The sequence below is a fragment of the Halostella pelagica genome (genome assembly GCF_004762015.1).
In the GTDB taxonomy this organism is placed as follows: domain Archaea; phylum Halobacteriota; class Halobacteria; order Halobacteriales; family Natronoarchaeaceae; genus Halostella; species Halostella pelagica.
In genome coordinates this window covers 56,043-109,941 of record NZ_SJES01000009.1, presented here as the reverse complement: position 1 = coordinate 109,941, position 53,899 = coordinate 56,043, and the positions used below count along the sequence as shown (strand labels likewise).

At 65.7% G+C, this 53,899-nt stretch carries 59 protein-coding genes and 1 pseudogene (2 of these 60 only partly in view); 31 read left to right on the top strand and 29 right to left on the bottom strand.

The features are described from left to right. Positions 1–16 carry the final stretch of an alanine--tRNA ligase gene (alaS, locus tag EYW42_RS17655; RefSeq protein WP_135536773.1) on the top strand. Its footprint begins 2,759 nt before the window's first position, so the window shows 16 of its 2,775 coding nt (coding positions 2,760–2,775); its start codon lies beyond the left edge, outside the window; it ends in the stop codon at positions 14–16. A gap of 1 nt (position 17) precedes the next feature. After that, positions 18–344 carry a hypothetical protein gene (locus EYW42_RS17650; RefSeq protein WP_135536772.1) on the top strand — a complete coding sequence of 109 codons (327 nt, stop codon included), beginning with the start codon at positions 18–20 and terminating at the stop codon, positions 342–344. 17 nt (positions 345–361) lie between these two features. Here EYW42_RS17650 and EYW42_RS17645 read toward each other — a convergent pair whose 3' ends face one another. After that, a complete protein-coding gene (locus tag EYW42_RS17645) occupies positions 362–1,567 on the bottom strand; it encodes an HD domain-containing protein (protein WP_135536771.1) in 1,206 nt (401 codons plus the stop codon). A gap of 80 nt (positions 1,568–1,647) precedes the next feature. On the opposite strand from EYW42_RS17645, the gene EYW42_RS17640 reads away from it, so the two are divergent. The 6 genes from EYW42_RS17640 to EYW42_RS17615 all read left to right on the top strand — a co-directional run bounded on the left by EYW42_RS17640 (position 1,648) and on the right by EYW42_RS17615 (position 7,181). Further along, complete coding sequence (locus EYW42_RS17640; RefSeq protein ID WP_135536770.1) at positions 1,648–1,914, top strand: hypothetical protein; 267 nt, start codon at positions 1,648–1,650, stop codon at positions 1,912–1,914. 139 nt (positions 1,915–2,053) lie between these two features. Then, entirely contained in the window at positions 2,054–2,848 is a 795-nt protein-coding gene (locus EYW42_RS17635) for an alpha/beta fold hydrolase (RefSeq protein WP_135536769.1), read from the top strand. A gap of 92 nt (positions 2,849–2,940) precedes the next feature. After that, complete coding sequence (locus EYW42_RS17630) at positions 2,941–3,642, top strand: type 1 glutamine amidotransferase (RefSeq protein WP_135536768.1); 702 nt, start codon at positions 2,941–2,943, stop codon at positions 3,640–3,642. Positions 3,643–3,786: 144 nt separating this feature from the next. After that, positions 3,787–4,620 carry a hypothetical protein gene (locus tag EYW42_RS17625; RefSeq protein ID WP_135536767.1) on the top strand — a complete coding sequence of 278 codons (834 nt, stop codon included), beginning with the start codon at positions 3,787–3,789 and terminating at the stop codon, positions 4,618–4,620. A 49-nt stretch (positions 4,621–4,669) separates the two neighbouring features. Then, a complete protein-coding gene (locus EYW42_RS17620; protein ID WP_135536766.1) occupies positions 4,670–5,857 on the top strand; it encodes an acyl-CoA dehydrogenase family protein in 1,188 nt (395 codons plus the stop codon). Positions 5,858–6,008: 151 nt separating this feature from the next. Further along, on the top strand, positions 6,009–7,181 hold the full coding sequence (locus EYW42_RS17615) for an MFS transporter (protein ID WP_135536765.1): 1,173 nt from the start codon (positions 6,009–6,011) through the stop codon (positions 7,179–7,181). On the opposite strand, the gene EYW42_RS17610 is transcribed toward EYW42_RS17615, so the two are convergent. The 3 genes from EYW42_RS17610 to EYW42_RS17600 form a co-directional block, all read right to left on the bottom strand. Next, entirely contained in the window at positions 7,178–7,435 is a 258-nt protein-coding gene (locus EYW42_RS17610; RefSeq protein ID WP_202613954.1) for a hypothetical protein, read from the bottom strand. The genes EYW42_RS17615 and EYW42_RS17610 overlap by 4 nt on opposite strands. A 150-nt stretch (positions 7,436–7,585) precedes the next feature. Continuing rightward, positions 7,586–7,951, bottom strand: a complete 366-nt coding sequence (locus tag EYW42_RS17605) for a thiol-disulfide oxidoreductase DCC family protein (protein WP_135536764.1) — start codon at positions 7,949–7,951, stop codon at positions 7,586–7,588. Next, the gene (locus EYW42_RS17600) at positions 7,951–8,418 is read right to left on the bottom strand and encodes a cupin domain-containing protein (RefSeq protein WP_135536763.1); all 468 of its coding nucleotides are present in this window, start codon (positions 8,416–8,418) and stop codon (positions 7,951–7,953) included. Before EYW42_RS17600 ends, EYW42_RS17605 begins: the two co-directional genes overlap by 1 nt. A 212-nt stretch (positions 8,419–8,630) precedes the next feature. On the opposite strand from EYW42_RS17600, the gene EYW42_RS17595 reads away from it, so the two are divergent. Next, positions 8,631–8,954 (top strand): 4Fe-4S dicluster domain-containing protein, encoded by a 324-nt coding sequence (locus EYW42_RS17595; protein ID WP_135536762.1) that lies wholly within the window; start codon positions 8,631–8,633, stop codon positions 8,952–8,954. A 93-nt stretch (positions 8,955–9,047) separates the two neighbouring features. Here EYW42_RS17595 and EYW42_RS19990 read toward each other — a convergent pair whose 3' ends face one another. Next, positions 9,048–9,212: a DUF6757 family protein gene (locus EYW42_RS19990; RefSeq protein ID WP_168192906.1), complete on the bottom strand. Its 165-nt coding sequence runs from the start codon at positions 9,210–9,212 to the stop codon at positions 9,048–9,050. Between the two features lie 37 nt (positions 9,213–9,249). Further along, positions 9,250–10,029, bottom strand: coding sequence for a PHP domain-containing protein (locus EYW42_RS17590; RefSeq protein WP_135536761.1), 780 nt, complete (start codon positions 10,027–10,029; stop codon positions 9,250–9,252). A 141-nt stretch (positions 10,030–10,170) separates the two neighbouring features. Here EYW42_RS17590 and EYW42_RS17585 point away from each other — a divergent pair, with 141 nt between their 5' ends. Then, a complete protein-coding gene (locus EYW42_RS17585) occupies positions 10,171–10,458 on the top strand; it encodes a DUF5789 family protein (RefSeq protein ID WP_135536760.1) in 288 nt (95 codons plus the stop codon). 112 nt (positions 10,459–10,570) lie between these two features. Here EYW42_RS17585 and EYW42_RS17580 read toward each other — a convergent pair whose 3' ends face one another. Then, positions 10,571–11,575, bottom strand: coding sequence for a DUF5784 family protein (locus EYW42_RS17580; protein WP_135536759.1), 1,005 nt, complete (start codon positions 11,573–11,575; stop codon positions 10,571–10,573). Between the two features lie 125 nt (positions 11,576–11,700). Between EYW42_RS17580 and EYW42_RS19985 the strand changes: the two genes are divergently transcribed. After that, positions 11,701–11,874, top strand: coding sequence for a DUF5786 family protein (locus EYW42_RS19985; protein WP_237561366.1), 174 nt, complete (start codon positions 11,701–11,703; stop codon positions 11,872–11,874). A gap of 84 nt (positions 11,875–11,958) precedes the next feature. Here the strand turns inward: EYW42_RS19985 and EYW42_RS17575 are convergent. Then, positions 11,959–12,146: pseudogene (locus tag EYW42_RS17575) on the bottom strand (YkgJ family cysteine cluster protein); the annotation flags it as partial. Positions 12,147–12,297: 151 nt separating this feature from the next. Between EYW42_RS17575 and EYW42_RS17570 the strand changes: the two are divergent. Continuing rightward, positions 12,298–12,513 carry a DUF7561 family protein gene (locus EYW42_RS17570; protein ID WP_135536758.1) on the top strand — a complete coding sequence of 72 codons (216 nt, stop codon included), beginning with the start codon at positions 12,298–12,300 and terminating at the stop codon, positions 12,511–12,513. Positions 12,514–12,544: 31 nt separating this feature from the next. Beyond that, positions 12,545–14,374 (top strand): helicase C-terminal domain-containing protein, encoded by a 1,830-nt coding sequence (locus EYW42_RS17565; protein WP_135536757.1) that lies wholly within the window; start codon positions 12,545–12,547, stop codon positions 14,372–14,374. A 364-nt stretch (positions 14,375–14,738) separates the two neighbouring features. Here the strand turns inward: EYW42_RS17565 and EYW42_RS17560 are convergent, their stop codons facing one another. Together EYW42_RS17560 and EYW42_RS17555 are read right to left on the bottom strand one after the other, a co-directional pair. Beyond that, positions 14,739–15,737 (bottom strand): class I SAM-dependent methyltransferase, encoded by a 999-nt coding sequence (locus EYW42_RS17560; RefSeq protein ID WP_135536756.1) that lies wholly within the window; start codon positions 15,735–15,737, stop codon positions 14,739–14,741. Beyond that, entirely contained in the window at positions 15,730–16,851 is a 1,122-nt protein-coding gene (locus tag EYW42_RS17555) for a 60S ribosomal export protein NMD3 (RefSeq protein WP_135536755.1), read from the bottom strand. Before EYW42_RS17555 ends, EYW42_RS17560 begins: the two co-directional genes overlap by 8 nt. A gap of 196 nt (positions 16,852–17,047) precedes the next feature. On the opposite strand from EYW42_RS17555, the gene htpX reads away from it, so the two are divergent. The 6 genes from htpX (at position 17,048) to EYW42_RS17525 (ending at position 22,221) form a co-directional block, all read left to right on the top strand. Beyond that, a complete protein-coding gene (gene htpX / locus EYW42_RS17550) occupies positions 17,048–17,929 on the top strand; it encodes a zinc metalloprotease HtpX (RefSeq protein ID WP_135536754.1) in 882 nt (293 codons plus the stop codon). Positions 17,930–18,016: 87 nt separating this feature from the next. Next, the gene (gene pspAB, locus EYW42_RS17545) at positions 18,017–18,670 is read left to right on the top strand and encodes a PspA-associated protein PspAB (RefSeq protein ID WP_135536753.1); all 654 of its coding nucleotides are present in this window, start codon (positions 18,017–18,019) and stop codon (positions 18,668–18,670) included. A gap of 114 nt (positions 18,671–18,784) precedes the next feature. Next, a complete protein-coding gene (gene glmM / locus EYW42_RS17540) occupies positions 18,785–20,161 on the top strand; it encodes a phosphoglucosamine mutase (RefSeq protein ID WP_135536752.1) in 1,377 nt (458 codons plus the stop codon). Positions 20,162–20,240: 79 nt separating this feature from the next. Continuing rightward, complete coding sequence (locus EYW42_RS17535) at positions 20,241–20,954, top strand: SDR family NAD(P)-dependent oxidoreductase (protein WP_135536751.1); 714 nt, start codon at positions 20,241–20,243, stop codon at positions 20,952–20,954. A gap of 38 nt (positions 20,955–20,992) precedes the next feature. Further along, positions 20,993–21,574 (top strand): hypothetical protein, encoded by a 582-nt coding sequence (locus EYW42_RS17530; protein ID WP_135536750.1) that lies wholly within the window; start codon positions 20,993–20,995, stop codon positions 21,572–21,574. Continuing rightward, positions 21,571–22,221, top strand: coding sequence for a hypothetical protein (locus tag EYW42_RS17525; protein ID WP_135536749.1), 651 nt, complete (start codon positions 21,571–21,573; stop codon positions 22,219–22,221). The genes EYW42_RS17530 and EYW42_RS17525 overlap by 4 nt, the downstream gene beginning before the upstream one ends. Before the next feature lie 11 nt (positions 22,222–22,232). On the opposite strand, the gene EYW42_RS17520 is transcribed toward EYW42_RS17525, so the two are convergent. Both EYW42_RS17520 and EYW42_RS19580 read right to left on the bottom strand, forming a co-directional pair. Continuing rightward, entirely contained in the window at positions 22,233–23,357 is a 1,125-nt protein-coding gene (locus EYW42_RS17520) for an ORC1-type DNA replication protein (protein ID WP_135536748.1), read from the bottom strand. A 141-nt stretch (positions 23,358–23,498) separates the two neighbouring features. Further along, positions 23,499–23,657 (bottom strand): hypothetical protein, encoded by a 159-nt coding sequence (locus EYW42_RS19580; protein ID WP_161972977.1) that lies wholly within the window; start codon positions 23,655–23,657, stop codon positions 23,499–23,501. 146 nt (positions 23,658–23,803) lie between these two features. Between EYW42_RS19580 and EYW42_RS17515 the strand changes: the two genes are divergently transcribed. Continuing rightward, complete coding sequence (locus EYW42_RS17515) at positions 23,804–24,115, top strand: hypothetical protein (RefSeq protein ID WP_135536747.1); 312 nt, start codon at positions 23,804–23,806, stop codon at positions 24,113–24,115. Positions 24,116–24,321: 206 nt separating this feature from the next. Here the strand turns inward: EYW42_RS17515 and EYW42_RS17510 are convergent, their stop codons facing one another. After that, on the bottom strand, positions 24,322–26,364 hold the full coding sequence (locus tag EYW42_RS17510; RefSeq protein WP_135536746.1) for a MutS-related protein: 2,043 nt from the start codon (positions 26,362–26,364) through the stop codon (positions 24,322–24,324). 319 nt (positions 26,365–26,683) lie between these two features. Beyond that, on the bottom strand, positions 26,684–27,709 hold the full coding sequence (locus EYW42_RS17505; protein WP_135536745.1) for a hypothetical protein: 1,026 nt from the start codon (positions 27,707–27,709) through the stop codon (positions 26,684–26,686). A 212-nt stretch (positions 27,710–27,921) separates the two neighbouring features. Between EYW42_RS17505 and larE the strand changes: the two genes are divergently transcribed. Then, complete coding sequence (larE, locus tag EYW42_RS17500) at positions 27,922–28,854, top strand: ATP-dependent sacrificial sulfur transferase LarE (RefSeq protein WP_135536744.1); 933 nt, start codon at positions 27,922–27,924, stop codon at positions 28,852–28,854. 264 nt (positions 28,855–29,118) lie between these two features. Continuing rightward, positions 29,119–29,505 (top strand): hypothetical protein, encoded by a 387-nt coding sequence (locus tag EYW42_RS17495; RefSeq protein ID WP_135536743.1) that lies wholly within the window; start codon positions 29,119–29,121, stop codon positions 29,503–29,505. A gap of 96 nt (positions 29,506–29,601) precedes the next feature. On the opposite strand, the gene tatC is transcribed toward EYW42_RS17495, so the two are convergent. After that, on the bottom strand, positions 29,602–30,594 hold the full coding sequence (gene tatC / locus EYW42_RS17490; protein ID WP_135536742.1) for a twin-arginine translocase subunit TatC: 993 nt from the start codon (positions 30,592–30,594) through the stop codon (positions 29,602–29,604). Between the two features lie 107 nt (positions 30,595–30,701). Between tatC and EYW42_RS17485 the strand changes: the two genes are divergently transcribed. From EYW42_RS17485 to EYW42_RS17475, 3 genes are read left to right on the top strand one after another with little or no spacing between them, the layout of a single operon-like run. Further along, the gene (locus tag EYW42_RS17485; RefSeq protein WP_135536741.1) at positions 30,702–32,942 is read left to right on the top strand and encodes a twin-arginine translocase subunit TatC; all 2,241 of its coding nucleotides are present in this window, start codon (positions 30,702–30,704) and stop codon (positions 32,940–32,942) included. 57 nt (positions 32,943–32,999) lie between these two features. Continuing rightward, positions 33,000–33,182: a ribbon-helix-helix domain-containing protein gene (locus EYW42_RS17480; protein ID WP_135536740.1), complete on the top strand. Its 183-nt coding sequence runs from the start codon at positions 33,000–33,002 to the stop codon at positions 33,180–33,182. Positions 33,183–33,225: 43 nt separating this feature from the next. Next, a complete protein-coding gene (locus EYW42_RS17475) occupies positions 33,226–33,429 on the top strand; it encodes a hypothetical protein (protein ID WP_135536739.1) in 204 nt (67 codons plus the stop codon). Positions 33,430–33,457: 28 nt separating this feature from the next. Here EYW42_RS17475 and EYW42_RS17470 read toward each other — a convergent pair whose 3' ends face one another. After that, positions 33,458–34,234 carry an RlmE family RNA methyltransferase gene (locus tag EYW42_RS17470; RefSeq protein ID WP_375137136.1) on the bottom strand — a complete coding sequence of 259 codons (777 nt, stop codon included), beginning with the start codon at positions 34,232–34,234 and terminating at the stop codon, positions 33,458–33,460. Between the two features lie 237 nt (positions 34,235–34,471). Here EYW42_RS17470 and EYW42_RS17465 point away from each other — a divergent pair, with 237 nt between their 5' ends. Then, positions 34,472–35,215 carry a DNA polymerase sliding clamp gene (locus tag EYW42_RS17465; RefSeq protein WP_135536738.1) on the top strand — a complete coding sequence of 248 codons (744 nt, stop codon included), beginning with the start codon at positions 34,472–34,474 and terminating at the stop codon, positions 35,213–35,215. Between the two features lie 29 nt (positions 35,216–35,244). On the opposite strand, the gene EYW42_RS17460 is transcribed toward EYW42_RS17465, so the two are convergent. Continuing rightward, positions 35,245–35,886, bottom strand: coding sequence for a DUF7474 family protein (locus EYW42_RS17460; RefSeq protein WP_135536737.1), 642 nt, complete (start codon positions 35,884–35,886; stop codon positions 35,245–35,247). A gap of 317 nt (positions 35,887–36,203) precedes the next feature. Here EYW42_RS17460 and EYW42_RS17455 point away from each other — a divergent pair, with 317 nt between their 5' ends. Continuing rightward, on the top strand, positions 36,204–37,229 hold the full coding sequence (locus EYW42_RS17455) for a DNA primase large subunit PriL (RefSeq protein ID WP_135536736.1): 1,026 nt from the start codon (positions 36,204–36,206) through the stop codon (positions 37,227–37,229). Position 37,230: 1 nt separating this feature from the next. Here EYW42_RS17455 and EYW42_RS17450 read toward each other — a convergent pair whose 3' ends face one another. The 4 genes from EYW42_RS17450 to EYW42_RS17435 form a co-directional block, all read right to left on the bottom strand. Further along, positions 37,231–37,479, bottom strand: a complete 249-nt coding sequence (locus EYW42_RS17450) for a DUF7472 family protein (protein ID WP_135536735.1) — start codon at positions 37,477–37,479, stop codon at positions 37,231–37,233. A gap of 41 nt (positions 37,480–37,520) precedes the next feature. Continuing rightward, complete coding sequence (locus EYW42_RS17445) at positions 37,521–38,570, bottom strand: iron transporter (protein WP_135536734.1); 1,050 nt, start codon at positions 38,568–38,570, stop codon at positions 37,521–37,523. Positions 38,571–38,638: 68 nt separating this feature from the next. Next, the gene (locus EYW42_RS17440) at positions 38,639–39,151 is read right to left on the bottom strand and encodes a winged helix-turn-helix transcriptional regulator (RefSeq protein ID WP_135536733.1); all 513 of its coding nucleotides are present in this window, start codon (positions 39,149–39,151) and stop codon (positions 38,639–38,641) included. Next, a complete protein-coding gene (locus tag EYW42_RS17435; protein WP_135536732.1) occupies positions 39,148–39,477 on the bottom strand; it encodes a DUF7471 family protein in 330 nt (109 codons plus the stop codon). Before EYW42_RS17435 ends, EYW42_RS17440 begins: the two co-directional genes overlap by 4 nt. Before the next feature lie 184 nt (positions 39,478–39,661). On the opposite strand from EYW42_RS17435, the gene EYW42_RS17430 reads away from it, so the two are divergent. After that, entirely contained in the window at positions 39,662–40,300 is a 639-nt protein-coding gene (locus EYW42_RS17430; RefSeq protein WP_135536731.1) for an SWIM zinc finger family protein, read from the top strand. Positions 40,301–40,800: 500 nt separating this feature from the next. Continuing rightward, positions 40,801–41,928: a methyltransferase gene (locus EYW42_RS17425; RefSeq protein ID WP_135536730.1), complete on the top strand. Its 1,128-nt coding sequence runs from the start codon at positions 40,801–40,803 to the stop codon at positions 41,926–41,928. Between the two features lie 72 nt (positions 41,929–42,000). On the opposite strand, the gene hjc is transcribed toward EYW42_RS17425, so the two are convergent. Next, positions 42,001–42,516 carry a Holliday junction resolvase Hjc gene (gene hjc / locus EYW42_RS17420; RefSeq protein WP_135536729.1) on the bottom strand — a complete coding sequence of 172 codons (516 nt, stop codon included), beginning with the start codon at positions 42,514–42,516 and terminating at the stop codon, positions 42,001–42,003. A gap of 156 nt (positions 42,517–42,672) precedes the next feature. Next, positions 42,673–43,320: an HAD family hydrolase gene (locus EYW42_RS17415; RefSeq protein ID WP_135536728.1), complete on the bottom strand. Its 648-nt coding sequence runs from the start codon at positions 43,318–43,320 to the stop codon at positions 42,673–42,675. Positions 43,321–43,481: 161 nt separating this feature from the next. On the opposite strand from EYW42_RS17415, the gene EYW42_RS17410 reads away from it, so the two are divergent. Then, complete coding sequence (locus EYW42_RS17410) at positions 43,482–44,288, top strand: helix-turn-helix transcriptional regulator (protein ID WP_135536727.1); 807 nt, start codon at positions 43,482–43,484, stop codon at positions 44,286–44,288. Positions 44,289–44,351: 63 nt separating this feature from the next. Here EYW42_RS17410 and EYW42_RS17405 read toward each other — a convergent pair whose 3' ends face one another. Then, the gene (locus tag EYW42_RS17405; RefSeq protein ID WP_135536726.1) at positions 44,352–48,011 is read right to left on the bottom strand and encodes a PAS domain S-box protein; all 3,660 of its coding nucleotides are present in this window, start codon (positions 48,009–48,011) and stop codon (positions 44,352–44,354) included. A gap of 235 nt (positions 48,012–48,246) precedes the next feature. On the opposite strand from EYW42_RS17405, the gene EYW42_RS17400 reads away from it, so the two are divergent. Beyond that, positions 48,247–48,495, top strand: coding sequence for a HalOD1 output domain-containing protein (locus EYW42_RS17400; RefSeq protein WP_135536725.1), 249 nt, complete (start codon positions 48,247–48,249; stop codon positions 48,493–48,495). Positions 48,496–48,567: 72 nt separating this feature from the next. Here EYW42_RS17400 and EYW42_RS17395 read toward each other — a convergent pair whose 3' ends face one another. The 5 genes from EYW42_RS17395 to EYW42_RS17375 form a co-directional block, all read right to left on the bottom strand. Next, positions 48,568–49,854, bottom strand: coding sequence for an adenosylhomocysteinase (locus EYW42_RS17395; RefSeq protein WP_135536724.1), 1,287 nt, complete (start codon positions 49,852–49,854; stop codon positions 48,568–48,570). Positions 49,855–50,108: 254 nt separating this feature from the next. Further along, on the bottom strand, positions 50,109–51,116 hold the full coding sequence (locus EYW42_RS19575) for a hypothetical protein (protein ID WP_161972976.1): 1,008 nt from the start codon (positions 51,114–51,116) through the stop codon (positions 50,109–50,111). A gap of 288 nt (positions 51,117–51,404) precedes the next feature. Next, complete coding sequence (locus EYW42_RS17385) at positions 51,405–52,703, bottom strand: ABC transporter ATP-binding protein (protein ID WP_135536723.1); 1,299 nt, start codon at positions 52,701–52,703, stop codon at positions 51,405–51,407. Beyond that, the gene (locus EYW42_RS17380) at positions 52,696–53,787 is read right to left on the bottom strand and encodes an ABC transporter ATP-binding protein (RefSeq protein WP_135536722.1); all 1,092 of its coding nucleotides are present in this window, start codon (positions 53,785–53,787) and stop codon (positions 52,696–52,698) included. The genes EYW42_RS17385 and EYW42_RS17380 overlap by 8 nt, the downstream gene beginning before the upstream one ends. Continuing rightward, positions 53,788–53,899, bottom strand: partial view of an ABC transporter permease gene (locus tag EYW42_RS17375; RefSeq protein WP_135536721.1) — the 3' portion only. It continues 1,073 nt past the right edge of the window; only the last 112 of its 1,185 coding nucleotides appear in the window; its start codon lies off the right edge, out of view — the gene reads right to left on this strand; it ends in the stop codon at positions 53,788–53,790.

The following is a 53,899-nucleotide window of genomic DNA, read 5'->3' as shown; positions in this document are numbered from 1 at the left end:
GGTACGGAACGCCTGACATGGACGGGTCCGAGTACGACGCGCTCGTCGACCGCCTCGCCGACAGGGTGATCGGTTCGCTCCGCGACGAGGACGGACGCCGGATCGACGGCGCGGACGACGACGACGCGCTCTGGTCGGCCGTGGGTGCGTTCGTCCCCGAGATGGAGGTGGACGTCTGCGAAGCGGTGCTCGACAACGCCGCCGCAGAACCCCTCGACGACCTCGTCGAGGAGGTCGCGGCCATGCGGGAGTCGGACGAGAACGAGCAGTTGCGAGCGGAGGCGTTCACCGTTCTCCTGCAGGATGTCAACGCTCGCGTCGCGGCGCGGGACGGCTACCAGTAGAGCGTCTCGTCTCCGGGTTATCGAACCGGGTCGCCGGCCGCCGTTTCCACCGTCGCGTCCCCCGCGTCGAGGTCGAGTACCGCAACGGCGGCCCGTCCGACTGTTTCTGCGAGTTCCTCGGGCGCGTACACGCCGAGTCGCCACTGCGTCCGCTGGGCGGCCTGTAACCCCTGGACGAGCGCGGACTGCTCGTGGAGGCGGCGGACGTCGCCGTTGACGACGACCCGCGTCGAGGACTCCGGCATACTGGGGCGACCCGGACTGTCCAGGATCACCGCCCGCTCGGGGACGCCAGCGTCCTCGGCTATCTCGGTTTCGAGCGCGCGCACTCGCTCGTGGTCCGTCCCGACAACCGTTTCGGGGACGGCGTCGAGTTCCGCCCACACCGCGCGCTTGTACAGGTCGCGCGTCGCAAGGCGGGCCGCGCCCTCGGCCGTCTCGTCGTGCCGGCGCAGCGCCGCCATCAGTTCGTCGTCGGTCATCCGGGCGAACTCCTCGGGTGCGAGGTCCGTCGCGTCGAGCAACCGCTCGCAGACCCGTTCGAGCATCGCACCGGCGATCCGCGAGACGTGGTGGCGGTACACCGTCGCGTTCATCAGCGCCCGAGCGACGAGTACGCTCTCCGCGGTTGCGACGTTGCCCTCGGCTAGCGCCAGGTCGCCGTCGACCAGCGTGAGCGACCGGAGCAGGCGGCCGTGGTCGATAGTGCCGTACGGCACGCCGGTGTGGTGAGCGTCCCGCACCAGGTAGTCCATGCGGTCGACGTCCAGTTCTCCCGAGACGAGTTGGCCGAGTTCCCCCTCGCCAGCGACCAGGTCCGCCACGACGTCGGCGTCGAGTCCGTGCGATTCGAGGACGGCCGCGAGTTCCCCTTCGCCGAGGAGGCCGTGGATGTCGTCGTGGTGACGGCCGAGTCGCCGCCTGATGATCCCCTCCGTCTGGTGGCCGTACGGCCCGTGGCCGACGTCGTGCAGGAGCGCAGCGGCCTGAACCGCCTCGGCCCGGGAGCCGTCGACGCCGAGTTGGTCGAGCGCACGTCCGGCGAGGTGGTAGACGCCGAGGCTGTGTTCGAACCGCGTGTGGTTAGCAGAGGGGTAGACGAGACGAACGGTCGAGAGTTGCTTGACGTAGCGCAGACGCTGGACCGCTTCGGCGTCCAGCAGGTCCTGCGCCACGCCGTCGACGTCGACGTAGTCGTGGACGGAGTCCTTGATCGCGTTCATGCACACCCTGTGACAGCGCGGGGGCAAAAACCGGTCGGGATGGCGAACGGTTTATTGTACGCCCGCCGTTCGGCGAACGTATGCATCCGAAACGGCTGGCGGACATCCTGTTTTTCTACGCGGGCGTACTGAACGTCGCGCAGTACGTGACCGCTCACGGCGTGCAGGTAGTGCCGGGATCGGCGTGGCAACTGTTCACTGGCCTCCTGTTCTGTCTGTACGCGGCCTACCGGTGGACCCGTCTGGACGACGAGGCGGGTCCGACCGAGTACGGCCCGTTTATATACTTCCTCGTTGCTCTGTGCGTAGTGCTGACGGTGATTACGGTCGGTTTCGCTGCTTCCTGACCGCCGCGGGTGGCGGACGGAGCGACGCTGCATCGAATGGGTCGATAGACGAACCGGTACGGCCGACGCGACTGATGCGTGCGTCGAACCGGCGTGACAGCGAGGCGGTTAAGATGCCGGCGGACCGTAGCCACGACAGATGCCGACCGCGAGCAACGAGGACACGTCGCTGTACTACGACATATCGGGAGAGGGAATCGCCGGCGAAACCGTCGCGTTCGTCGGGGACGTGGGGTACGGCGCGTGGCTCTGGGGGTGGCAACAGCCGGCCGTATCGGGGCCGTTCGAGGCGCTGGTCTGGGACTTGCGCGGGACGGGTCGCTCGGACGCGCCGCCGGGGCCGTACGACGTCGCAACGCTTGCCGACGACCTGGAGGCCGTGCTGTCGGACGCCGGCGCGCGGAACGCCCACCTCGTCGGCGTTGGACTGGGCGGGCTGGTCGCGCTGGAGTACGCCCACCGACACTCGCGGGCCGAAACGCTAACTCTCATGAGCACCGCCGCGAGCGGCGACGAGTTCGAAGCGCCGGAACGGAACCTGTTTGCCGACCCCGGCGACGAGGCGGCGCTCCGCGGGTCGCTCGACGCGGCGTTCTCTCCCGGGTTCCGCGAGCGCCAACCGGACGTGGTCGATGGGATCGTCGAGTGGCGACGCGACGGCGACGCAAAACCGGACGCCTGGCGGGCGCAGGCCGCGGCGCTGGAGAGCTACGACGCCGGACCGCTGTACGAGATCACGTGCCCCGCGTTCGTGATGTGCGGCGAGGACGACCCCGTAGTGTCCGTTTCGGCGGCCGAGAGCCTCGCCGCGGAACTGCCGAAGGGCGAACTGGCAGCGTTCGAGGGTCGCCACCTCTTTTTCGTCGAGCGGTCGCGGCCGGTGAACGACCGACTGCAGGGCTTCCTGGAGGAACACGCGGACCTCGAACTGTGAGCGGTGCCGCGGCGCGACCGCCTGTCACGAACTTCGGCAGAAGTACCGGACAGGCGAAACGCACTTTTCCCCGGGTGTACTGAATGCAACTGATGAGTCGACCGCGTATCGCCGTGCTGAACGCCGCACACGATCCCGAGCACAACCGTCGAAACTTCCGGCGGGAGCTCGACGCCGATGTCGTGGAGTTCGACGTCGTCAGTCAGGAGCTCCCGGAGACGTTCGATTTCGACGGCTGTCTCGTCACGGGCTCTCGGGCGTCAGTATACTGGGACGAGGAGTGGATCGACCCCACCAAAGAGTGGGTCGAGACGGCTATCGACCGCGGCCTTCCGTTCCTCGGCGTCTGTTGGGGACACCAGCTCCTCGCAGACGTGCTCGGCGGGCGCGTCGAACCCATGGGCGAGTACGAAATTGGCTACCGGACGGTCGAGCGAACTGGCGAGTCGCCGCTGCTCGCTGGCGTCGACGAGGCGTTCACTGCGTTTACCACCCACTCTGACGCCGTCGTCGACCTGCCGCCGGGCGCGGAGCACCTCGCGGAGAACGACTACTCGATCCACGCTTTCCGAAAGGACCGCGTCTTCGGCGTCCAGTTCCACCCCGAGTACGACATGGAAACCGCCGAGTCGGTGACGAAAGGGAAGGACCTGCCGGACCAGCGGATCCAGGCCGTGCTTGACGGCATCAACGAGGAGAACTACGCGGCCGCCTGCGAGGCCAAGACGCTGTTCGACAACTATCTCGAGTTCATGCGGGAACTCCGAACCGGCGAGCCGTCGGCCGCAGACTGAGACTGTCGGCTGTACTCCCTTGCAGAATATCGGACCCCCGGAGGCCCGAGTATCGTTACGAAGGTACAGCCGACAGTCTGAGCCCCCCGGACCGACCGCGTTGCGACTGAACTTATTTATTTCGCGAGACTGAAACCGGGACCGATGAGTGCCCCGTCCGCCCTCGATTCCCTTCGCCAACCGGAGTACACCGGCGATAACCGCTGTACGCCGTGTACTCTCGTAAACGTCGCGCTCGCGCTCGCTGGTAGCGCCGCCGCGGCATGGCTGGCCGCGACCACGGTGGGGCCGACCGTGGGCACCGCCGCGGGTATCACGGCGTTTGCCCTGGCGACGGTGACCATCTACCTTCGCGGCTATCTCGTCCCCGGGACCCCCCGACTCACGAAGCGGTACCTTCCCGACCGTGTGTTGGGATGGTTCGACAAAGCGCCGGAACCGGCGACCGGGGCGACCACCGCGGAGACCGCGCCGGAGGAGAACGTGAATCCCGAGCGGGCCCTTCTGGACGCGAACGCGGTCGAACCCTGCGAGGACATCGACGATCTCTGTCTGACCGACGCGTTCCGCGACGCGTGGCGCGACGCGAGAACCGAGGATATCACCGCCGAAGACGCCCTCGATGCCCTGGGCCTCGACCAGTCGGACTGCACGCTCGAATCGCACGACGACGCCTACCGCCTCACGCAGGGCGGACGGCATCTCGCCCAGTGGCCGTCGAAGGCCGCGCTGATGGCCGACGCGGCAGGGGCACGGGCGCTCGCGGACAGCTATGCGGGGTGGTCCGGTCTCGCTCCCGCAAGTCGCGGACGACTGCTGAGCGGGCTCCGCCTGTTCGTAGAGACCTGTCCCGTCTGCGACGGACAGGTGTCGCTCGGCGAGGAGACCGTCGAATCCTGCTGTCGGTCGTACGAGGTAGTGGCGGTCACGTGCGAGGACTGCGAGGCCCGTCTGCTGGAGGAGCGCTGGCAGGGATAGTGGCAAGACTTGCGGTGCGCTTTTTACGAACCGGCCGAGAGGGTAACGCATGCTTGACTACGTAGGACTGGAGGCGGACCTCGGCGAGGAAGAGCGCATGATCCGGGACACGGCCCGGGAGTTCGTGGAGGACCGCATCGATCCCACCATCGGCGACCACTTCGAGGACGGGACCTTCCCCGAAGAGCTGATCCCGGAGATGGGCGAACTGGGCTTTTACGCTCCGAACCTGGAGGGGTACGGCTCACCGAACGTCAGCGAGACGGCGTACGGGCTCCTCATGCAGGAACTGGAAGCGGGCGACTCCGGCATCCGTTCGATGGCGAGCGTCCAGGGCGCGCTCGTGATGTACCCCATCCACGCCTTCGGGAGCGAGGAGCAGAAAGAGCGCTGGCTCCCCGACCTGGGCCGCGGTGAGGCAGTCGGCTGTTTCGGGCTGACGGAACCGGAACACGGGTCGAACCCGTCCGGGATGGAGACCCGCGCCGAGCGCGTCGATGACAGCGCCGGCGGCGGCACCGCGGGCGAGTACGTCCTGAACGGCTCGAAGACGTGGATCACCAACTCTCCCATCGCCGACGTGGCCGTCGTCTGGGCGCGGGACAAATCGGCCGAGGACGACCCCGTCCGCGGGTTTCTCGTAGAGACCGACCGCGACGGCGTCACGACGAACAAGATCGACGACAAACTGTCGATGCGAGCCTCCGTCACCGGCGAGATCGGTCTGAACGACGTGGTCGTTCCGGAGGAGAACGTCCTCCCCGGCGTCTCCGGAATGAAGGGGCCGCTGTCGTGTCTCACCCAGGCCCGATACGGGATCGCCTGGGGCGTCGTCGGCGCGGCGCGGGACTGCTTCGAGACCGCTCGCCAGTACGCCACCGACCGCGAGCAGTTCGGGGGTCCCATCGGACGGTTCCAACTCCAACAGCAGAAACTCGCGGAGATGGCCACTCAGATCACCACTGCGCAACTGCTGGCTCACCGCCTCGCGGACCTCAAGGAGCGCGGTGACCTCCGCCCGCAACACGTCTCGATGGCCAAGCGCAACAACGTCAACATGGCGCGCGAGCAGTCGAAGGTCGCCCGCGAGATGCTCGGCGGCAACGGCATCACGACGGACTACTCTCCCATGCGCCACATGGCGAACATGGAGACGGTGTACACCTACGAGGGCACTCACGACATTCACACGCTGATCCTCGGCGAGGATCTCACCGGGATTCCAGCCTACGAGTAGCGAGCGGCGACGCCGTCTTGAACGAACAGCGGAGCCGTGAGTAGCGCGCCAGCGCTTCGGAACCTCGTTCCCGGACTGCCGGAATCGACGCTCTCTTTGGGCGACCGATATGATTTCCACGCGTAACCGATGACGACCGGTTAGTGACTCGATGGAGTGGCGATACAAGGAAACGGTCCTCGTACTGAGCACGCTGGCGTTTTTCGCGACGATGGCCGCGCGACTGGTTATCAGTCCGGTCATCCCTGCGATCACCGACGAGTTCGGCGTCTCGAACGCCGTCGTCGGCGTCGCGATGACGGGGCTCTGGATGGCGTACTTCGCGTCGCAGTTCCCGAGCGGCGTACTCGCCGACCGGTTCGGCGAGCGGTCAGTTATTCTCGTAGCGGTGAGCGGGACAGCGGTGACGAGTCTGCTCATCGCGGTTGCGCCGCTGTTCGCCGTGTTCGTCGTCGCGACGGTACTGCTCGGCGCGGTCGCGGGCCTGCACTACAGCGTCGCGGCGACGCTTTTGGCTCGAACGTACGACGACATCGGAATCGCGATAGGGTTTCACAACTCCGGCGGGCCGGCCGCGGGACTGGTGGCACCGGTGCTCGCCGCGTGGGTTGGCGTCCGATACGGCTGGCGGCCCGCGGTAGCGATCGGAGCGGTCGTCGCCGTTCCAATCTTCGTGCTGTTCGCCTGGCGCGTCCGGCCGACCGAACCGCGCCGGCCGGACGAACCGATGCGAAACCGGTTCGAACTCGAACCGGTCGTCGAACTGATCTCGCGGCCCAAGATCGCCTTTACCGTCTGTCTCGCGATCGCCGGGGCGTTCGTCTGGCAAGCGACGTCCTCGTTCCTGCCGACGTTTCTCGTCGAGTACCGCGGGCAGTCGACGACGACGGCGGGTGCCGTCTTCTCGGCGTACTTCGTCGTGCAGGCGGTCACGCAGGTCGGCGTCGGGGCCGCGTCGGACCGCTACGGCCGCGAGATAGCGACCGCCGGCTGCATGGCGCTCGCCGCGGCCGGCTTCGCGGTACTCATCGCTGTCCCCGGGTTCGTCGCCGTGGCGGCGGCGGTGATCCTCGTCGGAACCGGACTCGGCTGGGGCGGCGCGCTCCTCCCGCGGTTCATGGACGAACTCTCCGAGAGCGAGCAGGGTGCCGGGTTCGGCCTCGTTCGGACCGTCTACGGCGTCGTCGGATCGCTCGGATCAGTTGCGACCGGGTTTTTCGCCGACGCCTTCGGATGGGCAGTCTCGTTCAGCGTGCTAACCGCACTGCTGGCGCTCGTGGTCGTCGCACTCGCCGTCAACTGGGCGCTCGGACTTGGGTACTAACGCTCGAACGAGAGCGACGAACTGTTGGTCGCTTTCCCCGTTTCGGTCGCGGCCAGCGGGACAAGGTCCTCGGTCACGCTCTCCTCGCCAGCGCCGAACATGGCGACCGTCGCGCGCAACTGCGTAAACGCGGACCGGTTAAGCTCCGTGAGGGTCTCCCTGTCGGCCGTCAGGTCGACCTCGTACGGACTCCAGTGGCGCTCGACCGCGTTCCTGAAATATCGCTTTGCCGTTGCCCCGTCCTCGGTTGGCATGTCCACCCCGTTGGACCAACCGAGAGATAAGACTGGTCGTTCCAGCCCGCGAGTCGACTCTCTCAGGGTCGGCAGGACCCCGGCGTGGACGACCGCTGTTGCGACCGCCGCGAACGGCCGCTGGCGCGACCGCTGCGTAGCCCAGTCCGGTCACCGACGGAGCAGTTTTCCCCACAGCGACCGACGGTCGGCCACCCACCTGTACAGCGGTTCTCTGACTTGTCCACTTCCCGGTGCGGCCCGGAAGAGCGCGACGGCGAAGCGGTACGAGAGTCCGAGTTTCGCGGTCGCTATCTCGATGGCCTCGCCGCAGGAGTAGACGGCGTCTTGCGTCAGCAGGTGCGCGCAGTCCTCGTACTCGTCGGGCAGGCGGGCGCGCTGGTCAGGCGTCAGTTCGGCGAATCCGACGAGTTCGAACGTCCCACGGGCGGCGGCGTACTCTGCACACCAGGTGCAGAAGCCGCAGTCGTCGTCGTAGACGAGGCGGGGCGGCGGCGACGCGTCGGAGTCGGCCATCAGTCGAAGCGACCGGTCTCCGCGTCGCACTCCTCGCACAGCGCGACGACGGCGTCGCGGTCGTCAGTCATCTCGATGCGCTGGGGCGTCGGTTCGCCGCAGTCGGCGCAGTCGCGGAGTATCTCCGTCTCGCCGGCGTCCTGGGGCGCACCGAGTGCCAGGGCTACGACGCGGTCTTCCCCGCGGTTGACCCCGCGCTGGTACTCGCCCGGTCCGAACCGGACCAGTTCACCGGCCTCGACTTCGATGTCGCCCTCGCTCGTCGTGAACGTCACCGTTCCCTCCTGGACGTAGAACACCTCCTCCTGCTTCTCGTGGGCGTGGAACCCGTATCCGAAGCTATCGTCCGGCGCGAGTTCGTAGTAGTTCAGCGCCAGGTCTGTCGCTCCGAGCGCGTCGGTCAGCGGCCGAACCACGTCCGCCGGTCCCATCCGTGACTCCATGTCGTCGAGAGTCTGTCGCTTCATGTGCGAACCGTCGTGACGAACGAGGAAAAACCCACCACAGTCCGACTGTGACGAGGTATCGGTGTGAGGGGGTTTATCTACTCCCGGCTCACGTCCGTCCGAACACGTTCGGACGCATGCAGGCGATTTTAGCGTCAGCCGCCTGGATCTTGCCGCTCAGCTTTATAAGTCAAAGCGTGGGTTTAAGGCGACGAGCCACCAGTACGTCGTACATGGCTATCGACCCGCAGTTCCACGAAAACCGCGAGAAGGTCGACGAACACGAGGGCCACGACGTGTGGGGCCCGGTCGAGGAACCGGAGAAACTCGGCATTCACGGGACTCACGTCGCCGTGGACTTCGACATCTGTCTCGCGGACGGGGCGTGTCTGGAGGACTGTCCCGTGGACGTGTTCGAGTGGGTCGACACGCCGGACCACCCCGAAAGCGAGATCAAGGCCGATCCCGCAAACGAGGCCCAGTGCATCGACTGCATGCTCTGTGTTGACGTCTGCCCCGTCGACGCTATCGACGTCGACGCCGGGCGCTCAGGGTAGCGACAGTAGTACTAACCGATCCTGAAAAGGTCACTCACTCTGCCCGGTCCACGTCCAATCGACGTGAACCGGTATAACATTCGGATAAAACCCTCACTCCGCCCGGTCCACGTCGACTTTCTCCTGTATCTGCTCTAACGCGTCAGATTCCGACAGCTCTTCGAGGCGGTCACGGAAGTGATCCTCGCAGAGCCCCACCCGGATGCCGTCCGATTCAGCGGCGAAGGCGGCTTCCCGGTCGCAGTAGTGGCACTTCATACGCGAAGCAAGGGCGCGAGTGCGTTTGAACCCTACGCTACGAGAACCGACCCCGAATCGCGTGGAACTCGGACTCGGAAAGACCGGCGACGCCGAGCGTGTCGTCGTGAGCGTCGCTTCCCCCGGTTCCGACGAGGTCGTGTTCCGCGATAGCGCGTTCGACGGGTCGCACGTCGACCGCGTCGCCGTACGGATAGAACCGCTCGACGCCGTCGAGATACTCTGTGAGTGCCAGCGCCTCGTTCGGGTTCGGATACCGTAGCGGATGCGCCAGCGAAACGAGGTCGCAGGCGGCAGAGAGTAGGTCACGCCCGCGGTCGAACGGCGTAACGTCTCGCGCGACGAAGCAGTCGCAGTCGCTGCCGATCAGTTCGCTGAACGCGTCCTCGTAGTCGTAGTCCGCGTCCGGGTGTTCGTCGACCGCCCGAGCGATGTGCGGGCGGCCGATCCCTTCGCTGATGTCCACGTCCAGTTCCACGCCGATGCGGTCCTCTATGTTCTCGACGATGGAACGACCTCGCTCGATCCGGTCACGTTGGAGTCGGTCCAGTTCGTCTTCGAGGGCCGGCGTCGGGGAGACGCCGTAGCCGAGCAGATCGACGCGCTGGTCGCCGGTTTCGACGCGGAGTTCGATTCCCCGAATGAGTGTCACGCCCTCGTGCTGTGTGACGGGCGCGTCCAGGTCCGGGTGGATGCGGTCGTGGTCCGTGATGGCCGCGACGCTGACGCCCGCCTCGCGGGCGGCGGCCGGCACGTCCGACAGCGACATCTCGCCGTCGGAGCGCGTCGTGTGAACGTGAAGATCCGCGTACACCATACGGTCGATATCGTTCCCAGCGACAAATCCCTGCCTATCGCGTGGTGTATAAGGACAAATTATGAAGGAAAGGAGTACCGTCAACTGGAAGGTCGTATATGGACAATGTTTATAATTATCTTTCACTCAGTATGGCTTACGATGCTACGCGGCACCACCGATCGACTGCTAGATGAGACGGAGTTTCCGACAACGTCCGAACAGTTCGTCGAGCGCCACGGCGACAAAGAACTCGAACTGCCCAACGGAACGGAGACTATCGCCGAGGTACTCGCCCACGCCGACGCCGAAACGTTCGATACGGCCGAGGACGCCCGTCTTACGGTCTACTCCTCCCTCAGCAGTAAGGCCATCGGGCGCAAGGGCTACAGCGACCGCGACCCCATCACGCCGGGGAGCGAGTACGGTCCAGACCAGATCTCGTTCTGAAACGACCTTTTTCTCGTCGGGTGTCCTCGCGAGCCTTTCGCTCGCTGTGGGCATCCTCCTCGAACGTTTCACCGCGCGAGCGGAGAGCGCACCCGAAGCGAAAAAAGGTCGTTTATACCCACTCGATAGCGCCGCCTAGATCGAGCGGAACCGCTCCCTTGGAGTAGCCTTGGACTCGGCCGTCCGGACGGACGCGATAGACGACCGCGGGACGGTGGCGGACTTCCGGCTGCTCGCCACTGACCGCCTGCCACTCGTCGTCGCGGAAGCTAGAGCAGTCTACAAAGAGGACGGCACCGCCGCCGTGTTGGCTGAGTTGCCCGTTGGTTTTCGTCTCGGCCGTCTCGCGGACGGCGGCGACGGCGGTACTTGCCGCACGCTGGGTCGGCGGCCGGGGTCGCGTCACCTCGACGAGCGGCTGGTGGTCGCCGCGGGCCGCCCGGAAGTCGAGCGAGTGGCCGGTCGTCACCTCTATTTCGGGCGTTATCCGGTAGCCCGCGTCGGTGAGTATCTTGGCGGCGGCGAACTCGGCCATCGCGGAGCTCATACGGACCACGTCGAACTGCTCGCTGGTGCCGAGTTTGCCGGCCATCTCGTCGCGGTAGGGGTCGAGAACGCCGGTCGAGAGGAACGACTCGTAGAACCCGAGCGCCTCGTCGCGGGTCGCGTCGGGAAAGCCGGCGGCGTGGTCGTGGAAGAATCTGCGGGTCGTCTCTCGGCCGTCCTTCGACATGAAGACTGGGAGGAAAAACCACGAGATGTGGGGGTACGGTTCCAGCCACGGGGACCCCTCATAAAGGTCAGCGAGCAGTTCCCGCTGTGCCCAGCGGGCGACCTGATAGGGGATGTCGTCCCAGTCGTACTTGTCCGTCCGCCAGAGGGCGCTCGGTGTCTCCGTGTTGCCCATCCAGTACGCCGCGTCCTCGTCCCAGATAAACAGGGCGACGTCGCCGTTGTCCATCTCGAACCGGCGGGTCTCCCACTCGCCGGCGGGCTTGAAGCGGGGGTCGACTGACGTCGCTCCGAGGTTCTGGTCGAGGTCGGTAAACAGTTGGTCGTGAACTCGGGACGCGGTCCAGCGTTCTGGAGAGCGCCGAAATCGGAGCGGACGTGCCACGAGGGGCGATACGTGATGCGGCGGTATACCTCTTGTCGTCGGCCGGACGTGTACGCCGCGCAGTGTCTTTCCTGAACGACCGTTACATTGAAATACGACAGTTTCCTATCCTGTAATTGAGTGCCATGTCAATGGGTGCCTATGACGATGACGAACACGAGCGGCGCGAGCAGAAAAACAGCGAGGTAGACGCCGACTTCGACGACGAGCGAACTGTCTACCGCGGATCCGTCGAGTACGAGTCCGGCGAATCGACAGAAGACCTCCTGAACCAGTTCGAGCAGATCAAAGAGCAGTAGCGCCGCTCTCTTCCTTCGGCCTTACCCGTTCGTCGGCCATCTGGCCGGCGAAGCACCGTCCGGAGTGACTCCCATCCGGGCGCACCGCGGTCGCATGGCGTCGCCCGTACCGGCGTCGAGAAAGGCCCGCACCTCGTCTCGGGTGAGTGCGACTAGGTCGTATGCGTCGTCCAGCGGGTCGTACGGACCGCGGCGCTCGCGGTTGAGGTCACGTCGGCGAGCGAGCGCCAGTCCAGACAGCATCCCGCACAGCCTTCGCAGTTGACCTCCATGCCCCCGGGTTTGAATCCTCGGCGCAAAAGCGCACCGGGGGCCCGCTTCGACCCGGAGTGTGGCGTACTGCTGGCAGTGCCCCTTTGCAGAAGCCCGCCACCCCGGCGAAGGGTATCCCTTTAGGTGAGTACGGCCGACAATGTACGTGTCATGACCACGGACCCATGCGACGGGTGCGACCGTCCCGTGAAGATCGCCGGCGGCATCGCTAACCTCTGGTCGTTCGAGGGGGACCAGACCGGCGGCGTCACCCTGGAGTTCGACGCCGACGGGACGGAACATTTCCTCTGTTTCGACTGCATCGAGGACCTCCCGGACGATCCGGCGGCCGCGGACGTCGCGGCGTTGCCCGGACGCGATAGGTAGGTTTAGGACGCCGGACGACCGTCCACCGACAGTGAACCCCGAGCGGATCCACGACGGATTTCCCGCGCCCTCCTACCGCGGCAACCAGCGGCAGGCGCTCGACGACATCCGGACGGCGTTCGCCGACGGGAACGACGTCGTCCTCGTGCGCGCGCCGACCGGAAGCGGCAAGTCCCTCCTGGCACGGGCTATCGCCGGTTGCGCCCGTCGCGGGGAGGACGCCTCGCCGAGCGACGCCACCAACGCCTACTACACGACGCCGCAGGTGTCGCAACTCGACGACGTGGCGGCCGACCCCCTGCTCGAAGACCTCAACGTGATCCGCGGGAAGGGAAACTACACCTGCATCCTGCCGAACGAGGAGAACACGCCCGTCAACCAGGCCCCCTGCGTCCGGGAGACGGGGTACGACTGTTCGGTGAAACACCGCTGTCCGTACTTCTCCGACCGCGCCATCGCATCGAACCGCCGTATCGCCGCGATGACGCTCGCGTACTTCATGCAGACCGCTGGCTCCGACGTGTTCCGCAAGCGCGACGTCTGCGTCATCGACGAGGCCCACGGCCTTGCGGAGTGGGCCGAGATGTACGCGACTATCGAACTCGACCCCCGCTCTGTCCCGATCTGGGAGGAGCTTCGAGTCCCCGAAATAGACTCCGTGGAGCGCGCCGTCACGTACGCCGACGGCCTCGTCGACATCTGTGAGCGCCACAAGGACGACCTGCTCGCGCAGGGCGAACTGACGGCGGAGGAGGTGCGAACCCGCGACCGCTTACAGGAACTGCTCTCGGAACTCAACTGGTTCGTCGACGACTACCGCGACCCTCAGAGCGCGACCGAGTGGCTCGTCGACCAGAGCGACCCCCCGGACGGTGACGCGAGCGACGGCGAGGGCGGCCCGCTCACGATCAAGCCGATGAACCCCGAGAAGTACCTCAAACACACCGTCTGGGACCGCGGCAACCGCTTCGCGCTCCTCTCGGCGACCATCCTGAACAAGGCCGCGTTCTGCCGTCAGGTCGGTCTCGACCCCGCGAACGTCGCGCTGGTCGACGTCGGCCACACCTTCCCCGTCGAGAACCGACCGCTGTACGACGTGACACAGGGGAAGATGACCTACGCCGAACGCGACGAGACGCTCCCCGACCTCGCCAGGACGCTGGTCCGGATCATGCAGAAACACGACGACGAGAAGGGTATCGTCCACTGCCATTCCTACGCCATCCAGGAGCGACTGCGCGACCATCTCGTCGAGTTCGGCGTCGCCGACCGCGTCCGCTCGCACGACCGCGACGGCCGCGACGACGCCCTCGAAACGTGGAAGGCGACGGACGACCCCGACGTGTTCCTCTCCGTGAAGATGGAGGAGGCGCTGGATCTGGAGGGCGACCTGGCCCGCTGGCAGGTTCTTTGCAAAGCCCCGTTTCCCAACACGAACGACTCGCGGGTCGCCCATCGCCTCGAAGACGACCAGTGGGCGTGGTACTACCGAACGGCGCTTCGGACTGTCATCCAGGGCTGCGGCCGCGTCGTCCGCGCGCCCGACGACCACGGCGCGACCTACCTCGCGGACTCGTCGCTGCTCGACCTGTTCGACCGCGCCAAGACGGATATGCCCGACTGGTTCCGCGAACAGGTCGACCGGATCTCGCGGCCGGACCTCCCGGCGTTCGACCCCGACGCGGCGGGCGGCGGACGGGCGCGGCGGTCATCCCGGTCGAACGCGGGCAACGGCGGAACGGGGAGAAGTTCGGGGTCCGGCGGTCGGACGAACGGCACGAACACGTCGAGCGGTTCCGGCGGATCCAGCGGGCGCTCGGAGAAGAAAAGCCCCATCTCCGACGTGTGGGACGTGGACTGACCCCGTCGCGTCATAGGGACTGCTGTGAGTTGATTCGGCAGGTCGCCGACCCGGGTCGGCGACTACCGGCATCCAGTTACGACAGTCCCTCTCAGATGATAGTCGCCGCGTAGGCGATAGACGACCCGAGCATCAGGAACACGAGTACGAGCGAGATGATCTGTTGGCGGTCCATATCCCCAACTCGCGGCCGGACGAACATGAAACTGTACTTTCGGCCGCACCCGTCCGCACGCGCTCGTCGGAGGTGAGACTGCCGTGCTGACGGCCGACAGTATATAGTAGCCACTGAAAGTCATTGTACACCCGATCGCACGACGGCTGTGCGATCGGTGTGTAAATCGTTTCAGTTGTTACTATAGGTCTACTCCACCCGCGCGTCGACCACGACGTGTGCGACGCCCTCGCTGTGGCTCTTGACGCGCCGGCGGTTCAGCACGCGGACGGTCCGGCCGCGCTCTGCGGCCGCGCTCTGTACGTGTCCGACGGGTCGCTCCCACAGCAACTCGTCGGGACAGGCCTCGTGCATGTGGACGACGCCGCCGGGTTCCAGCGCGTCGAGGGCGGCGTCGAGATACTCGTACGCGTCGTAATACCCCATCACGACGCGCTCCGCCGACACGTCGACGTCGCGGCAGTCCGAGCGGTAGAGGCTGACGCGCTCCTGTACGTCGTTGAGAACGGCGTTCTCTGTGAGATATCGGAACGCCGTCGGGTTGATCTCGGTCGCGGTGACCTCTGCCCCCGCCCGGGCCATCGGGAGCGTGAAGTAACCGACGCCGGCGAACATGTCGAAGACGCGTTCGCTCTCACCGACGGTTGCGCCCATCCGCGCGCGCTCGGCCTTGTTTCCGGGACTGAACATCACTTCCGCCAGATCCAGCGCGTAGCGCGTGCCGTGTTCGGTGTGGACGGTCTCGGTGTCGCCCGTTCCGGCGACGACGCGGGTTTCGGGTTCGCGCAACTCGCCGGAGACGCCTTCGGTCGCGAGAACGGTGTCGGCCTGTCCGTGCAGTTCGAGCAGCGCCTCGCCGACCTCTCCCTCGCGGGGACAGTCCTCGAACGTCACGAGGACGACGGTGCCGACGACGGCCCACGACCCCGGCGCATGCGCTATCTCCTCGTCCGTCCACCCGCGTTCGCGGAGCAACGTCTCCAGGTCCGGACTCCGCGGTTCGGGGTCGACCTGCCGAACGACCTCCCGCACGGCCGTCTCAGACGGCGGTTCCGTCACGGGCAGGGCAACGGCCGCGTCGCCGTACCCGCGGACTTTCCGCGCGTCGTCGTACACACCTTCGGTGCGAAGCTCCTCGATAGCGATCTCGGCGCGGGATTCCTCGACGACGGCGGCGAGATCACTCATCGTCGGGCGTCGCGGACTCGGGGAGGACGTGCAGGCCGGCACGACTCTTCAACACGGGAACGGTGTCGGCGTCCGGGTCGATGTAGTCGGGGCGGGCGATGGTCTCGGCCCGGTAGGTCTCCGGGTCGAGCACCTGTACGGCGTTCTCGTCCTCGACGGTGACGAGCGTCGTCTCCTCGGCGTCCTCGACGGTGCCGAGCTTCCGGGCCTCGGGCGCGTCGCCGTCCTCGAACGACGCCTCGTACGCCTCGCCCGTCGTGACGCGCGTCCCCTTCAGGTTCCCCTGGACGCTCCGGACGAGGACCGGCCCGTCGTCGTCGGCGGTGTCGATGACGTCGCCGGGCCGGAACGGCGGTAGGCGGACGGCGTAAGTGACGCGGTACACCTCGTTCCCGTCCTCGTCTTCGGTGACGAGCGTCTCGTAATCGCCGACGGTGCCGCCGAACTCCTCGACGGTTTTGCGGGCGATCTTCTGGCCGATCTTGTTGGTCGAGACCTTGAGATTCAGCCCGTCGTCCGTCTCGCTGGCATCCGTGACGAAGGCGTTGCGGTCGCCGGTGTCTTCCATCTCGGCGACGACCTCGTTCGCGATCGCCTCCGCCCGTTCGACCTCTTCCGTCGTCGGCGTCCGGTCGGCGGCCCGTATCTGGACGATGCTCGCGTAGTAGTCGCCGGCGATACGGCCGCACCGGTCGCAGGTCCCCCGAGAGATCTTCACCGGGACGACGATGTCTTCCTCCAGCGGCGTATCGCGGACGATACCGGTGAAATAGCAGTGCATCCGGATCGTGTTCTGGTCGACCTGCTCGGGGTCGACCTGCCAGGACACCTCGGTCGCGTCGACGTGGACGCCTAGCGACTTGCTGACCTCCTCGATGGCGATGTCGGTGTAGTCGCGTGCGTCGACGTCGACCCAGCGGTTGCCGCGGTGAACGGCACCGCACCGCGAACAGACTTGAACTTCGATCCGCTCGGGCGCGTCCACGAGGTCGAAATCCTCGAAGTAACACGCGTCACAGAGGTTGGGGTCGCTGCGCGCCTCGCCCGGGCGCAACCCCTCTCGCTCCGCGACGGGGTCGCCACAGCGAGGACAGAACGCGCGTGATTCGCTCATTACCCGTGGTACGGTGCTCTCGCTTTTAAACGGCGCGTTCGGTGGTCGTCCCGCATTTCGGTTCCTCGCATCGCTGTAACGCGACGCTTTATACTGTCGGCTGTACCTTCGTAAAGATAATCGGACCGAGAGGGTCCGATATTCTTCAAGGGATTACAGCCGACAGTATTAGGCGTCAGGTCCCGTACGAAGACCCATGCAGTGGAAAACGGACTGGGGGCTTCGCCTGCGGATGTTCGTGACGATGTTCCTGCTGTTCGCACTGTACATCGTCTTCGCCGCGGTGATCGTCCAGTACATCGGCGGCGGCATCCTGATGATGGGACTGATCTTCGGCGGGTTCTCGCTCGTACAGTACTTCTTCAGCGACACGCTGACGCTGTGGAGCATGGGCGCAAAGGAGGTGTCGGAGGAGGAGTATCCAGAACTTCACGCCGCGATGTCCCGGCTCTCGCAGCAGGCCGACCTCCCCAAGCCGAAGGTCGCGGTGGCGGACGACAAGGTTCCGAACGCCTTCGCCACGGGTCGGTCTCAACGCAATGCGGCCGTCTGCGTGACGACCGGTCTCATGCGGACGCTGAACCAAGACGAACTAGAAGGCGTTCTCGCCCACGAACTCGCCCACGTCAAGAACCGCGACATGATGGTGATGACGCTCGCCTCCTTCCTCTCGACGGTCGCGTTCGTCGTCGTCCGCTGGGGCGCGTTCTTTGGCGGCGGCCGTCGCCGCGACGGGGGCGGTGGCGGCATCATCGTCGCCATCGGCGTCTCGTTGCTGGTGTGGATAATCAGCTACGTACTCATCCGTGCGCTGTCGCGCTACCGCGAGTACGCCGCGGACCGCGGCGGTGCGAGCATCACGGGCCGGCCGTCGGCGCTCGCGAACGCCCTGCTGAAGATATCGGGCGAGATGGACAACATCCCGAAACAGGACATGCGCGACGAGGCGGAGATGAACGCCTTCTTCATCATCCCGATCTCGAAAGGCATGATCTCCCGCCTGTTCAGCACGCACCCGCCGACGGAGAAACGCGTCGAGCGCCTGCGCGACCTCGAACGGGAGATGGAAGGGTACTGACGGCTCTCCGCCATCGGGATGCTAGTAGCGGGTGCAATCGCACTCCCAACCGTCAGTATAAGGCCCGAGCGGTCCGACGGTTGAACCATGGGACTGCTCGACGGGTTGCGCGAACTGCTCGGCACCCGCGCAGAGTCGGACGCGACGCGGGACGCTGACCCCGAGGACCTGTTCGGCATGAGCACCGCCTACCTGACCATGCAGGCGGAACTGGGCTACGACACCGTCGACGAGGCTGCCCTGTGTTTCGCCGGCGTCGACAGCACGGACTTCGCCGATACGGTCGACGAGGTCGTCGCCATTCTCGAACGCGGGCAGGAGGAAACCGGCACCGAGGCGGAACTCCACGAGGACGGCCACGGCTACCGCTGGGTCGTCCTGCGCGACGAGGACGATTACGAGGACCTGGTGACCAGCATGCATTTCGCCGCGGACACGTTCATCGAACGCGACTACGGGTCGCGCCTGCTCGCGGCCGTCTTCGGGTTCGAGAAGAGCGATGGCTCTGCGAGCCATCGACGGGGAGGCGGTGGAACCGCCGACCGCAACCCGGCCTACTGGATCTACTCCTTCCGCCGCGGCGCGTACTACCCGTTCGCCCCGCGGCCGGGCAACGAACGCGACTCCAGCGTCGAGTTCAAACTCGAGAGCGTGCTCGACGGCGAACTCGGCGTGGAGAGCGACAAGGAGTACTGGTATCCGCTCTGGCCGAGCGAAACGGGCGAACACCCCTGGGAGTAGCCGGCGAACCCCGTTGAGTACTGCCCGTCTGTAGAACAGGTACTGCTCGCACCGGAACTGTTTGTGATTTCGGATCCCGCATCGCTTTTCCCACCCGCCATTGTCCTCACTGGTATGTTCGGAACGAGCGGTATCCGCGGGAAAGTCGGAGAGGACGTGACGGCGGACCTCGCGCTCTCCGTCGGTCGGGCGCTCGCCGTCGAGGCCGACCGCGTCATCGTCGGCCGGGACCCCCGAGAGAGCGGCGCGTTCCTCGCCGACGCACTGACCGCCGGGCTCCGGGAGTGCGGCACCGACGTCGTCGACCTGGGGCGGGCGGCGACCCCCACGGTCGGCCGCGCGGTCGCGTGGCAGGACGCGGACGCCGGCGTCGCCGTGACTGCGTCGCACAACCCCGCGCCGGACAACGGGATCAAGCTCTGGTCTCCGAGCGGGCAGGCGTTCGACGAGAGCCGGCGCGAGACGATGAAAGAGCGGATCCTGGCGGACGACCACGACCTGCGCGAGTGGGACGCCTTGGGGACCCAGCGCCGGTGGGACGGCGCATTCGACCGCCACGTCGAGGCGCTCGCGGCGTCGGTGACCGTCGACGACCCGCCGAGCGTCGCCGTGGACGTGGGCAACGGGATGGGCGGTGTCACCGTCGCGGCGCTGTCCCGACTCGGCTGCGACGTGGAGACGCTGAACGCGCAGGAGGACGGGTCGTTCCCGGGTCGACCGAGCGAACCCACTGCCGAGAACTGCGCGTCGCTTCGCGCCCTGGTCGAGCGGACAGACGCCGACCTGGGCATCGCGCACGACGGGGACGCAGACAGGATGAAAGCCGTCACGTCCGACGGCGAGTTCGTCTCGGGCGACGTATTGCTGGCGCTGTTCGGCCGCGAGGCCGCGGGCGAGGGCGACCGCGTCGCCGCGCCGCTAAACACAAGCCTCGCGGTCGACGACGCCCTCGCCGAGGTCGGCGCGTCGCTCACCCGGACGCGAGTCGGCGACGTGTTCGTCGCGGAAGCGGCGACCGCGCCGGACGTGGCGTTCGGCGGCGAGGAGAGCGGGGCGTGGATCTGGCCCGAGGAGACGCTCTGTCCGGACGGCCCGCTCGCGGCCTGCAAACTCGTCGAACTCACGAGCGAAACCGGATCGCTCGCCGCGCTCGTAGACGATATCGACACCTACCCCATCCGCCGCGACAGCATCGAAACCGGCGAGAAGGTCGCCGCCATGGACCGCGTCCGCGAGGCTGTTCTCGGGGAGTACGAGGAGATCCAGACTGTCGACGGCGTTCGCGTGGACCTCGGCGACGGCTGGTTCCTCGTCCGCGCCAGCGGGACGCAACCGCTCGTGCGGATCACCGCCGAGGCGCGCGATCCCGACCGCGCCGACGCCGTCTTCGAGGAGGCGTCGGCTCTGGTCGCGGACAGCGTCGCCGGGGACGACCGGGAGACTGCCGTCTCGTCAGAACCGGACGGTTCCGAGACGACGGAGACACACTGACCGAACGGACCGCGTGTAACTGCCGTGGCGACCGTCCGTTCGGCCCGAACGTTTTGTCGCCCGACGACTATGCTACCGCATGGCACGAACTGCGGTCGTAGCGGGCGTCGGTCCCGGTCTCGGCGAATCGATCGCCAGGAAGTTCGCCAGCGAGGGCTGTAACGTCGGCCTGTTCGCCCGTTCCGACGAGTACCTGGGTGAACTGGCCGGCGAACTGCACGCAGAGACGGCGGGGGACGCCGCCGCCGTCCCGACAGACATCACCGACGAGTCGCAGGTCGAGAGCGCGTTCGAGCGCGTTCGCGAGACGTTCGGTCCCGTCGACGTGCTGGTCAACCACGCCGGCGGCGGCGGGTGGAGCGGCCTCCGCGAGTCGTCGGCCGAGGAGTTCGAGGACGCGTGGCGTACCTGTGCATATGGCGCGTTCCTCTGTTCGAAGCGAGCGGTGTCGGACATGGTCGAGGGCAACGGCGGGACGGTCATCTTCACGGGCGCTACCTCCGCCGTCCGCGGCCGCGGCGGCGCTGCCGGGTTCAGCAGCGCGAAGTTCGCGGTCCGCGGCCTGGCCGAGTCCATGGCTCGTGAACTCGGCCCGAAGGGGGTCCACGTAGCCCACGCGGTAATCGACGGGCAGATCCTGACGCCGGACGCGAGAGAGCAAGCCGACGGCCGCTCCGAGGACTCCTTTCTCGACCCGGACGCTATCGCGGAGTCGTACTGGCATCTCGTCGAGCAAGACCGCACCGCATGGACGCTGGAACTCGACCTCCGGCCGGCCGTCGAGGAGTTCTGACGTCCGACGCTTTTGCCGCCGGCGACCGTACGTCGGACATGTCGCAATCCATCCTGTCGGACGAGCGAACGAACGCTGCGCTCTCGTGGCTGTCCGTCGCCTTCCTCTTGTTCGCGACCGTCGAGAGCTTCGTCACGGGCGAACCGCTGTGGGGCGGGTTCGCAGCCGTCGTTGCGGCCGTTGCTCTCATCCCCGCGGTCGTCCGGCGGTCCGCGACGACGATGCCGCCACCGGAACTCGTCGGCCTCGCGGCGCTGCCTGCCGTCGTTCGGTCGTACGGACTCTACACGCAGATCGCCGGGTACGTGGCCGTCGCCGCGCTCGCGCTTCTGATCGCGGTCGAACTCGACGTGTTCACTGAGATCGAGATGACCGCCCGGTTCGCCGTCGCGTTCGTCGTCATCACGACGCTCGCCGTCGCCGGCGGCTGGACCGTTGCGCGGTATTTCTCCGACCTGTACCTCGGCACCAACTTCTTCGCCGACATCCCGGACATGATGTGGGACCTGGTTACCGCGGCCACCGTCGGCGTGGTCGCCGGCGTCGTCTTCGAACTGTACTTCCGCCGGTTCAGCCCGGCAGCGACCGTCACGCGCGACGGTCGGGAGGAGTTCGGATGAACCTCCGCGACGCGGTCGGCCTGACCGACTCCTCGCTGTGGCTCGCTGTTCGCGGGCTACAGCTCCTGTTACTCGGCATCGCCGGGTACGCGGTCGCGACACTCAACTTCGGACTCGTGGTCAACGCTGTCTTGCCGCTCCTGGTGACGCTCACGCCGGAGTTCGTTGCCTGGCGCTACGACCACACCATGAGCGGCGGTCTCGCGCTGTGGATCGCCACCGCGGCGTTTCTCCACTCGATCGGTGCGCTGGGCCCGTACAAGTGGGTCGGCTGGTACGACCAGGTGACACACACCCTCTCCGCGACTCTGGTCGCCGGCGTGGGCTACGCTCTCGTGCAGGCGTTAGACGAGTCGTCCGACGCCGTCGACTTCCCGCCGAAGTTTCGGTTCCTCTTCATCGTCCTGTTCGTCGTGGCGTTCGGCGTCGTCTGGGAGATAGCGGAGTTCGCCTCGGGTGGTCTGGCCAGTCTCGTCGGCGGGCAGGCGGTGCTCGCCCAGTACGGCATGAGCGACATCGTACTCGACCTCGTGTTCAACGGTCTCGGCGCGGTGGCGGTCGCGCTCTGGGGAACCGGCTACTTCGACGGTGTCGCCACGGTACTCTCTCGCGGTATCGCCGGCGTCTTCGGGCGGCAGGAAAGCTAGGCTACGGCTGATCAGAGCCGTTCGAGGACGGCGTCGGGGTCGTATGCCAGCGTTAGCGACCGCGACCGCCCGCGCCCCTCGACGTCCGTGTACTCCGTCTGGACCAGGCCGAGGTTGTCGAGTTTGTTGATTATCTCCGAGTAGCGGGTGTATCCCAGGTCCGTCTCGTCGTGGAACGCCTCGTACACGTCGCCGGCCTGTTCGCCCTCGTGTTCGGCGATGACGCGAACCAGCGTTCGCTCGCTGTCGCTCAGGTTCTCCAGGCTCCGCGAGAGGTGGACGAACTTCGACTTCTCGTACGCGCTCTCGACGTCCTCGACGGTGACGGTCTTGCTCGCGCGCATCTCAGCGTTCAGCCCCGCCCGTCGCAGGAGGTCGATACCGACCCGGAGGTCGCCGCTCTCGGCGGTGAGTTCGGCCACCCTTTCGGTGACGGAGTCCGCGATCACGTCGTCGTGGAAGCCGCGCCTGACGCGCTCGTTCAGGATGTCGACGATCTCCTGCTGGCCGTAGACGGGGAAGTAGATCTCCTCCGGGCGGAAGACGCTCTGGACGCGCCCGTCGAGTTCGTCGATCAGGTCGAGGTCGGGGTCCGACGAGATGACGATGACTCCGATCCGTGCGCCGGTGTGTTCCTCGTGGGCCCGCAACAGCGAGTACAGCGTGTCCGAGGCCTCGCTTTCGTAGAACAGGTAGTTCACGTCGTCGAGCGCGACCACCAGCACCTCGTCCTCCTCGACTAACTTCTCCGTGATCTGACCGAACAGTTTCTTGAACGAGATGCCGCTGGAGGGCGGTTCGTAGTCGAACATCGTCTCGAACAGCTGCGAGAACACCGAGTAGCGGGTGGCGTTGACCTGGCAGTTCACACGCGTCGTCCGGACGCTCGGCTTGCCGGATAGCTCGCCGAACATCTTCTGGATCGCCGTGGTCTTGCCAGTCCCGGGTGGTCCACGAACCATCGCATTCAGGGGTCTGGACCCGCGGACCGCCGGTCGAAGACAGTGTTTGAGGCTGTCGACCTGGCTTTCGCGGTGTCTGAACGCCTCCGGAACGTAATCTATCTCGAAGACGTGTTCGTTCTGGAACACCGATTCGTCCCAGGACAACATCCCCTCGTCGGGGTCGTCCGCCATTACTTTCACCACGCTCCCGTAGACACTTAGTCTTTCGGCAGACAGGTGTCAGACTCTTCGCTTTCGGGCGTTTTGCCCACCTGACCCCCACAGTCGAGCTATCAGGTTCTGACACGTCACGGCGGCGGGTGTCCCTGCGGTTTAGGGCCCTATGATCCGCTCTTCGACTTCGGCGCGTTTCCCCGCTTCGTCGTGTTTGTCCTGACGGTGTTGCTGGGCGTCTTCGACGACGCTCTCCATGTCGTTGTCCCGCGCGCTGTACTCGCAGTTCGCCTCCGGACAGTCGTAGTTGTACGGCACGTGTTCCCCCCTTCGAGGGGACGACCGACGACGACGTAAGGGTTTGGCCGCTCTCCGGTCAGCCGTCGCGATCCCGTTTTCCCGCGTTGCTCTCGCGACGGACTCCGCCCAAAAGTTAAAATACTGATAAACCGCACGGAGTTCGTATGGATCTGGAGCCTTCCGACAATATCCCGGAGTTCCTCGTCGAACGTTTCCACGAACTGCCGGCCGAAGACCTCCGAGCGGTCGCGGAGTACGTCCAATCGGACGAGTTCTTCACGTCGAGCGACGTACCGGACGACCTCACCACATCGTTCGAACTTCAGGACGACCAGACGATGGAAGCGATCGGGGAACACGTCGAGAAGTTGGCCGTCTACAGCGAGGAACACGGCGGACAGCCGGTCGAGGAAATAACCGACGAATCGGAAGAGGACGAAGAAGACGACGACGCACACCGCTGGCACGGGTTTTGAACAGAGGGGACCAAATCGCTCGCTGTTGGCCGGTAGGACGCTTTCGCTCGTCGGAACACGGACCTCGGACCGAGAGTTACTCTCTCGCTCATACTGTCGGACGGACCGACGCGACGAGATTCGACACTCCGGGGTATCGACAGTTTTCACCGGCCTCGTCAGACAGTATTAGTCGCCCGTCCCAGCGTCGCTTTCCGCCGCGACGGTCAGGACTCGAACTTCTCCAACAGTCCGTCGTAGAACGCCGCCGCGTGGTCGGCGGCACTCGCACCCCCGTTGCCGTCCGCGTCCGTCGCTAACTTCTCGACGATGAGTTCCGGCGTCGACCGAGCGAGGTGGTCTTTGACCGGCGAGCGGTTCACCTGCAGTTCGCCATCTTTCAGGCCCTTCGCCTCGATGCCGTCGATAGTCACGTCGAAGTCGGCGGCGTCGCGGATCTCGCCGGCGAGGTGCGAGACGAAAACGCCCGCGGCACCGTTCTCGTGGAGGGCTTCGAGGATGCCGGCGATTATCTTCGCGCTCGCGCCGGGTTCGGTGATGCTCTCCAGTTCGTCGACGAGCACCAGCGACCCCTCGCCGCCGGTCGCGAGGTCGGCGAACTCCCGCACGGTGGACTCGAACGCGCCCGCATCCAGCGTTCCCTGCGTCTTGGCGTGGTAGTGGAGTTCCTCGACGCGTTCGACCCGCGCGTACTCGGCGGGGACCGGTAGGCCCATGTGCGCCAGGACGACCACCGTCGCTACCATATCGAGCGTTGACGTTTTCCCGCCGCTGTTGACGCCGGAGAGCAGGGCGACCCCGTCGACGCCGTAGTCAACCGGATCGACCACTTCGTGTGGGACGTCGAGCAGCGGCGAGCGCCCGCGTTCTATCTCGAACCCGCCGCGGGATTCCGTCCCGTCCGATCCGGCGAGTCCGCCGCCGAACTCGGGCATCGTGCAGTCGAAGTCCGCTGCGAAGCGCGCGACGGCCAGTTCCACGTCGAGTTCCAGCGCCGTCCGCACGAGCGCCGCGGCCGGGTCGCGCAGGTCCGCGAGGTCGCTCGCTAACTCGCGTTTCAGCGCCGTGGCGCGTCGTTCCTTCGCCGCGGCGAGGTCGTCGCGGAGGCGGGAGATGGCCTCCTCGTTCCGCTCGACCGGAAACGTGGGTTCGTCGGAGAACGCCCGCTTTATCATCTCGGCCTCACCGGCGTCCAGGTCCAGCGCGTCGATCACGTGGTCGCGAGCGGCGTCGGCCGCCGCGGCGTACTCGTCTGCCAGTTCCCGCGAGAGCAGGGAATCGACGCCCGCACCCTGTTCGACCAGCGAGAGGAGGTCGGCCCCTTCGACGGTCACGTCTCGCTCGCGGATCGACTCCCGGAGGCGGTCGTTGGCCACGCTCTCGGCGGTGCCGACGGCGGCGTCCAGGTCGTCGACGGCGGCCGTCAGGCGGTCGAGTTCGTCGTCGCCGACGACGGTTCCGTCCTCGTCGATGCGGACGAGGGCGTTTTCCAGGGTGTCGAGGTCGCAGGGGGCGTCCATACCCGCCGCGCGGTGAACGTCGACGGCGGCCCGCAGGCGGTCGCGGTTCGCCGCGAAAAACGCCAGCACGCGTTCGGGTACGACGTCGGCGGGGTTCTCCAGCGCCGACGGTGCGACGCGAACGTCGCCGTCCACGTCGACGCCGGCGAACTCTTCGTCGAGCGCGACGACGGTGGCGTACCCGCGGGCGAGTTCCGCCAGGTCGCGGGCGTCCTCGACGACCTCGACGCTCAGTTCCGGCAACGCGTCGCGCGCCTCGCTGTAGCGCTCTGCGTCTTTAGTCGCGACGCACCGGTCCCGAACGCGGAGGTCGTCGGGACTCGACAGCGGTTCCACGCCGTCCAGCGCCTCGACGAGTTCCGGCGTCGGGTCGCGGTCGGTCGCCGATGCGACGAACTCGCGGACCTCCTCGATGCGCGACGCCGACGCGCTCGGGTAGAACGTCTCCAGACGCTTCTCGGCGTACTCCGTTACCGTCCGCTCTCGGAGCAGGCTCAACACTTCGTCGTACACCTCTCCGGCCCTGTCGGTCGCGAGGAACCCGCCGGGGTCGTCGTGGTCCATCCGGATCGCTGCCCGCGCGATGCGGGCCGCTCGGCCCTCGCTGATACCCGGTGCATCCGAAAGCGTGGCCACGTCGCCGGCCTGCAGCGCTCGCTCGGCGTCGTCGAGTTCGGCGAGCGCCGTCGCGGTCTTCTCGCCGACTCCGGGGATCGCCTCGAACTCCATCTACCTCCCCAATTTGGGGGGGAGGGGAAAAATCCCCCGCCCGGAACCGCCGACACGACCGGCGGCGTTCGGCGCGCACCCCTCGGCTTCCGGTGGAGATGTCCGCAGAAGTCACACGACCGGTCGATCCGCCACCTCTCCGGCGGCGTCGGGTTCCACCGGAAACGCGGCACTATGTTAAACGTTGGCGTACTAACTCGAAAACCCCACCGCTTCAGGTGGAACTCCCTGGGTCCGCACCGACTGGCTGTCGTCGGAGCGATACTCGACGAGGTTGGCCCCGTCGTCACTGACATCTCGACGGGGGTGACGACCTACCTCACTGTTCGACTATCTTTCCCGCCGTCTGCGGTGCGGATCCGACGTCGATACTGCAGTTCCGGACGGCTCGGCCGGCGTCGAGTTCCCCTTCGAGCCAGACGCCGCGCTGGTTCAGCGCCTGCTGCGGGTTCGGACTGTTGCTCTGTGCCGGCGAGACCTCGATCGTCGCGCCCTCGACGTAACTGCCGCTACTCCCGATCCGAACCTGGGAGATGTCGTTGTTCCGGTAGGTGCCGCCCTCGATCTGTACGGTCCCGGACGTTCGACTCGCGTACACGCCGTTGTTCGGGAACCCCGACATCCGACAGTTCGAAAGGGTGAGGGTTCCGGAGTGGCGTGCGCCGACCCAGATTCCCGCGCGACCCTTCCCTTGGTTGTACGCGCCCATTAGGCCGCCGTTTCTCGCCGTAACGTTCGTGATGGTTCCGGTACCTCCGTCTCCGAGTACTGCGAGCGAGAGCGCGTTGGTTACCGGCGGGTTCCCGCCGCTGCCGCGCGGGCCGCTATCGGGATGAATACCCTGTCCGGCGAAATCGACGTTGCTGACAGTGAGGTCGCGTCGCGCGCCGAACTGTAGGCCCGGCGTCGCGCCGTCGGCCGACTGATCGACGGTGACGTTCTCGACGGTGAGGCTGTCTCCGCCTGATATCGTGAGTATCTTGCCGTCGAACCCGGACGGAACGGTAAACGTCACGTCCCCCTCGCCTCGGATCCCGAAATCGTTGACGCCCATGAGGGGGTTCTCCCGTTCGAACCGGTACGTCCCGGCCGGGAACTGTAGCAGTTTTCCGCTGCCGGCCGCCGAACGGACCTTCTCGTCGCACGGTTCGGTGCCGTTGGGATCGCACCCCTGGTCTGCGACCATATCGACGGTCGTCTCGGCTGCTGCCGCCGTAGTCCCGATAACAGGGAGCGCCGCGGCCATCGTTCCGACCGTCTTGAGGACGTTTCGGCGTCGATGTGTCGTGTTCGTCTTCGTCTCCGTACTGTCGTTCCGATGATCTGTGTCGTCGTTGCAACTCATCCTTTCACTCGGCCAGTCTACGAACTGACGGCCTGACGTGCCATCTCTGAGGGTCCGTCATCAACCCGAGCCACTGTTTCATCGTTACCCTGATATTTACCGGCACGTTTTTCCGGAGACGACAGTTCGCGCTGGTTTCCGCAGCACTGCCCCGGTCCGGCTCGTCGTCGACGATGTAGAAGGCTTTTGCGCGCCGGATACAAACGCTAACTATGTCCTTCAAAGAGAAGATCACGGCCGTCCGCGAGGACCTGGCGGAACGCGACGGCGTGTTGATCGCGTTCAGCGGCGGCGTGGATTCGGGCGTCGTCGCTGCCCTCGCCCGCGACGCCCTCGGCGACGACGCTGTCGCCTGCACAGCGAAAAGCGAGACGCTCCCGGCGGCCGAACTCGACGACGCCCGGCGCGTCGCCGACGAAATAGGCATCCGCCACGAGATAGTCGAATTCAGCGAACTCGACAGCGCGGCGTTCGTCGAGAACGACGGCGACCGCTGCTATCACTGTCGGTCGATGCGGCTCGGGCGCATGTTCGACGCCGCCGAACGGCTGGGTATCGAGGTCGTCTGCGACGGGACGAACGCCAGCGACCCGGGAGAGGGTCATCGCCCCGGCCTGCAGGCGGTCGACGAACTCGACGCGTACTCGCCGCTGCTTGCCCACGGCATCACCAAGGAGGAGGTCCGGGAGATCGCCGACCGCTTCGACCTCTCGGTCGCGGACAAGCCCTCGATGGCGTGTCTTTCCTCGCGGATCCCGACCGGCCTCGAAGTGACCGAGGAGCGTCTCTCCCGCGTGGAGAAAGCCGAGACGATCCTCCGTCAGTGGGGCTTCTCCCAGTTCCGCGTCCGCGACCACGACGGTCTCGCACGCATCGAGGTCGCGCCCGACGAACTGGACGCGGCGCTGGATCTCGACTTCGTGGAAGCGGTCCGCGACCACCTCGCGGACGTCGGCTTCGACCACGTCACGCTCGACCTGCACGGCTACCGTACCGGCAGCGTCAGTCCCGACGAGGACGATGAACCGGTCGTCGAGAACGTCTTCGCAGAGGGCGACGGCGACGGCCGCGGTGACGACGCCGTCACCGGGGACGACTCCGACAGCGGCGACGTGTTCGCCACGGACTACCCGCGAGCGGAGTAACCGTTCCGACCGCCCGCTCGAACACGCACTCGTGGCACTCACTACGGGACTCGTCCGCGGGATCGCCGCGGACCCATGCTCGACGCGTTCGTCGCTGCGGCTGCGTCCGAATCACAGTTTGACGCCTCTGACGGTACACAAACGTTTGATTATCCGCCGAACGCATTGGCCTGTTCTGAAGTACCCGTACAGAAACCGCTCGAACCACCGCGAATATTGACCGAACCTTCACGGAAGTAAGGTAACGGACGGTAGGGATCCGTGATGGATGGAGACGAAAGCCCGACGAACTGGGAGCGCAGAACGCACGAGATGCGGTCAACCGTGTACGTGGATTACGTTCACGGCTCCGAGGACGTTCGAATCCGGATCACTCCGCCGGAAAACACCGCGGACGGCGGGCACGCCCTCGACGTGACGCTGTTTCCGTACACCGAGAGTTCGGAGTCCTACGACGTGCGGGCGGTGGCTTCTCGCGACTGCGCTGAACGGATCGCCCGCGAGTTCATCGACCTCTTCGACGGTGCGTACGATGGTCCCGGCGGCGACGGCGGTGGCGGAACGACGCTGGAGGGTGCCGCGACCTACGCCCTCCAGCGGACGCGCCCCACCGAGGCAGTCGGGACGGACGTGCCGTCGCGGGACTCGTAACTACATTACACCCGGTCGGTCGGTGGCCGCCCGTTCACGCCCTCGACCCTGACCGCTCCGAGTCCGGTGTTCGAAGACGCGTCTGTCGACCGCGCGTCAGCGGCCGACCCAGCGCAGTATCGCAAGCGTTCCCTCGAACAGGATCACCATCGTCGCGGCGATGATGATAGGCGCCATCCCCGTCGGGTCCGGGCTGAACAGGAAAGCGATCCCGAGGAACGCGCCCCAGAAGTAGAGGCGGCGGTTCGCGAGCCACTTCCGGGTCGTGATCCCCATCATGATCGCGAGCATGATGAAAAGCGGGATCTGGAACACGACCGCAAGCATCCCCATCATCATGAGGATGAGATTGAACGTGTCCTGAAGCGCGAACGCGATGTCGGCGGTCTGCTGGGAGTAATAGAGGAAGTACGTAAACAGCGCCGGGAGGACGAGGAAGTACGCGAAGGCGACGCCGACCACCGCGAGAACGAGACTGGTCGGCACCGCAGCGAGGTAGTACCGTCGCTCCTGCGGGTAGAGGCCGGGCCGCATGAACAGGTACGTCTCGTAGACGAACACCGGCAGGGCGAGGATCAGGCCGGCGAGGCTGGCGAGTTTCAACTCCGCCAGTTTCAGTTCGAGCGGGCCGTAGACGTGGGGCGGCGCACACGACTCGGCACCCGGACACTGCGTTATGGTTCCGGGGTGGATATGGTACCAGATGGTCGTGATGAACTCCGAAGCGAAGGGGAAGGCGGCGCTCGTCACGATGGCCGCGAGAAACAGGACGACCGCTAGCCGGCGGATCATCTCTTCGATGTGGACCGCTAGAGGAAGTTCCTCGTCGTCCGGCGGGTCGGTCCACTCCTCGTCGGCGTCGGGTTCGGGAGCCTCGCCGTGTCCCGGCGTGCCCGCAGGCGGCGCGTCGACGTTGTCTCCCGTTGCCGTCTCGGCGGACGGTTGCGGGAACGGGTCGTCGGGGGCGTCGTCGGCCGTCGGGACCTGGTGCTCCGGGACCTCCTGCAGGTCAGGCGACTCCCACGTGTCGTCGGGATCGTTTTTGGTCAGCCCAGAATCGTCGTCCGGGTCCTCCGGCTCCTCCGGCATTCGTCCGAGAATAGGCGGGCGGCATCTTATAGGCCTTTTTGTACCGAGTACGCCGCCGACGAGAGAAGAAGATTGATAACTCCGAGCTAGTAACCCTCCGACGACGAATGAGTTCAGCCGTCGACGAAGATACAGCGAAGGCCATCAACTCCGGCCGGGAAACCATCGGCGCGATGCTCTCGTCCGCGCAGTCACACCTTCAGAAGGTGTTCATGGTCTTCGTCGTCGGTCTCGTCGGAACCATCTACGCGCTCCGGACGTTCATCTGGGACTTCCTGCAGACGAACACCACGTCCCAACTCGCCGGCACCGTCGCCGAGGGCCGGGTCAATTTCATCGTTCGGACCCCGTTCGACGTGATCCTCTTGCAGGTGAAGATAGGCCTGCTCGTCGGCGTTTTACTCGCGATACCGTTCTTGCTTTACTACTCGAAAGACGCGCTGAAAGAGCGTGGATACGACTCCATCGTTCCGGTCACTCCTGCGCGGGTCGCCGGGTTCATCCTCCTCTCGGTCCTGTTGTTCGCGGGCGGCATCGTGTACGCCTACGCCGTCTTCTTCCCGTTCATGTTCGAGTTCCTCGCGGTCAACGCCGTCCGCGCGGAGATCAAGCCCAGTTACGGTATCGTCCTCTACACGCAGTTTCTCCTCCTGCTGACCGCCTCGTTCGGCCTCGCCGCGCAACTCCCACTCGCGATGAGCGTCCTCTCGTACGCGGAGATCATCCCCTACGAGACGTTCCGCGACAAGTGGCGCTACGCCGTCGTCGGCATCTTCGGGTTCGGCGCGCTGTTTTCGCCTCCCGACCCGTTCACCCAGATCATGTGGGCCGCGCCGCTGGTCATCCTCTACGTCATCAGCCTCGGCCTCGCCAAGGTGGTGACGAACGTCCGGCGGGCAGGTGCCGCGCCGGACGCGGTCGAGAGCGGGTCGATGGGTCGGACCGTCGCGCTGGTCGTCGCCGCCATCCTCGGCACGTTCGCCGGGACGGTCGGCGCGATTCGAACCGGCGGCGTGGCCTACGCGAACCGCGAACTCCTGCCGGTCGTCGAGCGAACCGTCGTTCCGGTTCTCAACGACACCCTCCTCCCGATGCTGCCGTTCGGTCCGGGACAGGTGACGACTCGGCCGCTGTCGACGCCGCAGGCGTTGCTTGACCAGGCAGTCGTTGCGGCGGAAATCGGCGTCCTCGTCGGCGTCTTGCTGGTACTCGTCTTCACTGTCCGGGTACTCCGTGCGCCCGTCGCGCCGCGGTACGACACCGTCACGGGCACGCCGGACCCGGAGGATATCGACGTCGATGCGCTGGACGCCGAGGGCGTCCGCGCCGCGCCGCCGGAGGTGTTCGCTGACTGGGGCGAAGACGATGCGCTCCGGAACGCGCGCGAAGCGATGAACGACGACCGACCGGAGAAGGCCGAAGCGCTCCTCGACCGCCACGACGAGGTGACGGCGATGCAGGCCGAGGCCAACGACCCGGCGGACGCTCCCGGCGGCGAGTCGGCTGCGGCGGAGGACGACGGCCCCGGCGTCGTCACCAGCACGACCACGGGCGTCGTCGACGCGTTCACCGAGGACGACACTGACGAGGAGGACATCGGCGGCTACTACTACGACATCAGCTTCGTCCTCCAGAGCCTCACCTCGAAGATGTTCCGCATCGTCGGGGTGTTCATGGCCGTCCTCGCGACCACCTTCTTCTGGCTCTACCGCGGCGGTATCGGCCAGATCCGGGAGGACTTCCTGCGGAAGATGCCGCCGGAAGTGATCGGCGAGGTGCAAGACCCCGTCATCGCGATGCACCCCGTCGAGGCGCTCATCTTCGAGGTGAAGGTAAGCACCATCCTCGGCGGCATCGCCATCCTGCCGATGATCGCCTACTACGCCTGGCCGGCGGCAGCCGAACGGGATATCGTCAGCGGCGACCGCCGCGTGTTCGGCTTCTGGGGCCTCGCCATCGTCGCCGGTCTCGTCGGCGGGAGCGCGGTCGGCTACCTCTTCGTCGCGCCGACGATCATCTCGTATCTCGTCTCGGACGCACACCAGGCCGGGATGGTCATCTCCTACCGCCTGAAGAACTTCTTCTGGCTCATCTTCCTCACGACTGCGGGCATCGGCATCCTGGGTAACATCCTCGTCACGCAGATCCTGTTCCACGTCGGCGGTCTCATCTCCTTCGAGGCGATGTACGAGCGCTGGCGGATCGTCACGATCCTCATCTTCGCGCTGGCCGGCGTGTTGACGCCCTCGGGCATCCTGACGATGATGATCGTCTCTATCCCGGTCGCACTGACGTATCTGCTCGGTCTCGGGATCCTCTTCGTGCTGACGCTGCCCGGACGGCTCTGACCGGCGTTCTGCTCCGACCCGGCCGGTTTTAACACCGTCCTCCGATATTACACGGCTATGCCCAAGATAAGCGTCGAGATCCCGCAGGAACTGCTGACGGATCTGGACCGACACGTCGGCGAGGACGGCAAGTACGTCAACCGGAGCGAGGCCGTTCGGGCGTCGATACGGAAGAACCTCGATATCTTAGACGAGATAGACGAGCGTCACGGCCGCCTGGAGGACTCGGAGCGGTCGTAGACAACGGTCGTGGACATTTCCGTGGGACCGTCGTAGGTCGGGCATGGGCTCGGACGGCCTCATCGAACTGGACGAGGAGTGCTGGACGGCGCTCGCGAAGTACAATCTCCTGTTGAGTACCCTGTTCGCAGCCCTGCTGCTCGTGACGCGGACGGTAGCGCCGGAGCAGACTGTCCTTATCGTCCAGAACGGGGTACTCGCGCTGCTGTTCGGCGGCGTCCAGACGTACTGCTGGATCTCGCGGTAGTCCGAAGCAGAGAAGTAAGCGGCCGGGTTCAGTCGGTTCGCTTCGCGAAGCCGAAGCGCGGCTTCACGTCCGTCACTTCGATCTCGACTTCCTCGCCCTCGTCGGAGTTCCGCACGAACAGCGTGTAATCGTCGACTTTCGCCACGCCGTCGCCTTCGCTGCCTTCGTCGACGATTTCGACGGTCAGGCGGTCGCCTACGCGGACTGGCGCGGTCAGGCGGCCCTTCGCGATCAGGTACATCTCCGAGGACTCGTCGCGTGAGGCGTCGGGACTGGTCGTACGGACGTACTCGAACTCCGCTTCCATATCCTCGCGCAGGTCGTCCAGGTCCGGGCCCTGGAACACTTTCACGGCGAAATCTCCGCCGGTATCGAGGAGTTCCAGTGCCGTCTCGAACGCCTGCCGGGCGAGGTGAACCGAGCGCGCGTGGTCGAGACTGTACTCGCCGGTCATGTTCGGTGCGAGGTCGGAGATGACGACGTCGGCGGAGCCGGCGATGTCGACGACCTCCTCGCGCGTCTCGTCGTCGGTCATGTCCCCGCGCACCGTCTCGACGTGAGCGCCGTGGTCGTCCTCCAGCGGGTCGATCCGCTGACGGTCGACGCCGATCACGGTGCCGCCGTTACTGGCCATCTCCGCGGCGACCTGCATCCATCCGCCGGGAGCAGCACCGAGGTCGACGACGGTGTTTCCCGGGCCGATCAGGCCCTCCAGCTGGTCGAGTTGCTTTAGCTTGTAGGCGGCGCGGCTGCGGTACCCCTGCTGTTTCGCTTTGTTGTAGTACTCGTCGCGGCCGGACACCATTACCGGACCCCTCCGGGACCCTGAACCGATAGAACAGCGGCAAATTCTCTCATCTTGGTCGCAGATACGGCGGTACGACGGAAAAGCTGACCGATGCGCCGGACGTATCGCGACCCGAGACGACGTGGGGTCTCCTCCCGTCCTGCAACTCACCACGGCAATGCGACGAGTGGGCGCTCGCGCGGACGCGCGGAACGCGTGCCTTTTTATAGCGGGGAGCCAAATCTCGACGCAATAATGTTCAAGGCGATAGTGAGCGCGGAAACGCTCCGGACGGCGCTCGATTCCGTGAGCGTGCTGGTGGACGAGTGTAAGATCCACTTGAACGAGGACGGTATCGAAATCAGGGCCGTCGACCCGGCCAACGTTGGGATGGTCGACCTCTCGCTCTCGGCGGACGCGTTCGAATCCTACGAGGCCGACGGCGGCCTCATCGGCGTCAATCTCTCGCGACTGGAAGACATCGCCGGAATGGCCGACGCCGGCCAGCTCGTCGAACTGGAACTCGACGAGGAGACCCGGAAGCTTCACACGCAGATCGACGGTCTCGAGTACACGCTCGCGCTGATCGACCCCGACTCGATCCGCCAGGAACCGGACATTCCCGACCTGGACCTGCCCGCGGAGATAGTTATCGAGGGTGCCGACATCGACCGCGCTGTCACGGCCGCCGACATGGTGTCGGACCACATCGCGCTCGGCGTCGACGAGGCGGACGAACTGTTCTACATCGACGCCGAGGGAGACACCGACGACGTCCACCTCGAACTCGACCAGGGCGACCTCATCGACCTACAGGTCGGCCCGGCTCACTCCCTGTTCAGTCTCGACTACCTGAAAGACATGGACAAAGCCATCGCCAAGGACGCAGAAGTGACGATGGAACTGGGCGAAGAGTTCCCTGTCAAACTCCACTTCGACATCGCCGAGGGGAACGGGCACGTCACGTTCATGCTGGCACCGCGCATCCAGAGCGACTGATCTCGACTGCGTTCGACTGTCTTCTCCGATTACGTTCGACGGTCGATAACTCGCTTTGCGGCCGTCGCTTTCTCCTTCCAGCCGTACCCCTCCTCGTAGACGTGACGCTTGCTGGTGACGAGTTCCTCCGGCGAGGCTTCCTCGAACCCCCCGCGTGACCAGGTTCCGCTCTCGTGAAGCCACTCGACGACCTTCTCTTTCGTCTCGCGCCAGGAGAACCCGACCATCTCGTAGTACGCGATCATCGCGAAGACGGCGTTGTCGTGACAGCCCGGTACGGACCCTTCGCGGTAGATAGTCCGGAGCGGGTCGCGGTCCGGTTGACTCAGATGTTCGTGGCGCTGTTCCGGACTGGTCAGCGCAAGGTCGCCGTCCTCGGCGCGGACGCGGTTGGCGGCGTCGTCTCCCTCCGTCCCGTCGCTGCCGACCTCGTAGACGCGGTACTCGTCGCGCAGCAGCGACAGCGCAGCGGCGTGAATCGATCCCCAGTCACCATCGACGGCGTCGCGGACCGCGGCCTCCGGCCGGGGGTCGGCCGAGAGGACGGCGACGATGTCGACGTAGGCTTTCTCGATCTCCGCCCACGACGTGCCGGCGAACCGACAGTCCGTCTCGTGGAGGTCGTTCGTCGTCCGGCAGTCGGGACAGGGGTAGTCGAAATACGGTACCACGAACGCTCGTAGGGAAACGCTCGGACTTAGTTCGTCCGATCGCCGGTTGATCGCGACTCGACTCCGCGGTCTGTGTGTCCGGGTCCGGGTCCGGGTACCGTAGCGACGGATCTCCTGTCGCGACGCGAAAACGGTTCGTCGCACGGGGAGCGACCCTCTGCTCGCTTGTCACGCGGTATCCGAACGTCGGCGTTAGTAAGGCGGTGTTACGGTTTCAGGGTAGACGCGCTCTACGCGTGACTCAGTCGTTCTGAGAGGTAAGAACGGCTTACCGCTTACCGGGTGATTTATCGGTGCCCGCGAAGAACTGAGCGGCGATGAAACGGTTCCACGCTCGGTACCCTTTTCTCGACGCCGCGCGGGAGGCGGTCGACGAGGCAGCGGTCGATCTGGCCGACCTCGTGGCCCGCGATGACCCCGCCGCCGTCGCGCGCGCCGTCGGCCGCGTTGAGGCCGCCCTCTCCGGGGAGACGACCGGCGACCCACACCGGAGGCCGCGGGTCGAACTGCTCTCCTATCCGATCGCGCGCGTCCTCGTCTCGCTCGTCGAGGACCCGGTCCTGACCCGAAAGTATGCCCGCGCCGAAGCCGTCACCGCCTACCTGCGATTCACCGACGACTTCGAGGGCGACGAACTCCGGAGCGCCAGCGGCGAGCGGATGACGCTCGACCGTCTCCTCCGTGAGTTCGACCTGGCCGCCGCCATCACCGAAGCCGACGGCGGGTTCCGGGTCGACGTCGGCGAGTATCTCTCGCTCTCGGGCGATCTACCGGGCGACCGGTGGCAACTCACGACTCGGGCGCTGTCTGACGGCGGCGTTCCCGTCGACCGCGAGGAACTTCACCTCCTCCTGCGTCAGGCGGTCGAACGCCGGGTGAGCGCCGGCCTCCCGCTGAGAGTTCCCGAGGCCATCGCCTCGGAACTCGAAGCGGCGGTCGACGACGTGGAGGAGTCGCTCGCCGACCTGGAACTGGCAGGCGACATCGACACCGTGGTTCCGGACCTGTTTCCCCCCTGCATGACGAACCTGGTAGACCGAGTTCGGGACGGCAAGGACCTGCCCGAACACTCCCGATTCGTCCTCACGTCGTTTCTGACCGCTATCGGGATGGACGAGACGGAGATAGCTGAGTTCTGTAGCGGCGACGCGGACGCCTACCGCACGGAGCGGATCGCGACCGCTGACGGCGGGACGGAGTATCCGCCGCCGAGTTGCGAGACGATGGTCGCTTACGGGGACTGCGTGAACACCGACGAACTGTGCGAGACGATACCGCACCCGATGAAGTACTACGAGAAGCGACTCGATTCGGCCGACGCCGCGAGCGACTGGCGCGATTAGTTCACACGCCGTTTGCGTTGTCCGATTCGACCTGCTCGGCGTCGGATTCGAAATCGGCTTTCGCCAGGCCGTAGCCGACCCCGAACATGAGCAGGATGAACAGGAATATCACGCCGACGAACACCTTCCCACCCTCGGTCGTCAGTTCGCCGTTCTCGGAGAACGTCGTCCCGACGAACATCATCGCGCCGATCATGACCCCGACGGACCCCACGGAGACGGCGATCTCGACCAGCGTCTGTCGTTCCATACGTCCGCCGATACTCCCGGCGGCCAAAAGCGCTTCGAAGGTCACTCGACAGAAAGCGTCGTCTCCGACGAGGTGACGAACGCGGTTTCGTACCCCTCGTGTCGCGCGGTCTGCGGCGGGACTTCGACCCGGATCGTTAGCTCGTCGCCCGACTCGACGCCGTCTACGGCGGCCCCGTAGTGGTAGTTAAGTTCAGGGTCGAGTGCCCGTTCGAAGGGGCCGTCGAACACCGTTTCACCGTCGCGTTCGAGCGTCCCCGACACCGCCATCTCCGGAAGCAGCATCTCGTTGTATCGGGTTCGAGCGGACAGAGCGAGATACGTTCCGTCACCGCCGAAATCGGCGGCATCGAGGGCGGTAACGACGAAGACGGCGTCGCCGCTTTCGGCCTCGCCGAGGCGCTCGCCCGGAAGCGGGTCCGGGGCGACGGCGTTCGGGAACGACATCGACATCGGCGAGAGTGCTTCCCGCGCGCCGGCGTCGTCGAACTCCTCGAACGCGAGTGACTCCGTTCGCTCCTCGCTGTACTCCCACTCGATCGTCACGCTGGCCGGGTCGCCGAACTTCCCCTCGAACCCACGGGTACGACGGGTACTCGTGCCGCCGACGCTGACGCTTACGTCGTAGGTGCCGTCGCCGTCGAGCGAGAAGTTAGCGCCGTAGTGAAAGCCCATCGTCTGGGAGATCATCGGATAGATCACCTCTTCGCTGGTGAGGTCCCCGTCGGCGTCGCGGATCTCCAGTGACAGTCCGGTGTCGGGGAGGACGGTTCGGCTTTCCGGGTCCCAGACGACGGCCATGACGTGCGCGTCGTGTTTATCGAGCAGTGACTGCTTCTCGACATCCTCTCCGGTCACGGTCCAGAACCGGTGGGGGTAGCTGTACGTCAGTGCGAACTTGTAATCGCCCGTCTCCGCGCTCCCGACCATCGCCATGCCCTCACGGTGGGTCGGCAGATAGACCGCATCGGGCCGGTCGTCGAGCACCGGCGGTATTCCAGAGGAGTCGGTTTCTAACAGGCTTCCGAGACAACCGGCCAGCGCGGTGGCTCCGAGGCCCCCGCCGGCGCGCAACACGTCGCGTCGATCCATACGAATCCCTCCGTATTCGGCGAGAAAACGCGTTCTGGTTCACGTGTCGAATCCGATCGGCCGACGGCTCACTCGGCGAGCATATTGTCGACGAGGCGGGTGAACCTGTCGACGAGGCGCTCCGGAATCGACGGCTCAACGGCGTCCAGAAGACGGGCCGTCGCCTCGGGTCTCGCGAGGACGAGCGTCACTCGCCCACGGTCGTCGCGCTCTTTTCTGACGAGATCCTGTTCGGTCAGATGGTTCAGGTGGTACTCTAGCGTGCTCCGGGCGACGCCGAGTTCGTCGGTCAGGTCGGCAGGTCGTTTCGGGCCGTACACGAGCAGCATCGCTATCAAGTCGCGCGCGGTCTCGCGGCGACACATCGCTAGCGCTCCCCGTTCCCACTCGTCGGTATCCGGCGGGAAGTAGTGTGTACGACCGTACAGGTTCTCCCGAACGAGTCGGTCGGAGTCCAGCAGTCGGCCCATGTGGTACTGGACCTGTCCCGACGCGAGGTCGAGCGACCGGACGAGTTCGTTGAAGTGGACGCCGGGATCGGATTCGACCTGCTGTTCGATACGGGTGCGAGTGGCGCTCATACGTCCCCCTCGGTAACGTCTGGTGCTGTCGTCCGGGACGCGTACACCGCAGCGATGACGAGACCGGCCATGGCAACGTCGAGTGCGTGTTCCGAGAGGTGGTGGACCCCGTCGGAAAGGATCCCCATCATCGTCAGCGCCGCGACGGACGTTCGGGCCACGAGCGTCCCCAGCGCGAGGACGATAAGCAGGTAGGGCTTCGTCTGCCGCCGGAAGAGCGCCGCCAGACCGAGACCGAGGATGAGGGCGGAGGCGACGCCGGCGAGACCAATAATGGTGACCAGCGCCGGGTCGCCGGAGGTGGGCGAACTGTGGAGCGGGTTCATGCGTTTGCCTACGAGGAGCGTCGGCCTTAGGGTTGTGATTTTGCACCACGTCCGCCGCCCCGAACTCTCTCGATCTGTCATATCGATCCACGTACGTGCAAGACTTACCCGTGCCGAGCCCCAAGAACCGGTACAGAGTCCGGCAACGCGCCGGAACACGGCGCTTCGCCGACTCGCATCACCCATGACGCAAACAGAAAACACAGTCGCGTCATCGAAAGCCACGCTCGACGTTCCTAGGGACACGGAACTCGACGAGCGGTCGCTTCGAGCGCGCACCGAACAGATGTCAGTCTCCGCCTTCGGCACCGATCTCTACGAGGTCGCGTCCGAGAGCGGCAACACGTACCACGTCAACCTGCCCGCCGGGCGGTGTACCTGTCCTGACCACGGCATTCGCGGCGAGCGGTGCAAGCATCTCCGCCGGGTCGCTATCGAGATCAACGAGGGTCGCGTCCCGCCGCCGGGACAGGTCACCGCCAACTGCGCGGTCTGTGACGGGACGACGTTCGTCCCCCGCGACACCTCGGGACCGCACCTCTGTCCCGACCACGCGGTCAGGGCCGGCGACCGCGTCCGTGACCGCGAGACGGGCGACCTGCTGACGGTCGTCACCGTCTCCGAGACGCGCGCCGACGAGGTCGCTATCGACAACTCCGTCTACTCGGTCGCGGAGTACCCCTCGAACCGCAACTACGACCACGACGACCCCGTCGCGGGCGTCGTCTACCCGCAGTCGGTTCGGATCGACAGGGACGGACCGAAGCCCGAGTCGCTCAAGGTGTACTCGTTCCCGCTGTCCCGTCTGGAACGGCTGGAGTAGGACGGGTCGCGCTTTCTTTCGGTATTCCGCCACGTTCACTCGACGAGAGCCGCTCGGCCGGGGAGTAGCCACCAATTTTTACTGCTCGGGCCCTAAACACCGCGGTACATTGACCACGGGCTCCGGGTCGAACTCCGTCTCCGAGTGATCCGCGCCACCGCGCGGAAACGAGGACGGGTTCGGCCGGCTCGCCAACTGTGGGCGTTTCGGTGACTCGACCGGATTCGCGATCGGTCGTGGCTCTCGGCGGGGCGTCACGCTGATTGGCACTTCGTACACGCCCTGCGCCTAGTCACGCGTGAACCCCTTCTACGAGTTCTCTCCGACGAGCGCGCAGTGCGTGGGACGATTCGCTAGCCGACTGCCGCGAGTTACGACCCCACGTCAATGCCAGACACTACACCGACGAAGCCGACGTACAGCCGACAGCGACGCCTGCCCGTCCACCAAACGACCGCCCGCTGTTTTCGCGGGTTTCCGGACCCGGCCGGAGGATCGCCATGACGAGCGCTTCTCGCGAGTTAGTCCTCGAATCGCGCGTTCCGGGCGCTCGTCCGACCTATCGCTTCGACACCGCGGACGGCGTCTGCTCGAAACGCTCGTTCCGGACGGCCGAACTCCTGCTTTTAGAATCCCTCTGGGACGCCGACCTCGGCCGCCTGCTGACCCTAGAATCCAACTACGGGGTCGTCGGTATCGTCCTCGCCGACCGCGCCTCGTCCGTCCGAATGGTGGAGTCAAGCGCCCGTGCGGTGCGGCTCTGTGACCGAAACGCACGCAGAAACAGCGTCGACGCCACGACCGCGCTCGTGGCCGATATCTCTGCGCTCGACGAGTCGTTCGACACGGTCGCGTACGCTCCGAAGCCCTACACCCCGATTTCGGTTGGAATGCAGCGGATCGCCGACTCCCTCTCGGTGTTGCGACCCGGCGGGAGTCTCTATCTGGCGGCGTCGAAACAAACCGGGCTCACGCGCTACGAGGACTGGCTGCATCAGACAGCCGCGTCCGTCGAACGGCTCTCCGAGCGCGACGGGGTCGCTCTCCTCGAAGCGACTCGACCTGGGTCGTTCGACCCGCCATCGCACGTATCGCCGCGGTCGATACGGCCGGAGATTGACGAGACAACTCTCTCGCTGGTGACCGTTCCGGGTCTGTTTTCGGCCTCCGGACTGGACGACGGGACGCGTCTCCTGCTGGAGACGACGAGTATCGAAGACGACGAAACAGTGCTCGATCTCTGCTGTGGATACGGAGCTATCGGGACGTACGCCGGGCGAGTTGCGGACTGCGAGGTGTGGCTCAGCGACGATGACCGAGTAGCGACGACGTGTGCGGAAGAGAGCCTTCAGGCGTCCGGCGTCGACGGGACCGTGGTAACCGCTGACTGCGTTGCGGGCGTCGCTGACCGGACGTTCGATCGGGTTCTCTGTAACCCACCGACGCACGCCGGCGCTGGCGTGCTCTCCGAACTCCTCGACGGCGCACGTGACGTTCTCGCGCCCGGCGGCGAACTCGCGATAGTGCATCACCGCGAACTCGACCTCCGCGACCACCTCTCTCGGTTCGACGCGATAGAACGGCTTCGGACGGGGGCCGACCACGTCGTCCTGAGCGCGACCGACTAACCGGTTTCGCACTCCGCCGGATCGGGTCGTTCGCGACGACCTGCGGCCGAAGCGGCGTTCGACTCCGGTCCGCTACTCCAACATCGCCGCGGCCTCCTCGACCGACATATCGCCGCGCTTGACGGCCTCTAACACGTCGACTACCCGCTGGTCCGGGCCGTCAGTCTCGCCGACTTCGTCCAGAGTGACCTTCTCGGACTGGCCGGTGAACTCCGCGAAGTCGGTTCCGTCCGCGAGCGCCGTCTCCTTTTTCACGCGGTAGTTCCCGCCGTCGGTCTTGTACAGGTCGCCCGGGTGGAAGAAGTACCAGTCCTCGCGGTCGAACCGGATGCCGACCCGGGGCTTCGCTCCGAAGTTCTGCGAGAAATACACCAGCGCCTCCACCTCTTCGCCGGTGAGGTAGATCGGGTCGCCGGCGCTGGACTTCGCCTCGATAGCGTAGAAGCTGCCACCGTCGCCGGCTAACACGTCCGGGAGTTCGCGCTCAGTGGCGCTCCCGCTCGCGGGCGCGCGCATCACCGCGAACCCCGACTCGTCCAGTTCGTTCACGAGTTCCCGCTCCCGCCGGTCACCCTTCGCGTTCGACATCGACGAGACGTATCGTCGCCAGGTGCTTAAAGGAGTTGTCACCGTTTCGCGGGAGACATCACCGACCCGTATGTGATATCTGGTACTCGATCGGTGTGGCGATATCGTTTCAAAGCACCCCAGAACGAAGACCCTCCTTGCCGACGAGGTTGGCTGTCAGCGGAGCGCGTCCGGTAGCTCCGCGACGCTCTCGATGCGCGCCGTCGCGGCGGGTGCGTCCGGCGCGTCGCCATCCCTGTCGACGAGCACGGCGTCGACGCCCGCGCGGTTGGCGGCCGCGATGTCGACTCCCCTGTCGCCGACGTACGCCGCCGCGTCGGCGTCGAGTTCGTCGAGCGCAGTTTCGATGTGGTAGGGATCCGGTTTCTGCCGCTCGATACCCCACGGGTCGTACGTGCATCCGCGGATAGTATCGAACAGGTCGTAGAGGCCGACGCTCCGGAGGAACTGTTCGACGACGGCCGGCTGGTTGTCGCTAACGACGCCCAGCGGAACATCGAGCGACCGAAGCGCGCTGACGTCCGCGTACGCGGTTCTGGCGCCCGATTCGAGCTCTCGGTACTGTTCGCGTGCGGAGTTACGGGCCGCCCGGTAACAGAACTCCATCGTGTCGATGCCGTGGTCCCGGCAGAACCGCGCGATCTCGCTTACGTCGCCGGACTTGAGCGTGTCGAGGTGGTTCGACGCGGGGACGTCGACGGCGAAACTCCGAAGCGTCTCGCGGCCCGCCCGAACGATCGATTCTCGCGACGGCCCCTCGACGAGAACGCCGTCGTGGTCGAACAGTATCGCGTCGTATTCCATGTCCGTGGGACGGGGTGCAGCCCAGATGAATGTATCCGGCGGCCACGTTCACGGCGTGAACGTGTTCGCGGTGTGGACGGCGGACTGATTCGGTCGGCGGACGCCGTTTGCGGTCGACGCGGTGGGGAACGCCTAAGTCGGAACCGCTCGCAGTGGCCGACATGACCCGAGAGTCGGCTGACGAGACGTTAGAGCGCCGGCTCGAATCGCTCCAGTTCGCCGCCGGCTCGTCGGTCCGCGTCCGGATCCTCCGGACGCTCGCCGACGGCGACCGGACCAGCGACGACCTCAAGCGCCGACTCGACGTCCCGCGGACGACGCTCCGGCGAAACCTCGTCGAACTGACCGACCGTCACTGGATCGACCACGACGCTGCAGCCGACGCGTACGGACTCACACCCGCCGGGGAACTCGTACTCTCGGGCGTCGAGGACGCCATCGAACCGGTCGGGGCCGCGACCGATGTCGGCGCTTTCCTCCGAGACCTCCCCGTGTCGCCGCCGGTCGCGCCGTCGGCGCTCGCGGCCGCCGAGATAACCGTCGCGACGGAGGCCGACCCGTTCCGCCCAGTCTCACGGGTCCGAGAACACCTCGACGGGACGGGCCGTGTCCGTGGGTTCGTCCCCGTCATTAATCCGGTGTACGTCTCCGCAGTCACGGACCTTCAGAGCGACGCCGTCCCGTTCGAGTTCGTCACCGACGCCGCCGCCATCGAGACGTTCCGGGATACCCACCGAGACGCGTTCGACCTCCTGCTGGCGTCGCCGACGGCTGATCTCTACGTCGCCGACTCGGTCCCGGAGTACGGAATCGCGCTCCTCGACGAACACGTCTTCGTCGGCGGGTACGACGGAACCATGCGTCCCAACTCTACTCTCCGGGCGGACCGCGGCGAACACCGCTCAATCGTCGAGTGGGCGACCGATGCGTTCGACCGGGTCAGGGCGAGGGCGACGCCGTTGGACTGACCGCTGCGTACCGTCTGACCACTGGGCCAAAATTCCCCGTTCCCCCGGGTCGGTCGCGACCACTCATTCGTCGTCTCCGTCGCGCCCGTTCTCGAACAGTTGCGACAGGATCCGCTGCTGGCCGACGCGGAGGTGGCGGTTGACCGTCGGCTGGGTGATGTCGAGCATCTCGGCGACCTCCTCGCCGGTGCTCTCTCGCGGCCAGTCGAAGAAGCCGGCGAAGTAGGCGGTCCGAATCACTTCGAGTTGCCTGTCGGTCATCCCCTCGAACAGCGCCGTCACCACGTCCCGTCTGGTCTTGAGCGCGCGCTGGACATCGTGGCGGGCGACGAGTTCGACGCTCCGGTAGTCGTCTTCGAGCGCCCCGACGAACTCGCGGACCGAAGTCGCGGGCGGTACGTCGACGACGACTTCGAGTTCCGTTCCGTCCGCCCGTATCGTCCGGGGGCGCCCCCCGCGTCTAACGAGTTTCGCCGCCAGCGCGTCACTTGCGATGGTCGCCTCGAACCGACAGCGGTCTGCTGTTTCGCTCACCAGCCGATACGTCTGTACGGAGACGAGGTCGTCGAGTAACGTCTCGACGGTTTCCGGGTCCGCGCCGATGGTCTCGAAGAACAGTTGCGTCTGGTCGGGCGTGTTCGCGCCGAGCCCTTCGTACTCGACCTGACATCCGGTTTCTCTCGCCACCTTCGAGAGGAACTCGTCGAGGGCGTCCACTCGAAGCGTGAGTTCGAGGAGGGTGTCGGCGTGCAGCGCTCGCCGCGTCTTTGCGGCGTTGATCGAGTTGGCGATGTTGCGCCCCAACTCCTCGAACACCGTCCGCTCCAGGTCGCAGAACGCGTTCGGCTCGTCCGCGTACACCGTCAGAACGCCGTGGTCGTACTGGCCGAACGAAAGCGGGACGCTGACGACAGAGTGCAGGTCCGCGGCCAGCGCGTGCTTTCGCCAGTCCTCCGCTTTCAGCTGTTCGACGACGCTGCCGACGATCGTCGACTTGCCAGACAGCGCGGCAGCGACGGACGGTTCCGCGTCGTCCTGTCGGAGCGAAAGGGCGTTCAGATACTCTGGAGCGGACCCGGCCCACGCTCGCGGGGTGAGTTCCGTCCGTCCGCTCTCGAAACCGCCGATCCAGGCGAAAGAGATGTTCTCCGCATCGACTAGTCGCTCACACACCGTCTCTTCGATCGCTTCCTGACTGTCGGCCTGGATGAGCGTCCGGTCGATCGAGCGAATGATCTCGTTGATACCGATCTGCCGTCTGAGTCGACGGTTCTGCTCGCTGAGTTCCGCGTCGCGTTCCCGGAGTGCAGCCTCGCTCTCGAGGCGGTCGAATGCTGCTTCCGTGGTCGCTGCGAGCGTTTCGACGAGTCGTCGCGTCTCGTCGTCGATAGTCGTCGTCTCCGCCACAGCGACGAACACGCCGTGGTCGCCCAGCGGGACTAACAGACCGTTCCCGCTAGTGGGGCACACTGCTTCGTCGACGGGGTCGACGTCGTCGAGCGTAGTTTGCGTTCGCGTGACGAACGTGTCCCACACTAGCGAATCGTTGTCGCCGATGTCAACGGGGCTCGGGCCGTCACAGACATCGACGAACCCGTCCGTGTACGCGGCCGGGTCGAGGCAGCTATTCTCGCCGTCGAGGAGGTACACTGCGATGCCGTCGACGTCGAGAACGTCACCGGCGGCGTCGGCGACCAGTCCCGCTACTTCGGACTCCGTCTCGGTGTTTAACAGACTGTGAGCCACGTCGTGGAGTGACTTGAGCGCGAGTTCGCGCTCTTTCTGCTCGGTAATGTCCTGAATCGATCCCCGGACCCGATCTACCTCGCCGTCCTCGTAGACGGGTTCGCCGATAGACCGCACCCATCGTTCGTTCCCCTCCCGCGTGACGATCTTCGCCTCCAGGTCGTACTCCTCTCCGTGCTCTACCGCGTCTCTGACGGCGTCTCGGACGCGCTGGTGGTACTCGGACCGGTAGAACTCGATCCCGTCGTCGACGCTGATATCCTCCTCAGGGGGGACATCGTGGATGTGATACACCTCGTCCGTCCAGGCCATGTCGGTGTCGCCGTCGCGGACGTCGAATTCCCAGGCGCCGACCTGAGCGAGGTGTTGGGACTGCTGGAGCATGTTTTTGGTTCGTTTCAGTTCCCGCTCGCGCTCTTTCTGCTCGGTGACATCTCGACCGATACCGGCGATCACTCTCTCTCCCTGAGGGTCTTCGAGCGGTGCTGCGACGAACTCGTAGGGTATCTGTTCGCCGTCTTTCGTCAGTATATCCGCCCGTAGATACTCGCCTATCATCTCGTCTATTCGACCGATGGCCACCGTAACCGCCTCTCGGTCGTCTTCGACGAAGAACTCTCGCGCGTGCATCGATTCGACCTCCTCGCGAGAGTATCCCGTCACGCGACACAGGCTCTCGTTCCACCGCTGGAGGGCCCCGTCCTCGTCGAAGACGTAAAACATGTCGTCGATCGTGTCCAGGATCTTGTCGGTGTACTGCCTGTGACGTTCGAGCTGTCGCTCCCGCTCGCGTAGCTTCCGTTCTCGTTTCTTGCGGTCGGTCACGTCCCGGCCGATACCGACAATGATCGTGTCCTCGCCGCGGACCGCCAGTTCGGACGCAACGAACTCGTAGGGTATCTGTTCGCCGTCTTTCGTCAGGAGTGGTGCCTCCACCCGCGCGTGTCCCTCCTCGTACACCGTTTCGATCGCCGACAGTATCCTGTCGACGTAGGGATCGTCGAAGAACTCCAGCGAGTGCATCGATTCCAGTTCCGCGTCCGTGTACCCCGTCACCTCGTTCAGGGTCCGGTTCCACTGTCTGAGCAGTCCGTCCCGGTCCAGAACGTAGAACACGTCGTCGACGGCCTCCAGTATCTTCCCGGTGTGGGCCCGGTACTGTTCGAAGCGGCGCTCGCGCTCCCGCGTTTCGAACACGTAGCCGGTCCAGCGAGAGATGAGGCCGACGATCGCCTTCTCGGCGGGCGTGAACGGTTCGTCGCGGGGGTCCCGGCCGACGAAACAGAGTGTCCCGTAAACCTCGCCGCGAACGGTCAGTTTCCCGCCGAGATACCAGCCGACGTTACTGAACTCGGAGTCCATCCCGTCCGCAGTCGACGCATTGTACACGCTGCGGATGTCGTCCGACTCGACGGTGTCCCGGCAGTACGTGTTCGAGATGTCGGTTTCCGAACCCTCGCTAACGAGGTCACTCCCGTGAACCGTCCGTATCTCGTATCGTCCCGAGGACCCGTCGATCCGACTGACGAACCCGCTCGCCGCGCCGAGGTGGTCGCAGCCGAGTTCGAGCAGTCGCCGGACCTTGACCTCGTCGTCGAGCGACGCGTCGGACGCGATCCGGTACAGCCTCGGGTGGTACTTCTCGGTCACCTGTTCCGTCCGTTCACGCTCTCGCAACGTCGACGCCAGGTCGTCGACGGCGTCGGCGAGTTCCCCCACACCGTCGTCTCTCTCCGCCGTCACCGTCACGTCGTACTCGCCCTCGTCGAGTCGTTCGACGGCCTCGATCACGCGTTCGAGGTCGTCAGTCGGTCCGTCCACGGTGGCGAGAGCGACGCCGCCGACCATGAGGACCCCCTCTAGCGCCGGGCGCGAACCGGCGATAGCTGCGACTCCGGCCGCGGCGACCGAGAGAGCGGCTATCACCCCCGGCCCGATACCATTCGCGATAGCGATACGGAACGAGCCAGTTTTCATTGGGCGCTTTTCGTGTCGAACAACTATGATGGCACCGGGTAAATATATATTTCCATACCAATATTCCTCGGACTAATGGCTAGAGGAACCTCAATCGGTGAGAACGAGTCTCGAGAGAAACACCCCGGATCGGAGTTGCATCCGACTTGCGGAAAACATGTATCGTGTCGCAGAGGCCGCGCGTTTACACACGTAGTGAACAGTTCGATACCCGAGTCCGGACAACTACCCGGAGATGCTCGACGCCAGTCCGTCCGAGGACCCGCCCCGTCCGAGTACCTGGATCGTGGAAGCGTTGGCCGATGCGGTCGACATCGATCCGGTCGCGCTGCACCCGCCGCTCTACGACGTGATCGATCTGGACACGCTCGACCGGCTTTTCGGGTCCGGGAACGTGACTACTGTTGAATTCGAATATCACGGCACTGCGGTCACGGTACGCGAAGACGAGATCGTCGTCGACGGAACCGCGTACGAACCCTGATACGTCGACGCTATCTCACTCGGCCGCAGTCCCGGGCAGTAAAACAGTCAACGCCCGTCTCGTCGAGGAGCGCTACGTCCCGTGCTGCCAGGAGCCCATGTACTCGCGCTGTTCGTCTGTCAGGTTGTCGAACTCGACGCCTTCGGCAACGAGTTTTATCTCCGCGACTTCGCGGTCCAGGTCGTCCGGCACGTCGTGAACGCCGGCGTCGTACTCTCCCGGATTGGCGACTATCTCACGGACGCAGGCGGCCTGAATCCCGAAGCTCTGGTCCATGACCTCGACGGGGTGACCCATCGCGATGGGGCTGGCGAGGTTGACCAGACGCCCTTCCGCAAGGACGTTCAGGCGCGTCCCGTCCTCCAGTTCGTACTCGTGGACGCCGTCGCGAGCCTCGCGCTCGCTCACGGCGAGGTCCGAGAGCGCGTCGAGATCGATCTCGATGTCGAAGTGGCCGGCGTTTGCGAGCAGGACGCCGTCTTTCATCTTCGGATAATGCTCGCCCGTGATCACGTCGCGGTTGCCCGTCGTCGTGATGAACACGTCGCCCACTTCGGCGGCCTCCGCCATCGGCATGACGTCGTACCCCTCCATGTGCGCTTCGAGCGCGCGGCGGGGTTCGACCTCGGTGACGATGACGTTCGCGTTCTGGCCGGCGGCCTTCTTCGCGACGCCCTTGCCGACGTAGCCGTGCCCCGAGATGACGACGTTTTTGCCGGCCCACGAGAGGTTCGTCGTCATGGCGATGTTCGCCAGCGAGGACTCGCCCGTCCCGTGGACGTTGTCGAACAGCTGTTTCATCGGCGTGTCGTTGACCGCGAAGACGGGGTATTTCAGTTCGCCGTCGTCGTCCATCGCGCGGAGCCGGTGGACGCCCGTCGTCGTCTCCTCGCACCCGCCGACGATGCCGTCGATGAGTTCGGGGTAGTCCTCGTGGATGGCGGCAACCATGTCCATCCCGTCGTCGACGGTGAGCGTCGGTTCGTGGGCGATGACCGCCTCGATAGCGGCGTAATACTCCTCGTCGTCGACCTCCCGCTTGGCGTAGCTGGTGATCGAGTCGTTAGCGTCCAGCGCCGCGCTCACGTCGTCGTGGGTCGACAGCGGATTACAGCCGGTGATGGCGACCTCTGCCCCGCCAGTCGCGAGCAGTTCGACGAGGACGGCGGTTTTCGCTTCGACGTGCATCGCCATACCGATCCGCTCCCCGTCGAGCGGTCGTTCCGTCTCGAACTCCTCGCGGAGCGACTCCAGGATCGGCATGTGCTGGCGCGCCCAGTCCATCTTGCGGCGGCCCTCTTGGCGAGCGGTCTCTACGTCGTCTAGCTGCTCGCTGATGGCCGGATAGCCGTCAGTCATGTGTACTGCGAGGACGAGAAGCGGGAAAACGCTACCGAACCGTTCCGACGACACGCCGCCGAACGGCACAGTCTCACCCCCGCTCGCCGTACTCGGAGAAAAACAGAGCGGTGTGATAGGCCGGGAATCGGAATGACAGTGTTCTACGTCTTGGTGTATTGCAGGTGGCCCGCACTCTGTGGGTGAGGCGTCGTTCGGGGTGTCGAAAGCAGATGTGTGTTTCGCGTGCGAGTGCGTCAGGTCACGGTGAGCGGTTACGACCCGTTGCCGTTCCCGTTGTTGCCGTTGCCGTTCCCATTGCCATTCCCGTTGTTTCCGTTGCCGTTCCCGTTCCCATTGTTCCCGTTCCCGGGACCGCCGTCGTTAGCTCCGTCCGCAGTTTCGTCTTCTTCGTCTTCTTCCTCTTCCTCATCTTCCTCCTCTTTTTCATCTTCGTCGTTACCGCGGTCCGCAGGCGGCCCACGGTCGTCGTCATCGTCCGGACCAGCGTGACTCGGCGGACCCTGATCCGTTTCGTTGTCGTCACCGTCGGGGCCGCGGTCTTCGGGCGGGCCGCGTTCCGTTTCGTTCTCGTCACTGTCCGGGCCACGGTCCTCGGGCGGGCCTCGCTCCGTTTCGTTGTCGTCACCGTCGGGGCCGCGGTCTTCAGGCGGGCCGCGTTCCGTTTCGTTCTCGTCGGGACCGCGGTCCTCGGGCGGGCCGCGTTCAGTTTCGTTGTCGCCGTCCGGACCCGCGTGGCTCGGCGGACCCGTCTGACCGGGCGCGTTACTGGGGTTGTTCGACACGACGAAGTCGGCGATCAGGAGTCCGCGCGGGCCGTCGGTGTCACTGCTGTTTAGCTCCCCCATGAAGCTCGTCAGGTAGAGGCCGAAGTTCTTCTGCTCGTACCCCTGTTCGTCATCCCCGCCAGCGACGAGCGTCGCCTCGGTAGACGCGGACGTGTCGTCGACGGTGGCCGTGACGCTGACGTTCACCGTCTCGGACGGGGCCGGCAACTCGACTGTCCCGTTCGTGATCCCGTAGTCGCCCGCTCCGCCGTACGTGGCGTTGTCGTCGGTGACTGCGACCGACACCGTTCCGTTATCCACGTCGTCTCCCGTGACGGTCACGGTAGCTGTGCCATCGCTGTTTTGCGCGACATCGACGGAGAGATCCGTGTTCGCCGCGGCCGCGACTCCGCCCGCAGCCATAGCGGGTGCGACCATCGATACCACCAGCGCGACGCCGACCGCGAGCGCCGATAGCTTTCGTATCTGACTCATTTCACTCCGAGAATGACCGGTACTGCGCATAAACCCCGTTTCCCGTTCAGTTCGTTCAATAACTCGATAGAGGGGGACAGAACGTTTTAGAGCGTTTAAAAACATATCTGTGAGTTTAAAATCCGACTAATTGGGCGGTAGTGGGGCGGTCGTCCCCGTTTCAGGGTGTGCGAATTACGGTGCCGTCGTCACCGCACAGCACGCGTCTGATACTGTCGGACGGACCTGTGTGACGAGGTTCGACCTCTTTGTGTGGACAGTCCTCATCGCCCTGTCCGACAGTACGGCTCACTCGCTTCGGTTCGTGTTCGACGAGTCGTCCGGCCGGTAGCGGTGACACGTGACGGCGCAGCCGTCGGATCTGTGCTGCGCCGGTCGCTCACGCTCGCAGACGCTCGGAAACGTCTCCGCGAGCCGCTCCGACGCGGCGCTCGCATCGCCGTCGGCGAACGCCGTGAGCGCCTCCGATAGCGACCGCTCCGCCCGTTCGTCGGCGAGTTCCTGCGCCACGCCGTACTCCTCGCGAACGGCCGCCGCGACTGCGGCCGGGGACGGTGTTTCGTCGTCGCCGCCGAGGCGCTCGCGGACCGATTCGAGGCCGATGTCGCCGTTCCGGAGGCCGACGCGGAGCGCGAACACCGACTGGAAGGTCGACTGGTCGATATCGAGGTCGTCGGGCGGGATGACTGCCTGACAGCGCGTGTGGAAGCGGCAGCCGTCGGGCGGCGAGGCGGGGTCGGGAACCTCGCCGTCCAGTTCGGCGTCTCCGAGTTGCTCGTGTGGGTCAGGGTCGGGAATCGCCGCGAGGAGCGCGCGCGTGTAGGGGTGTTTCGGGTCGTCGAACAGGCTCTCCGTCGGACCGCGTTCGACGAGTTCGCCCAGATACATCACCGCGACCCGGTCGCAGAGTCGCTCGACGACGCTCATGTCGTGGCTGATGAGCAAGATGGCGAGGTCGAAGGCTTCCTGAAGGTCCTGAACCAGAGCGAGTATCTCCGCCTGAACGGAAACGTCGAGTGCGCTCACGGGTTCGTCCAGTACGAGTACGTCCGGGTTCAGCGACAGCGCCCGGGCGAGTGCGGCCCGCTGTTTCTGCCCGCCGGACAGTTCGTGCGGGTAGCGCTCGCGGTCGTCCGCGGCGAGGCCGACGACTTCCAGCAGCGATTCGACGCGCTCGCGCCGCCGATCCGCGTCGTCGAGGCCGTGAGCGACCATCGGTTCGGCGACGGACTCGCCGATAGTCATTCGCGGGTCGAAACTCGAACCGGGGTCCTGAAACACTATCTGGACCCGCCGTCTGAAGCGCTTTCGCTGGGTTCGAGATTGGTCTGCGATGTCTTGCCCGGCGACCGTCACCGATCCAGCCGTGGGGGATTCGAGCGACAGCACCGTCCGCGCGACCGTCGACTTGCCGCAGCCGGATTCGCCGACCAGTCCGAGCGTCTCCCCGCGCCGGAGGTCGAAGGAGACGCCGTCTACCGCCCGGACGCGACTCGTCTCGCGGTTCAACCACCCGCTCCGGACGGGGTAGTGTTTTTCGAGGCCGCGGACGGACAGAAGCGCCGACGAGTCGGTGGCGTCACTCATCGTCGCTCACCCCCAGCGACGACGCCTCGCCCGTCGACCCCGCGTCGCGCTCCCCGTCCAGATCGGCTCCGTCCATCGTATCCGACTCGCTCGCGTCCTCTCGGAGCACGGACGGGTCGCGCCCGTCGCCGTAGTACACGCACGACGCCGTGTGGTCTTCCCCGTCAACCGCTTCCAGAGGGGGCTGTCCGTCCGTACTGCACTCCTCGACTGCGTGCGGGCAGCGCGGATGGAACCGGCATCCGGACGGCGGGTCCGTCGGGTCCGGGAACGACCCGTCGATCGGTTTCGAATCCCGGCCGCGCCGCGGGAGACAGTCAAGCAACGCGCGGGTGTACGGGTGTGCCGGACGGTCGAAGATGTCGACGACGTCGCCTCGCTCCATCACCTTCCCGGCGTAGAGTACGACGACCCGGTCCGCGATCTGAGCGACGACGCCGAGGTCGTGTGTGACGAACACGATAGCCATCCCGTGTTCGTCCTGGAGGTCCTGGAGCAGTCGTAGGATGCCGGCCTGCGTCGTCACGTCTACCGCCGTCGTCGGTTCGTCGGCGACCAGCACGTCGGGGTCCGACGCGAGCGCCATCGCGATGACGGCCCGCTGTTTCATGCCGCCGGAGAACTCGTGGGGGTACTCGTCGACCCGCTCCGCCGGGTTCGGGATCCCCACCCGGTCGAGCAGGCGCACCGCGCGTCGCCGCGCGTCCGACCGGGACACATCGCGGTGAATCCGGATCGACTCGACGAGTTGCTGTCCGATGGTGTATACCGGGTCGAGCGCGCCCTGTGGGTTCTGGAACACGTGGGCGATACGGTTGCCTCTGACCGACCGGAGTTCGCGCTCGGACGCGGCCAGCAGGTCCTGCCCGTCGAACCGGATCGTCCCGTCCAGCGTCGCCGGCGGCGACGGAACGAGGCGAGTGAACGACTCGCAAGCGACGGTTTTCCCGGACCCGCTCTCGCCGACCAGACAGACCGTCTCCCCTCGGCGAACGTCCACGTCGAACCCGTCGAGGGCCGTGACGGTGCCGCGGTCGGTGTCGAAGGTGACCGAAAGGTCAGACACCGAGAGCAGCGGGGCCATCTACGTCTCACCCCGCGGGTCGAGAACGTCTCGAAGCGTGTCCCCGACGACGTTGAGCGCAATCACGGTCGAGGAGAGCAGAACGACCGGGAACAGCCAGACCCACCACTTC

What these genes read in the sequence shown, in the direction of transcription:
- EYW42_RS17640 (WP_135536770.1), top strand. Translation starts at nt 1,648, where the DNA reads ATGCATCCGAAACGGCTGGCGGACATCCTGTTTTTCTACGCGGGCGTA.
- EYW42_RS17605 (WP_135536764.1), bottom strand. Translation starts at nt 7,951, where the DNA reads ATGGCCGACTCCGACGCGTCGCCGCCGCCCCGCCTCGTCTACGACGAC.
- EYW42_RS17520 (WP_135536748.1), bottom strand. Translation starts at nt 23,357, where the DNA reads ATGGCGGACGACCCCGACGAGGGGATGTTGTCCTGGGACGAATCGGTG.
- EYW42_RS17400 (WP_135536725.1), top strand. Translation starts at nt 48,247, where the DNA reads ATGCTCGACGCCAGTCCGTCCGAGGACCCGCCCCGTCCGAGTACCTGG.
- EYW42_RS17485 (WP_135536741.1), top strand. Translation starts at nt 30,702, where the DNA reads ATGAGTTCAGCCGTCGACGAAGATACAGCGAAGGCCATCAACTCCGGC.
- EYW42_RS17555 (WP_135536755.1), bottom strand. Translation starts at nt 16,851, where the DNA reads ATGAGCGAATCACGCGCGTTCTGTCCTCGCTGTGGCGACCCCGTCGCG.
- htpX (WP_135536754.1), top strand. Translation starts at nt 17,048, where the DNA reads ATGCAGTGGAAAACGGACTGGGGGCTTCGCCTGCGGATGTTCGTGACG.
- pspAB (WP_135536753.1), top strand. Translation starts at nt 18,017, where the DNA reads ATGGGACTGCTCGACGGGTTGCGCGAACTGCTCGGCACCCGCGCAGAG.
- EYW42_RS17455 (WP_135536736.1), top strand. Translation starts at nt 36,204, where the DNA reads ATGAAACGGTTCCACGCTCGGTACCCTTTTCTCGACGCCGCGCGGGAG.
- EYW42_RS17445 (WP_135536734.1), bottom strand. Translation starts at nt 38,570, where the DNA reads ATGGATCGACGCGACGTGTTGCGCGCCGGCGGGGGCCTCGGAGCCACC.
- EYW42_RS17620 (WP_135536766.1), top strand. Translation starts at nt 4,670, where the DNA reads ATGCTTGACTACGTAGGACTGGAGGCGGACCTCGGCGAGGAAGAGCGC.
- EYW42_RS17405 (WP_135536726.1), bottom strand. Translation starts at nt 48,011, where the DNA reads ATGAAAACTGGCTCGTTCCGTATCGCTATCGCGAATGGTATCGGGCCG.
- EYW42_RS17380 (WP_135536722.1), bottom strand. Translation starts at nt 53,787, where the DNA reads ATGGCCCCGCTGCTCTCGGTGTCTGACCTTTCGGTCACCTTCGACACC.
- tatC (WP_135536742.1), bottom strand. Translation starts at nt 30,594, where the DNA reads ATGCCGGAGGAGCCGGAGGACCCGGACGACGATTCTGGGCTGACCAAA.
- EYW42_RS17425 (WP_135536730.1), top strand. Translation starts at nt 40,801, where the DNA reads ATGACGAGCGCTTCTCGCGAGTTAGTCCTCGAATCGCGCGTTCCGGGC.
- EYW42_RS17615 (WP_135536765.1), top strand. Translation starts at nt 6,009, where the DNA reads ATGGAGTGGCGATACAAGGAAACGGTCCTCGTACTGAGCACGCTGGCG.
- EYW42_RS17625 (WP_135536767.1), top strand. Translation starts at nt 3,787, where the DNA reads ATGAGTGCCCCGTCCGCCCTCGATTCCCTTCGCCAACCGGAGTACACC.
- EYW42_RS17650 (WP_135536772.1), top strand. Translation starts at nt 18, where the DNA reads ATGGACGGGTCCGAGTACGACGCGCTCGTCGACCGCCTCGCCGACAGG.
- glmM (WP_135536752.1), top strand. Translation starts at nt 18,785, where the DNA reads ATGTTCGGAACGAGCGGTATCCGCGGGAAAGTCGGAGAGGACGTGACG.
- EYW42_RS17635 (WP_135536769.1), top strand. Translation starts at nt 2,054, where the DNA reads ATGCCGACCGCGAGCAACGAGGACACGTCGCTGTACTACGACATATCG.
- EYW42_RS17495 (WP_135536743.1), top strand. Translation starts at nt 29,119, where the DNA reads ATGGATGGAGACGAAAGCCCGACGAACTGGGAGCGCAGAACGCACGAG.
- EYW42_RS17435 (WP_135536732.1), bottom strand. Translation starts at nt 39,477, where the DNA reads ATGAACCCGCTCCACAGTTCGCCCACCTCCGGCGACCCGGCGCTGGTC.
- EYW42_RS17585 (WP_135536760.1), top strand. Translation starts at nt 10,171, where the DNA reads ATGCTACGCGGCACCACCGATCGACTGCTAGATGAGACGGAGTTTCCG.
- EYW42_RS17530 (WP_135536750.1), top strand. Translation starts at nt 20,993, where the DNA reads ATGTCGCAATCCATCCTGTCGGACGAGCGAACGAACGCTGCGCTCTCG.
- hjc (WP_135536729.1), bottom strand. Translation starts at nt 42,516, where the DNA reads ATGTCGAACGCGAAGGGTGACCGGCGGGAGCGGGAACTCGTGAACGAA.
- EYW42_RS17395 (WP_135536724.1), bottom strand. Translation starts at nt 49,854, where the DNA reads ATGACTGACGGCTATCCGGCCATCAGCGAGCAGCTAGACGACGTAGAG.
- EYW42_RS19990 (WP_168192906.1), bottom strand. Translation starts at nt 9,212, where the DNA reads ATGAAGTGCCACTACTGCGACCGGGAAGCCGCCTTCGCCGCTGAATCG.
- EYW42_RS17570 (WP_135536758.1), top strand. Translation starts at nt 12,298, where the DNA reads ATGACCACGGACCCATGCGACGGGTGCGACCGTCCCGTGAAGATCGCC.
- EYW42_RS17590 (WP_135536761.1), bottom strand. Translation starts at nt 10,029, where the DNA reads ATGGTGTACGCGGATCTTCACGTTCACACGACGCGCTCCGACGGCGAG.
- EYW42_RS17535 (WP_135536751.1), top strand. Translation starts at nt 20,241, where the DNA reads ATGGCACGAACTGCGGTCGTAGCGGGCGTCGGTCCCGGTCTCGGCGAA.
- EYW42_RS17610 (WP_202613954.1), bottom strand. Translation starts at nt 7,435, where the DNA reads ATGCCAACCGAGGACGGGGCAACGGCAAAGCGATATTTCAGGAACGCG.
- EYW42_RS17385 (WP_135536723.1), bottom strand. Translation starts at nt 52,703, where the DNA reads ATGAGTGACGCCACCGACTCGTCGGCGCTTCTGTCCGTCCGCGGCCTC.
- EYW42_RS17595 (WP_135536762.1), top strand. Translation starts at nt 8,631, where the DNA reads ATGGCTATCGACCCGCAGTTCCACGAAAACCGCGAGAAGGTCGACGAA.
- EYW42_RS17475 (WP_135536739.1), top strand. Translation starts at nt 33,226, where the DNA reads ATGGGCTCGGACGGCCTCATCGAACTGGACGAGGAGTGCTGGACGGCG.
- EYW42_RS17465 (WP_135536738.1), top strand. Translation starts at nt 34,472, where the DNA reads ATGTTCAAGGCGATAGTGAGCGCGGAAACGCTCCGGACGGCGCTCGAT.
- EYW42_RS19985 (WP_237561366.1), top strand. Translation starts at nt 11,701, where the DNA reads ATGTCAATGGGTGCCTATGACGATGACGAACACGAGCGGCGCGAGCAG.
- larE (WP_135536744.1), top strand. Translation starts at nt 27,922, where the DNA reads ATGTCCTTCAAAGAGAAGATCACGGCCGTCCGCGAGGACCTGGCGGAA.
- EYW42_RS17645 (WP_135536771.1), bottom strand. Translation starts at nt 1,567, where the DNA reads ATGAACGCGATCAAGGACTCCGTCCACGACTACGTCGACGTCGACGGC.
- EYW42_RS17510 (WP_135536746.1), bottom strand. Translation starts at nt 26,364, where the DNA reads ATGGAGTTCGAGGCGATCCCCGGAGTCGGCGAGAAGACCGCGACGGCG.
- EYW42_RS17630 (WP_135536768.1), top strand. Translation starts at nt 2,941, where the DNA reads ATGAGTCGACCGCGTATCGCCGTGCTGAACGCCGCACACGATCCCGAG.
- EYW42_RS17440 (WP_135536733.1), bottom strand. Translation starts at nt 39,151, where the DNA reads ATGAGCGCCACTCGCACCCGTATCGAACAGCAGGTCGAATCCGATCCC.
- EYW42_RS17410 (WP_135536727.1), top strand. Translation starts at nt 43,482, where the DNA reads ATGACCCGAGAGTCGGCTGACGAGACGTTAGAGCGCCGGCTCGAATCG.
- EYW42_RS17600 (WP_135536763.1), bottom strand. Translation starts at nt 8,418, where the DNA reads ATGAAGCGACAGACTCTCGACGACATGGAGTCACGGATGGGACCGGCG.
- EYW42_RS17430 (WP_135536731.1), top strand. Translation starts at nt 39,662, where the DNA reads ATGACGCAAACAGAAAACACAGTCGCGTCATCGAAAGCCACGCTCGAC.
- EYW42_RS17525 (WP_135536749.1), top strand. Translation starts at nt 21,571, where the DNA reads ATGAACCTCCGCGACGCGGTCGGCCTGACCGACTCCTCGCTGTGGCTC.
- EYW42_RS17480 (WP_135536740.1), top strand. Translation starts at nt 33,000, where the DNA reads ATGCCCAAGATAAGCGTCGAGATCCCGCAGGAACTGCTGACGGATCTG.
- EYW42_RS17560 (WP_135536756.1), bottom strand. Translation starts at nt 15,737, where the DNA reads ATGAGTGATCTCGCCGCCGTCGTCGAGGAATCCCGCGCCGAGATCGCT.
- EYW42_RS17505 (WP_135536745.1), bottom strand. Translation starts at nt 27,709, where the DNA reads ATGAGTTGCAACGACGACACAGATCATCGGAACGACAGTACGGAGACG.
- EYW42_RS19575 (WP_161972976.1), bottom strand. Translation starts at nt 51,116, where the DNA reads ATGAGTCAGATACGAAAGCTATCGGCGCTCGCGGTCGGCGTCGCGCTG.
- EYW42_RS17415 (WP_135536728.1), bottom strand. Translation starts at nt 43,320, where the DNA reads ATGGAATACGACGCGATACTGTTCGACCACGACGGCGTTCTCGTCGAG.
- EYW42_RS17515 (WP_135536747.1), top strand. Translation starts at nt 23,804, where the DNA reads ATGGATCTGGAGCCTTCCGACAATATCCCGGAGTTCCTCGTCGAACGT.
- EYW42_RS17450 (WP_135536735.1), bottom strand. Translation starts at nt 37,479, where the DNA reads ATGGAACGACAGACGCTGGTCGAGATCGCCGTCTCCGTGGGGTCCGTC.
- EYW42_RS17470 (WP_375137136.1), bottom strand. Translation starts at nt 34,234, where the DNA reads ATGGTGTCCGGCCGCGACGAGTACTACAACAAAGCGAAACAGCAGGGG.